Annotated in this window: 39 protein-coding genes and 1 pseudogene; 4 read left to right on the top strand and 36 right to left on the bottom strand. The window is 50.9% G+C overall.

Annotated features, from left to right (window positions below; genetic code table 11):
* Positions 1-334, top strand: a 334-nt coding sequence (locus tag PCH05_RS21860; protein WP_127605878.1) for an amidase domain-containing protein, incomplete at its 5' end; no start/stop codon positions are given.
* A gap of 77 nt (positions 335-411) precedes the next feature.
* On the opposite strand, the gene PCH05_RS21855 is transcribed toward PCH05_RS21860, so the two are convergent.
* From PCH05_RS21855 to PCH05_RS21805, 11 genes are all read right to left on the bottom strand, one after another.
* Positions 412-744 (bottom strand): hypothetical protein, encoded by a 333-nt coding sequence (locus tag PCH05_RS21855; protein WP_127605876.1) that lies wholly within the window; start codon positions 742-744, stop codon positions 412-414.
* Positions 745-934: 190 nt separating this feature from the next.
* Entirely contained in the window at positions 935-2,683 is a 1,749-nt protein-coding gene (locus PCH05_RS21850; RefSeq protein ID WP_127605874.1) for a glycoside hydrolase family 35 protein, read from the bottom strand.
* Positions 2,684-2,700: 17 nt separating this feature from the next.
* Complete coding sequence (locus PCH05_RS21845) at positions 2,701-3,975, bottom strand: Gfo/Idh/MocA family protein (RefSeq protein ID WP_127605872.1); 1,275 nt, start codon at positions 3,973-3,975, stop codon at positions 2,701-2,703.
* Positions 3,976-4,012: 37 nt separating this feature from the next.
* On the bottom strand, positions 4,013-4,900 hold the full coding sequence (locus PCH05_RS21840; protein ID WP_127605870.1) for a carbohydrate ABC transporter permease: 888 nt from the start codon (positions 4,898-4,900) through the stop codon (positions 4,013-4,015).
* 16 nt (positions 4,901-4,916) lie between these two features.
* Entirely contained in the window at positions 4,917-5,807 is an 891-nt protein-coding gene (locus tag PCH05_RS21835; RefSeq protein WP_127605868.1) for an ABC transporter permease, read from the bottom strand.
* A 110-nt stretch (positions 5,808-5,917) separates the two neighbouring features.
* Positions 5,918-7,645 carry an extracellular solute-binding protein gene (locus tag PCH05_RS21830; protein WP_127605866.1) on the bottom strand — a complete coding sequence of 576 codons (1,728 nt, stop codon included), beginning with the start codon at positions 7,643-7,645 and terminating at the stop codon, positions 5,918-5,920.
* A 231-nt stretch (positions 7,646-7,876) separates the two neighbouring features.
* Positions 7,877-9,346: a response regulator transcription factor gene (locus PCH05_RS21825; protein WP_127605864.1), complete on the bottom strand. Its 1,470-nt coding sequence runs from the start codon at positions 9,344-9,346 to the stop codon at positions 7,877-7,879.
* Between the two features lie 2 nt (positions 9,347-9,348).
* Positions 9,349-11,094, bottom strand: coding sequence for a histidine kinase (locus PCH05_RS21820; protein ID WP_127605862.1), 1,746 nt, complete (start codon positions 11,092-11,094; stop codon positions 9,349-9,351).
* 188 nt (positions 11,095-11,282) lie between these two features.
* Entirely contained in the window at positions 11,283-13,373 is a 2,091-nt protein-coding gene (locus PCH05_RS21815; RefSeq protein WP_246049858.1) for a hypothetical protein, read from the bottom strand.
* Positions 13,374-13,496: 123 nt separating this feature from the next.
* Positions 13,497-14,600, bottom strand: coding sequence for a peptidylprolyl isomerase (locus PCH05_RS21810; RefSeq protein WP_127605860.1), 1,104 nt, complete (start codon positions 14,598-14,600; stop codon positions 13,497-13,499).
* A 116-nt stretch (positions 14,601-14,716) separates the two neighbouring features.
* Positions 14,717-15,979 carry a helix-turn-helix domain-containing protein gene (locus PCH05_RS21805; protein ID WP_127605858.1) on the bottom strand — a complete coding sequence of 421 codons (1,263 nt, stop codon included), beginning with the start codon at positions 15,977-15,979 and terminating at the stop codon, positions 14,717-14,719.
* A 162-nt stretch (positions 15,980-16,141) separates the two neighbouring features.
* Here PCH05_RS21805 and PCH05_RS21800 point away from each other — a divergent pair, with 162 nt between their 5' ends.
* A complete protein-coding gene (locus PCH05_RS21800) occupies positions 16,142-18,442 on the top strand; it encodes a glycoside hydrolase family 2 protein (RefSeq protein ID WP_127605856.1) in 2,301 nt (766 codons plus the stop codon).
* A gap of 22 nt (positions 18,443-18,464) precedes the next feature.
* Positions 18,465-19,855, top strand: a pseudogene (locus PCH05_RS21795) (MFS transporter).
* Positions 19,856-20,064: 209 nt separating this feature from the next.
* On the opposite strand, the gene PCH05_RS21790 reads toward PCH05_RS21795, so the two are convergent.
* The 25 genes from PCH05_RS21790 to PCH05_RS21665 all read right to left on the bottom strand — a co-directional run bounded on the left by PCH05_RS21790 (position 20,065) and on the right by PCH05_RS21665 (position 49,883).
* Positions 20,065-21,255, bottom strand: a complete 1,191-nt coding sequence (locus tag PCH05_RS21790; protein WP_127605854.1) for a DUF4317 domain-containing protein — start codon at positions 21,253-21,255, stop codon at positions 20,065-20,067.
* Between the two features lie 310 nt (positions 21,256-21,565).
* Complete coding sequence (locus PCH05_RS21785; RefSeq protein ID WP_127605852.1) at positions 21,566-22,135, bottom strand: SF0329 family protein; 570 nt, start codon at positions 22,133-22,135, stop codon at positions 21,566-21,568.
* A 349-nt stretch (positions 22,136-22,484) separates the two neighbouring features.
* Positions 22,485-24,500 carry a DUF5054 domain-containing protein gene (locus PCH05_RS21780; protein ID WP_164766754.1) on the bottom strand — a complete coding sequence of 672 codons (2,016 nt, stop codon included), beginning with the start codon at positions 24,498-24,500 and terminating at the stop codon, positions 22,485-22,487.
* A 281-nt stretch (positions 24,501-24,781) separates the two neighbouring features.
* Positions 24,782-25,015, bottom strand: a complete 234-nt coding sequence (locus PCH05_RS21775; RefSeq protein WP_127605848.1) for an XRE family transcriptional regulator — start codon at positions 25,013-25,015, stop codon at positions 24,782-24,784.
* Between the two features lie 167 nt (positions 25,016-25,182).
* The gene (locus PCH05_RS21770; protein WP_127605846.1) at positions 25,183-25,758 is read right to left on the bottom strand and encodes a GNAT family N-acetyltransferase; all 576 of its coding nucleotides are present in this window, start codon (positions 25,756-25,758) and stop codon (positions 25,183-25,185) included.
* A gap of 334 nt (positions 25,759-26,092) precedes the next feature.
* Positions 26,093-26,455: a Rieske (2Fe-2S) protein gene (locus PCH05_RS21765; RefSeq protein WP_127605844.1), complete on the bottom strand. Its 363-nt coding sequence runs from the start codon at positions 26,453-26,455 to the stop codon at positions 26,093-26,095.
* A complete protein-coding gene (locus tag PCH05_RS21760) occupies positions 26,452-27,546 on the bottom strand; it encodes an amidohydrolase family protein (protein WP_127605842.1) in 1,095 nt (364 codons plus the stop codon). Before PCH05_RS21760 ends, PCH05_RS21765 begins: the two co-directional genes overlap by 4 nt.
* Positions 27,547-27,578: 32 nt before the next feature.
* Complete coding sequence (locus tag PCH05_RS21755; RefSeq protein WP_174806291.1) at positions 27,579-29,129, bottom strand: extracellular solute-binding protein; 1,551 nt, start codon at positions 29,127-29,129, stop codon at positions 27,579-27,581.
* A gap of 76 nt (positions 29,130-29,205) precedes the next feature.
* Positions 29,206-30,066, bottom strand: coding sequence for a carbohydrate ABC transporter permease (locus tag PCH05_RS21750; RefSeq protein ID WP_127605838.1), 861 nt, complete (start codon positions 30,064-30,066; stop codon positions 29,206-29,208).
* 13 nt (positions 30,067-30,079) lie between these two features.
* Positions 30,080-30,937: an ABC transporter permease gene (locus PCH05_RS21745; protein ID WP_127605882.1), complete on the bottom strand. Its 858-nt coding sequence runs from the start codon at positions 30,935-30,937 to the stop codon at positions 30,080-30,082.
* Positions 30,938-31,232: 295 nt separating this feature from the next.
* Positions 31,233-33,554 (bottom strand): helix-turn-helix domain-containing protein, encoded by a 2,322-nt coding sequence (locus PCH05_RS21740; RefSeq protein ID WP_127605836.1) that lies wholly within the window; start codon positions 33,552-33,554, stop codon positions 31,233-31,235.
* A 480-nt stretch (positions 33,555-34,034) separates the two neighbouring features.
* A complete protein-coding gene (locus PCH05_RS21735) occupies positions 34,035-34,793 on the bottom strand; it encodes an ABC transporter ATP-binding protein (RefSeq protein ID WP_127605834.1) in 759 nt (252 codons plus the stop codon).
* A 4-nt stretch (positions 34,794-34,797) separates the two neighbouring features.
* Entirely contained in the window at positions 34,798-37,116 is a 2,319-nt protein-coding gene (locus PCH05_RS21730; protein WP_127605832.1) for an ABC transporter permease, read from the bottom strand.
* A 116-nt stretch (positions 37,117-37,232) separates the two neighbouring features.
* On the bottom strand, positions 37,233-37,877 hold the full coding sequence (locus PCH05_RS21725; protein WP_127605830.1) for a TetR/AcrR family transcriptional regulator: 645 nt from the start codon (positions 37,875-37,877) through the stop codon (positions 37,233-37,235).
* A 157-nt stretch (positions 37,878-38,034) separates the two neighbouring features.
* A complete protein-coding gene (locus PCH05_RS21720; RefSeq protein ID WP_164766753.1) occupies positions 38,035-38,286 on the bottom strand; it encodes an S-layer homology domain-containing protein in 252 nt (83 codons plus the stop codon).
* Complete coding sequence (locus PCH05_RS21715) at positions 38,240-38,743, bottom strand: S-layer homology domain-containing protein (RefSeq protein ID WP_127605826.1); 504 nt, start codon at positions 38,741-38,743, stop codon at positions 38,240-38,242. The genes PCH05_RS21720 and PCH05_RS21715 overlap by 47 nt, the downstream gene beginning before the upstream one ends.
* Before the next feature lie 127 nt (positions 38,744-38,870).
* The gene (locus PCH05_RS21710; RefSeq protein WP_127605824.1) at positions 38,871-39,821 is read right to left on the bottom strand and encodes a GNAT family N-acetyltransferase; all 951 of its coding nucleotides are present in this window, start codon (positions 39,819-39,821) and stop codon (positions 38,871-38,873) included.
* Positions 39,760-42,366: an S-layer homology domain-containing protein gene (locus PCH05_RS21705; RefSeq protein ID WP_164766752.1), complete on the bottom strand. Its 2,607-nt coding sequence runs from the start codon at positions 42,364-42,366 to the stop codon at positions 39,760-39,762. The genes PCH05_RS21710 and PCH05_RS21705 overlap by 62 nt, the downstream gene beginning before the upstream one ends.
* A 352-nt stretch (positions 42,367-42,718) precedes the next feature.
* On the bottom strand, positions 42,719-43,210 hold the full coding sequence (locus PCH05_RS21700) for a DoxX family protein (RefSeq protein WP_127605820.1): 492 nt from the start codon (positions 43,208-43,210) through the stop codon (positions 42,719-42,721).
* A gap of 61 nt (positions 43,211-43,271) precedes the next feature.
* Positions 43,272-43,724 (bottom strand): MarR family winged helix-turn-helix transcriptional regulator, encoded by a 453-nt coding sequence (locus PCH05_RS21695; RefSeq protein ID WP_164766751.1) that lies wholly within the window; start codon positions 43,722-43,724, stop codon positions 43,272-43,274.
* A gap of 270 nt (positions 43,725-43,994) precedes the next feature.
* Positions 43,995-44,924: a tRNA dihydrouridine synthase gene (locus PCH05_RS21690; protein ID WP_127605816.1), complete on the bottom strand. Its 930-nt coding sequence runs from the start codon at positions 44,922-44,924 to the stop codon at positions 43,995-43,997.
* 626 nt (positions 44,925-45,550) lie between these two features.
* On the bottom strand, positions 45,551-47,071 hold the full coding sequence (rlmD, locus tag PCH05_RS21680) for a 23S rRNA (uracil(1939)-C(5))-methyltransferase RlmD (protein ID WP_127605812.1): 1,521 nt from the start codon (positions 47,069-47,071) through the stop codon (positions 45,551-45,553).
* 593 nt (positions 47,072-47,664) lie between these two features.
* Positions 47,665-48,546 carry a diacylglycerol kinase gene (locus PCH05_RS21675; RefSeq protein ID WP_127605810.1) on the bottom strand — a complete coding sequence of 294 codons (882 nt, stop codon included), beginning with the start codon at positions 48,544-48,546 and terminating at the stop codon, positions 47,665-47,667.
* A 280-nt stretch (positions 48,547-48,826) separates the two neighbouring features.
* Positions 48,827-49,591 carry a sirohydrochlorin chelatase gene (locus tag PCH05_RS21670; protein ID WP_127605880.1) on the bottom strand — a complete coding sequence of 255 codons (765 nt, stop codon included), beginning with the start codon at positions 49,589-49,591 and terminating at the stop codon, positions 48,827-48,829.
* Position 49,592: 1 nt separating this feature from the next.
* A complete protein-coding gene (locus tag PCH05_RS21665; RefSeq protein WP_127605808.1) occupies positions 49,593-49,883 on the bottom strand; it encodes a YerC/YecD family TrpR-related protein in 291 nt (96 codons plus the stop codon).
* A 748-nt stretch (positions 49,884-50,631) separates the two neighbouring features.
* Between PCH05_RS21665 and PCH05_RS21660 the strand changes: the two genes are divergently transcribed.
* Positions 50,632-51,201 carry a hypothetical protein gene (locus PCH05_RS21660; protein ID WP_127605806.1) on the top strand — a complete coding sequence of 190 codons (570 nt, stop codon included), beginning with the start codon at positions 50,632-50,634 and terminating at the stop codon, positions 51,199-51,201.
* The last annotated feature ends 222 nt before the right edge of the window (positions 51,202-51,423 follow it).

Raw genomic sequence — 51,423 nt, 5'->3', positions numbered from 1 at the left:
TGTAAATAATAATAAGAGTACTTCTTGGGGAAGAGTTCAAGATTTTTGGAGACACCATATGGATCGCGGAGTTACTTATTATTATATAGGGGCAAATCAGAGTTGGAATGAGAGTAATTTAAAATTGTTACGTCAATCTGCTGAATTAGGCGATGTCGTACATTTAGATTCGAATCAGGGATCCGGATTTCATCACTCCATGATCGTTACGAAAATACAGAATGGCGAAATTTATTTCACGTATCATAGTGGACCAAATAATAAGGACGTGGTCAATATAGCTTTAAGTAACGTGAATTCCGGTAATGATGATCTATGGCTTGGTAAATTCTAAGAGTTACAAATGGCATGAGTATCTATATTTTATATAAACAAGCCCCTTTAGTTTAACTAGAGGGGCTTTACTTAGCTCTATAGCTGTATTAGTATTTTTTCCGTTAGTACAATTAAATTTATTTTCTTATTCCCGTTCTGAAAGGTATACTTCGAGCCCAATCTATCTATTTCCGCCCATCCGCGTCTCTCTATTTCTTTACGGTAATAGTCTGGTAGTCCGTTTTCTTCTTTAACGTCTTTTAGGGTGTACTCTTCCGAGTTTTCCTTTTTCTCCTGAAGTTCAGCTGTTTTCGGAACTGGAAAGTTTTGATTTAGGCTTGAATTATTAAAATGTTCATCTTTGGTGGAACAACCAATAACACATAAAATAAAAACCAGAAAATATAATAATACTCCTGCTTTTTTCATTTTCCACCCTCCTCACAAATAATTATATCCGATGTCCTCAATGAACAGCAAAAAAGCAGCGATTACCGATTCACTTTAGCATCCAGTTTAGCATGGTCAACGGTTCATACACTCCTTTCAAAAACAACTACTACGCCACACCAAAAAAAGCCCGCCGGGCAAATGCCCGGCAGGCTTAATACAATAATTCCTATCCCAAATCCGCCCGATCCACAAACTCCACCTGCGGCGAATCGCAGCCGTACAGCTCAAAAACAACAATCTCATTGCTGCCTTGACGCAGCAGCGGACCCGGCACGTACAGCGTCTTCTGCGGTCCGATGCTCCAGTACCGCCCAAGATTGAAGCCGTTCACGAAAACGACGCCTTTCGTCCAGCCCTCCAGGCGGATGAAGGTATCCGTCGCCTCTTCAGCATCGAAACTCCCACGGTAAAAGGCCGGTCCATTCGGCTCGCCGCCCGGGGCAAACTTCAGCCCCGACAGGTCGCTCAGCGGCAGCGGATGCGTCGTCCACTCAGACAGGAACTGTCTGCCGAAGCGGACGCCTTCGGTGATGCCTTTGCGGTCTTTCATGTATGGGCCGTAGTTGACGCGGCCCATGTTCTCCACGAGCAGGGTCAGTTCGAGGCCTTCCGGCGGAACCGCGAACTTGATCTGCTGGCCGGGCTCGGCTCGATCCAGCGTTCCCGCAAGCTCCCCGTTCAGGAAGACGAGCGCGCGGTCGCGCACATACTGAATGAACAGCTCATCCTCCGGTCTCGGGCCGGAGATGAAGGTCCGGTACTGGATGAAGCCGTAGTCCTGCCCCAGCTTTTCCATCGGTTCCGGGTACGAGGTATGAATGGCCGTTGATATGTTGTCCAGGTTGGCCGACAAGGCAGCCTGCTCCGTCAAAGCTACGGTACCATAGGCACGCGTCGGAATCGGTGCCGGCAGATCGGCCGGTTCGACCGGAACATATTTGGAGATGACTTTCCGCACGGCATAATACTTGTCCGTCGGCTCGCCGGTTTCGCTCAGCAGCGCGTCGTAATCGTAGCTGGTCACGGTCGGCTCATAGCTGTCCGCGGTATGTCCGTTGGCGCCGTTCCAGAAGCCGAAGTTCGTTCCGCCATGGAACATGTAGAAGTTCACGGAAGCGCCCAGGCGCAGCATGTCGTCCAGCACCGCGGCCGCGTCCTCGGCCGGACGGGTGTGATGCTCCTCGCGCCAGTGGTCGAACCACCCGTTCCAGTATTCCATGCACATAATGGGCGCGTCCGGCTGATACTCGCGCAGCTTGTCGAAGGCTTCCTCTGCGCGTGAACCGAAGTTCACTGTCGCCAGCACGCCGTCGACCATTCCGCCCTGCAGCATGGCGTCTTCCGGACCATCGGAGGTGAACAGCAGCACGTCCATGCCGCGCTTGATCATCGCGTCTTTGAGATAGTTCAGGTAAGCCTTGTCGTTGCCGTAGCTTCCGTACTCATTCTCGATCTGCAGGGCGATGATCGGCCCGCCCTGCGTGCAGAGCAGCGGCTTCAGCTTCGGCAGCAGCACATCATAATAATCGTCCACATGGTCCAGGAACGGCTGATGGAAGCAGCGCAGACGCATATCCGAATCCGCCAGCAGCCATGCCGGCAGGCCGCCGAATTCCCATTCGGCGCAAATATATGGAGATGGCCGTACGATCACGTGCAGACCGAGTTGTCCGGCCAGCGTAACGAAGCGCTCCAGATCGGCGATGCCTTCGAAGTTGAACTGCCCCTTGATGGGCTCATGTATGTTCCAAGGCACATACGTCTCCACGGTATTTAGCCCGAGAGCTTTCAGCTTCCGCAGCCGATCTTCCCAGTACTCCGGCACGACGCGGAAATAATGCAGCGCCCCCGATAAAATTTGGATCGGCTGGTCATCCAGAATGAATGAAGAGCCCGAATAATGAAATGTTGGCATGATGTCCTCCCGCTTGTTTATTTCACTTTCTCATGGCTGTACCGCTGTCCGAACTCTTTCAGGCGGATCACTTCGCCCGAAACGCGGGACTCCTCCGCCGCGAACGCCATCAGATGGCTTTGCACCGAATGCGCCGCCGACGTGAGCCCCTCGGCTTTGCCGTCCGCACGGACGAGTCTCAGGAAATCCTTGACGAGCCCCATGTCGCCGCCGCCGTGTCCGACATGGCCGCCCATATCGGAGAAGCTGATGCGCTCGACCTTGCCGCTGCCGAAGTGGATGATTTCGATTTCGTTCTTTTCCATCGCGCCACGGATCTCGCCCGTCGTTCCCATAAGCTTGATCGTCCGGCTCACGTCCCGTGTGAATGCGCTCATCGTGAACGCGACCGTCACTTCGTTCGCGAATTCCAGATTGACGACCTGATGGTCGACCACGTCGTTGTCGCAATGATACACGCAGCGGCCGTACGGCCCTTCTTGCAGCGCCTTCACGCGGGCATCGTAGCTCATGTCGTCGCTGATCGCCGACGTCGGCCAATTCGTGTCCTCGGTCAAATACACGTCCGGCGCGTAATAGAGGCAGGAATCCGCGACCGGGCAGCCGTCGAGGCAGCGCAGCGGCGCGCCTTCCGGGGCCTCGGACGCTTTGAAATGGGTCAGGTCCCCGAAGGAGGACACCTTGACGCAGTCCGCGCCGGCCAGCCAGGACAGAATGTCCAGGTCATGGCAGGACTTGGCGAGGATCATCGGGCTGGACTCGTCCTTACGGCGCCAGTTGCCGCGCACGAAGCTGTGGGCCTGATGCCAGTACCCGACGTTTTCGTTGTGCTGGATCGAGATAAGCCTGCCGATCTTCCCGTCCTCCAGCAGGCTTTTCAGCGTCTGGAAGAACGGGGTGTACCGCAGCACGTGGCAGATGGAGAACACCAGCCCCGCCTCCGCCGCCAACTCGCCCATTCTGATGCATTCCTCGGGATCTGGGGACATCGGCTTTTCCAGCAGCACGTGGTATCCCGCTTCAAGCGCCTTCATCGTCGGCTCGTAATGCTGCGTGTCCTGCGTGCAGATCAGGACGGCGTCGGCCATTTTCGGAGCCTTAAAAAAGTCGTCCCAATGCTCGAAGCACATCTCATCCGCCAGATGATGTTTTGCCTGAAAGCTCTCCCGCCGCTCCCGCACCGGTTCAGCCACGGCCACCACTTCCAGCTCGTGCGGATGCGAGACCGCATATTCCAAATAGTTGATTCCGCGCAGTCCTGCGCCGATTAAGGCTACCTTTACTTTCTTCATCCGAAATTGCACTCCCTTACGAAGATGTTACAAGCTGCTATTCCTTGACGCTTCCGACCGTCATGCCTTTCACGAAATACTTCTGCAGGAACGGATACACGATCATGATCGGCAGCGCCCCCATGAAGATTTGCGCCGTCTGCAGCGTCTTCTCGCTCAAATTCTCCATCGCCTTGATCTGCTCGAGCGAAAGGGACTGCATCTGGGCATTGATCGACATGATGAGCGTGGACAGATAGGTCTGGAGCGGATATTTATCCGGCGAGTTCAGGTACAGGATACCGTCGAACCACGAGTTCCAGTGGCCTACAATCGTAAACAATCCGATCGTAGCGATGGAAGGCAGCGAAACAGGCAAATAAATCTGCCATAGAACCCGCCACTGTCCGGCACCGTCAATCGTCGCGGCCTCATCCAGCTCCCGCGGAATCGACCGGAAAAAGTTCAGCATCAGCACCATGTTCCACACACTCAGCGCCCCGGGCAGGATGAGCGCCCAAATTGAATCGATCAGCCCTGTATTTTTGACGATGATATACGTCGGAATCAGACCGCCGCCAAAAAACATCGTGACGGCAAAAAACCAGACATACACCGTTCTGAATTTAAATTGATCCACCGATTTCGCTAACGGAAAGGCGGTTATGAAGCATAAAAACATATTCACGGCCGTTCCCAGCACCACCCGCTCAACGGAAACGCCAAGGGACCGGAAGAATTCAACCTTCTCCCCAAGGTAACGGTAAGCATCGAAGTTGAAGCCCACCGGCCACAGCTTGACCTCGCCGGCCATCGCTGCCGTATTCGAGCTGAGGGAAACGGACAGCAAATGAATGAAAGGGATGATTCCGAGCAAGGTAATGGCGGTAAGCACCAGCGTGTTGATTACCACGAAAATCTTTCTGCTAAGCGTTGATCTAATCATGTCTGTTGCCTCCTGCCTAAAAGATCCGGTAATTGTTGAATTTGTAAGCCGCATAATAGGTCACGGACACGAGCACGAGCGAGATCACCGATTTGAACAGTCCCACGGCGGCCGCAGGCCCGAATTGCTGGCTGAACATGCCGAGCCTGTATACGAACGTATCGATGATGTCGGCTCCTTCGTATACGGTCGGGTTATACATGATCAGGATTTGCTCGAATCCGGCATTCAAAATACCGCCAAGGCTCAGCACGCCAAGCACAATGATGATCGGAGCGATCCCCGGGAGCGTGATATGAAGCATTTGCTTCCATCTGCCTGCGCCATCCACTTCAGCCGCTTCATAAAGCGTCGCATTGATGCCCGTAATGGCAGCCAGGATGATGATCATGTTATAGCCCATGCCTTTCCAGATATCGGAGCCGATGATGATACCGCGGAACCACTGATTATCCAGCATGAACATAATCGGTTTCAGTCCCATCGATGCAATTAATCCGTTGACGGGACCGCTCAAGGAGAACAATTCGATAATTACCCCGCCAAGCACCGTCCAGGACAGAAAGAACGGTAGGAAAACGGCGGATTGAATAAAGCGCGAGAACCAGCGTTTGGTCACCTCGTTGAGCAATAAAGCCAGGATCAAAGGCACCAGCAAAGCGAGTACCATTTTAATTACGGCAATCACCACAGTGTTCCATAACACTTGCTTAAAATCAGGCATATTAAACACATACGTGAAATTATCAAACCCGACGAACTTCGAGTGGAAAAAACCGGATAGCGGCTCAAACTGCTGAAAAGCCATAACTAAGCCGGCCATGGGGCCGTACGCATAAATCAGCGTCACAATAACCCCGGGAATCAGCATGAGGTGAAATATATATTCTTTTTTTAGTGTTCTCACAGATGAACCTCCCCGCCTAATCTTAAACGGGAGGAAGCGCCGGCATCTTCAGGCTCCTCCTCCCGTTTCATCACTTCAATCGATTGCTGCAGCAACCCACAAGCCGGATTTTATTTCTCGGCCTGTTTGCTGTACCAGTCGTTCACCTCTTGCGTCACTTGATCGCCGCCAAGGGATTTCCAGCTCTGCACGAACTTGTCGAACTCGTCCAGCGATGCGCCCATAATGATTTTGGTGAAAGATTCCTGCATCAGCTTATCCAGCTGAGCGCCTTTTTCAACTTGCGTTTCGGTCGGAAGTCCGTAGAACTCGTTGTTTACATAAGCTCCAGCTTCCTTGATCTTACGTGTCGTACCCCAACCGCCGTCTTTCGCCGCACGGCTGAAATAGAGTCCCCAGTTGACGCCTTTGCTTCCCGTTTGCGTATTTCCGGAGAAATAATCGTTTCTTGCTTGGAACACTTTTTCGACATCTTTGAAGTTTTCGTCATCCAGCGTAATTTCCGTTTGTTTTGCATCAAGCGCCTTGTTGACTTCGGTATAGATCGTATCGATCGAGGCCGGATTGTAAATCCGCGGATTGAACCAGTTGTATACAAAGCCGTCTTTCGCCTCGGTCTTGCCTTGGTATTTCTTCTTGCCCACTTCGATGTAGTAATTCAGCATCTTAATGGCTGCTTCCGGATGCTTCATGCTCTTGTTCACTGCAAAAGCTTTTCCGCTGCGGATTTTAGGCACAAGCGATTTGCCCGGGCCGTCCAAGCCAGGAATCTGAATGGCGATCCAGTCCGCCTTCGGATCCTTATCGACACTGTTGTTCAGAGGGAAGTTCGGATACCACCATTCGCCATACACAATCCCCACTTTACCTGCCACAATGTCCTCAACCGTCTTGGTGTCATCTTTCAGCGCAAATTCCTTATCGAGGATGCCGTCCTTATACCAGGATTGCAATTTGCCCAGCGCCGTCTTCACTTCCGGCTGAATCAGGCCGGGAATCAGCTTGCCGCCGCTATCTTTAATCCATGCCGTCTGGTTGTTGCCGTCGGATGGATAAGCACCAAAGCCATTAAAGAAGCCTCTAAGATCATAACCCCAGAAGAACAGGTTTTTCTGCAGGGCGACGCCGTAGGTGTCGTTTTTGCCGTTTTGGTTCGGATCGTTTTTGGTGAAGGCTTCTGCGACCTTGTCCAGCTCATCCATCGTTTTTGGCGGCTGCAGCTTCAAGTTATCCAGCCAGTCCTTGCGGAGCCAGAGCAGCTGCGTGGACAGAAACGGGTCCTCGAAGGCCGGCATCGCCAGCTGCTTCCCATCGTCGGAGTAGGTCTTCATCGCGAAGCCGCCGTCGGATTCCATGTACTTTTTCAGCTCAGGCGATGCGTAATCGTTGTATGCCTTCGTCAAATCGGCGAGCATGCCCTGCTTTTTCAGCTTTTCGAAGTTTTTCGGATCGAGCTCCATGATGTCCGGCAGGTCGGCCGAGGCCATCGCTAGCGAGAACTTTTGCTCGAATTGGCTGGACGGCACCGTCCATTTGTATTTGACTTCAATGTTCAGCATGTCTTTCAAATCTTTGAGGTACGCGTTTTGCTCCGGCGTGATGCCCTTCGGCGTCCGCGGGTCCTCCGGCGGATTGTAGCCGAGCACCTCCGTGACGGTCACCGTGTCGGCATATTTGCCGAGCGGCTCCGGCGTCGCGTCGCTGGTTTTGTTCTCTTCCTTGGAAGAGGTCTGGGATGAAGATCCGGCCGAATCCTTCGTTTGGCTCGAGCAGGCGGATAATACGGATAACGTCATCGTGGCAACCAAAATCATTTTCCATGGCTTGATCCATTTCATGATGAATGCTTTCCCCCTTTATGTGCTGGCGCTTGTGTTACCTTGTCTGTGCTCGGCTCAATTGATCCATACAAAGTACAAGGTGACCGCTACGGTTACGGATCATTCTTCCGATCACTGTTGCCTCCAAATTTTTTTGAACTATTTCTAATCGTATAATTTCGGAGACAAAGGCGACCGCTACGCTTCTTCAGAACGATTCCGTCCCCTTCGCTACTTGCGCTTTGCAAATCACTTTTTATAAAGTAGAGCCGTGCCTTCATTATAGGTTTCGAAGGAAAACGCTATCAATTTTGAGTTTTTTACATTGCTATCACTTTGTTTACCATCTGTTACTTTCCCCTTATTCCCTCCCGCCAGGTGGGCGTTGCGGTAATCCTGAGGCGCCATTCCCATTTTTTTCTTGAAAAAGGTCGTGAAATATGAGTGCGAATCAAAGCCCACCCGCGCCGCGATTTCATTCAGCTTCAGGCTCGTATGCCGCATCAGCTGGACCGCGCCTTCAAGCTTTTTATTCTGGATATAGTCCTGCAGGTTCTGTCCGGTCATTTGCTTGTAATAGCGCGACAGGTAGGACGGGTTGAAATGCACTTCCTCCGCAATCGCCGTCAAGGAGACATCCCCGGACAAATGCGTCTCGATATAGCCGTGAATCTGGTCGATCACCAGCTGCTTCAGATCCTCCTGCTTCATGCGCCCTGGCTCGTACAGCGCCTCCTCGTGGATGCTCGCCTTTTCGATGTCTACAATGACCATATCCTGGCCCATGGCGGCCCGGCCCTGCAGCATCCGCTGCAGCGACCCGTACTGGCTTCCCGCGGTTTCCCAGCGGCCGGCAAGATTGCCGGAGATGCCAAAGGAGACGGATGCGCCCAGCAGCTGCTCGCACTCGTTCTGCACCAGCTCCAGAATGCCCTTCATGTACACCGTGATCCCGTGCCAGTGAAGCCGCTGCGTGCCTTCCCCGTCCTGAAAGCGTTCAAGCAGCTCCGCGCCGGGCTGCAGCAGCCAGAGCTGCATGCCGTCCTCCATGACCGCGTGCTCGCTGGCGAAGGTGGGTGGCAGGTCATTATTGAAAATGCGCTGGGTCGCCTCATTCGTTCCTTTGGCTGACGTTTCCTCCATGCGGTCGATTTTGGCCGCCACGAAAAATGCCGGACGCTCCGAGTCGATGCCAAACGACAGCTCCTCATAACGGGCATCGGACAGCACCCCTTGGATCGGCTCGCCACCCAGCACGCGCTGCATCAGCTCGTTTCTCAGGACGGATTCCGCAATCTGAAAATGCAGCTTCGCCTTCTCCTCGCGGATTCTGCGCCGGTTCTCCTCGTCCAGCTTGTCCGCCGCCTTCTTCACCGCTTCGAAAATCGGATCGATGCCCTCCGTTTTCAATATGTAGTTGTCCGCGCTCTTGCGCAGCGCTTCATGCACGTATTCGAATTCACTGTATCCGGTCAGAAAAATGATCCGGCAATGCGGCCAATAGTAGGTAATTTCGTCCACCAGCTGCAGCCCGCTTTTATGCGGCATGCGGATGTCGCTGACCAGAATGTCGAGCTTCATCCTTTTGGCCGTCTCCAGCGCTTCCTTGGCGGAATATGCCTTGCATACGTCAAGCGCAAGCTCCGTATTTTCCTGAAAAAGCTGAACCAGGCCGTTCACGATCACCGGCTCGTCGTCTACGATTAACAGTCGATACATGGTTACGCCTCCTCTTTGTCATCAAGCATAATGATCAGATCCACTCTTAAGCCGCCGTAAGCGCTTTTGGATACGAATAATCCGCTGTCCGGCCCGTATTTCAGCTGCAAACGGTTGTTCACGTTCACGAGACCCGTGTTCTCGATCAGCTTCGAATCCATCGCCAGCTTCTCGCGCAGCCGCTCGATCACGTCATCCTGCGCCAAATTCCCGTTGTCCTCCACGGTCACCCGCAGCCTTCCGCCTTGGTATTCGGTGCCGATATAGATCATGCCTTCCATCATGCCGTCTTCGAACGCATGCTCGAACACGTTCTCGACGATAGGCTGGATGATAAGCCGCGGCACGGTCAGGGAAGGCGGAACGTCGGCCATAGCCTCGTATTCGACCGCGATGCGGTTCGAGAACCGGATGCACTGGATGTCGCAGTAGTCGAGCGCATGGCGGTATTCCTTGTAAAACGGCACCTCGTCCGCCCCGCTCCGCGTAATATACTGGTAATAGCTTCCCAGCTTCTGCGAGAGCTCGGCCGCGCTGTCGGCGTCGCCGACCTTGCACATCATGTAGATGTTGAAAAAGCTGTTATACAAAAAATGCGGGTTGATCTGCGACTGCAGCTGCTTGAGCTGGGAATGCTGCAGGGCTATTTTTTGTTCGTAATTTTCCTCGATCGAATTTTTGAGCTTATAAGCCATATTGTTGAAGCTGTTAAACACGTAATGGAATTCATCCTTCGTCTTGGAATCGATGACAATGTTCAAATTATCGGTTTCAATCATGTGGAACGCCTTGACCAGCTTCGACAGCGGCCGGTGGATCATCAGGTTGACCGAAAAAGAATACAGCACCATCACGATGACCGCTATAATAAACAGCGTATAGAACCAGGTAATAAAATGGCTCAGGGGACGCGTGATTTCATTCTGGTTTACGTACATCAGCAGGGACAGATGCAGCGAGCTGACCTGGTTCGGGATGATAAAATAGCTCACGCCGTTCAGCTTGCGGATTTCGGACGCGCCCGCGTCCTGCACGGCGGGCTCCGACGTCAGGCCGAGCATCCGGTTCGACTCCTTCATGTCCTTCGCCGTCGTCAATACCGTGCCGAGCTCCTTGCTGCCGAGCAGCACCTCGGACTGCGGGTAGAGTGCGGCGATTTCCTGCAACGCCTCAAGCAGCTTGGGCCTGGAAATTTCGATAAAGGACCAGATGCCGCCGTTATTTTCCGTTTCGATCAGGAAGATTCGGCTGCCGCTCCGGTAGAACGAGGGCTTCGGCTTCTCCGCCATCAGGGACGAGATCAGCTGCATCTCCGCGTTGGGCGTATTCGTGACGCCGGTATCGGTGGACAGGGTCTTGCCGACCGCCTCGACGTACACGCCGGCGCTCACCACGTAATCGCTGGATACAGTAAGGGTCGACAGCCTGTCCCGGACTTGGTCGATCAGCTGGACCTCCTCATAGTTCTCAAGCATGCCTCCACGGAAACCGAGCTTCTGAAGGTCTTTGTCGTTCAGCAGCTGGAGCTGCAAATTGCGGATGAAATACATTTCCTTGTCGAGCTGTTTGGAATAAAAAGATGCGCCTGCCAATGAGGAATTCAGGATGGCATGCTTGGTGATGGACATTCCCTTGTAATTCAGCCAGATGTTCATCGATAGGAGAGGAAGCATAAACAAGATGAACACGATCACGATTTTTTGGTATACGTACCATTTGGATGACTTGCCTACCGCCTGCAGCTTCATGTCTTACCCCCGTTAGTCGTTCATGTCCGCTACTCTAGTTGAATTGAAAATGTTTCTTTTATTTAAGTATAGTAATTAACAAAAAAAGAACCATCCCTATGGAAGATTCCTTTTTGCATATTTCATGAAACAGGGAAGGAACGCCACTAGCATGTCCCTCCCGTGCTCCATGTCTGTCCTTGGCCGTGCTAATGCTTGTCGTACATTTCAAGCTCGTTGATCGCGAAATTGCCCCACTTCAGATTGGCTGCCTGGATTTTGAGACGGAATTTCGTCGCGGTCGTCCGGTTGAAATCCACGGTCTGCGCTTCGTTCGTCTGATCCCCGTACTTCCAGGTCCACTGAATGCCCTGCTTAAGCGGTACCCAGGCCGTGCCGTTATAGTATTCCAGGTCCAGCTTGGTGACGCCCTGGCCCGTTCCGAATCTCGTCACGACCTTGATCTGGCTGGCCGTCACCGGTTTCGTCCCGAAGTCGAGCGTAATGTCGTTGGGGAACGTCACGCCTTGGGCCACGCTGGACCACGCTTTATCGTAGGAACCGTCGGTCAGGCCCTTAATGGAGCTGCCGGACAGGGTTGCCACGGAAGCCGTAGCGGTCGCGAGCGGCGCCAGGTTCCCCGGGTCCGGGCCGGGCGGCTTCGGCATTGGCGTGATCGGAGCCGGCGTATAGGTGATCGGCGTTTTGCCGGTGGCCGGCGGCACCGTTCCCTGGTACTCGAACGCGCCAATATCCGGATCCCCGTTGTACAGCGGGTTGCCGAAGTAGTCGCGGCCGCCGTTGTCCGCAATCGGAACGCCCGCGCCGATGAGCGGAGAGTCGCTCTGCAGCTGGTAGCCGTTCACCGTGTTCATGCCGGTGCCGCCGCTGCCGGGGCTAACCAGCTTCGGACTCGCGGTCACCTTGTGTGCGTCCGAGCTGACAAGCGTTTTGCCGCCGTAATAGGCGTTATAGTCGAAGGTCTGCCCCGTCAGGGTCCAGCCCTTATCTCCCACGCTGTAGTAGACGTTGTTGTAGTTTTTGATGTTTTTCGGGCTGCCCGACGATTTCGTGAAGTAATCGCTCATGACCGGGTTGCCGGAGGCTGCGCCGACGTAGACCGTATTGTTGTAATTGAGCACCGTGTCGATCGATCCGCTGTAGCGGAAGATGCGGGCTTTGTCGTTCTGGCTAATGTTATAGCGCACGATCGTGTTGATCGTGTTGTAGGTATCGTTGACGTACAGCATAAACCCGCCGGCGTTGTCGTGGCTGTAGTTGTACTGCACGAGCGAACCGAGGTTGCCTGCATCGACGTCGAAGCCGGTGCCATCCTCGGAGCCGTTCTTGGCCGCGAACGATTCGTTGTACTGCACTACGTTGTTGTCGGCGTATGCCCACCAGATCGACGCGTTGGTCGCCAGGTATGTCGCCTCCTGCACCGTGTTATGCTCGACGACCGCGCCGTCCGTGACGTTCCAGGCGATGCCGCCGGTCGCAGCGCGGACGACGGTGTTGTTCGAAATTTTCACTTGGGTAGAAGGCGTCCATGGCCCGTAAGGCTTCGGTACCCATTCCCATAGATCGCCCATGCCGTAGCGCACGATACAGTTCGAGCTGATATAGATGCCATACGCGTCCACGTCGGTCAGCGTATTGCCGTCAATTAGCACGTCGTGAAAAGCGCTCGGCACCCAGGAGCCCACGGAATCGAAAATAATTCCGCCCGAGCGCGTCGTATACACGCCGTCCACGTCATGGATGTTCAGATTTTTGATGTAAATATGATTCAGAATGCCGCTTTCCTCGTTCAGGATGTAGACCCCGCGGCGTTCCCCGCGCGCACCCTTCCAATCCCGGGAGAACGGCTCCGGAGACGGGTTCGTTACTTCCAGATTGTTGATCTCCCAATACTGCTGGTTTTTCAAAAAGACCGTCTGCAGCTCGCTCGTCACGCCGGCGATCAGCGGCTTGCCGCCGGAGCCGTACTTGTCGATGACGATCGGACTGCCGTCCGCGCCCGAGCCCTTCGGCCACAGCTGTCCCTGCCAGGAGCCCCCGGCCTTGAACAAAATATGGTCGCCCGGCGCGAACGTCGTCGCGTTGATCTTGTCCAGGCTTTTCCACGCCTTATCCGGATTCGTGCCCGCGTTGCTGTCATTGCCCGCGGCGTTGTCGACGTAGTAGGTCGTCCCCGGCGCCCCGTCCGCCTTGACCGCAGAATCGGCGCCGATCCATCCCGTGACGAGCAGCATGGCCGTCAGCACGCTGAATGCTTTTCTGGCTGTCCTTTTTAACATGAGCTTGTATCCTCCCTCAATTCATGTTTGGCAAATGCGGAAAATTAGCTCCCGCTTCGCCTTATGTAATGCCTCACAGACTGGAAGTGAAGCGTTTACAAAATTGTCGGGTAACGCTTAAGTCTAATTCTGGACGTTCCATGCTTCATACAGAGATTCGTCTACCTTGATCTCGGCTGCGGCCAGCTTCTGACGAATCCGCTCCTCGTACTGCCAGTCGATGGTATCCTGCTCCACCTGATCCTTCATATCCTCGTACTTGCTGAATGCCGATCCCGGTTCGACTTTCTCCGTACACTTCAGCAGATACAGGCTCCCGTTCTCCTCGACGATGCCGCTCGTCTCCCCGGCTTTCATCCGGGCAGCCGTCTGTGCCACCGGGCTCCGCGCGTTTTGCCGGTCGTTCGCGAGGTTAAAGCTCAGCTCCTGCGCGGCACCCCTGTCCGCATATATGCGGGCGATCTCCTCAAACGTCGCGCCCTGCTTCAGCTTCGCTTCCGCTTCCCGCAGCCGGGCTGCAGCCTTCTTCTTCTGCGCAGGGTCTACCTCTTGATCCGCATTCAAAAAAGATGCCGACAAGCTGAGCACCCGGGCCGAGCCCGGCGTCTGGTACAGCTCCCGCTTATGCTGCTCATAAAAAGCCTTCAGCGTCTGCTCCTCCGCATGGCTGCGCAGATCCGCGAGCATCCCCCGCTTCACCGCCGTGGTCGCGTTCGTCATCACATATTCGAAATAGGTATCCTCGTTATACTGGATAGGCCCGTAAATGACCTCATGATTGGCGGCGGCCTTCGCGCGCCGGGCATTTTCCTGCTCCAGCCCGCGCAAAAAGCCCGAATAGCTGATATCCCCAAGCACGCCCTCGTCCGCCGCAATCCGCTGCCGGATTTTCGTGCGGACGGCATCGTCCAGCGCTTTCTGCTTCAGGACCGCGAGCGGCACTTCGCCCCCGAAGGAGCTCTTCCAGAAGCCGGACGTCTGCGCCGCGCCGTATTTTTCGTGAAAATAGCTCAGTACGCCGGACATATTCCGCCGCGCTGCCTTTTCGAACTCCGGCATAGCGATCGGCATGCCGTCCACCGTGGCGATGGCTTCGCTGCTGCCAGTGACCGTATCCTCCGGCATCCGCTTCTCTTTGGCCAGCACCGCCGAAGCGCATACGGACAGCACTAAACAGCCGGCGACGGCCCATACATACTTCATCCGTGAACGTCCCGACTTTGTCATACCAGCGCATCGCCTCCTGAAGGGGGAACTTGAACGTACCCGGTTTGTTGTTCAAATTGTAGTTCCATGCCGGAGGCGGCGCAATTTTAAATTGTTGACATGTGGTTTAGATTTTTTTACTTGTTGGGGGCTGAAGAGCGATGCAAAGAGCGTTTTTCGCAGCTTTTCACATATTGGGACGGCGTGAGGGAAGTGATTTTTTTAAATATTCTTGCGAAATAATTGGCATCATTAAACCCCAGCATAAAGGCAATTTCCGTAACGCTGTGCTTCCCCCGGATTAAATAGGATTTGGCGTTTTCGACCCTCATCCTATGGATATACTCAATCACGTTCATGCCGGTCTCCTCCTTAAACTTTCTGGAAAGATGGGTGGAATTCACATGGATGGCATCGGCAGTTTCCTGCAAGGTCAAGGGATGATCCAGATAGAACTGGATGTAATTCACCGCCTTTTTCACGATGGAGCTGTAATTCCGGGTCGAATAGGTATGCGTCAATTCGCAATACTCATTCACGATCTGGATCATCATCGTGTTGCTTTGCTGAAGGGAGGACACCCTTTCGATCAACACCGAGAATTTTCCCGATATATGATGAATGAACACGGGATGAACGCCTCCTTTTTCGGCAGCGATTCTGCACAACGTATTCAAAACCAGCAAGCTGTTCTTGACGGCACGAATCGGCTGGCCCGGAAATCGGTTCAAAAATAACTGAAGGGGGTTCTGTTCCCTATGGATCATCCGGATCGCTTTCTTGTCCCCCTTCGCGATGAGATCGATCATCATCTTCTCGCCTTCGTATCTCTCTTCGATGATCTGGTTGCTTTCAGCCAGAATTTCGGTTGTATCCTCCAAGGGAAGAGGCTTGGGCTGCAGCGCGATCTCATGTGCCTGGATCGGTTCTACGCGAGACAGGCGAATGAGCAAATCGCCAAGGGCATCCTTTTCCACGCCGGAAATCACGGGAAGCGATTCGTAAAATGTCCATAAAGGCGTCCGTTGACCGAGCGGAAGCTGCTGAAGAGCCATGCTCGAGCTCAGGACATCCATGGACGGAATGCCCGACAATAGAGGTCCTACGACCACCGATCCGCAAAATTCCTCCCTATCCCAGATGCCTGCCGCCACGTACCCGAGATCATACGCATTCACATAATGTATGAACCGATTCGGCGGATGATTTTCAAGACTGCTGTTGATGACGGAGAAATCCTCATGGAGATGCTGCAGCACGGCCGGAATTTCATGATGGACCTGCTGAACGAGCATCGCCCCGTTTGGATCGGTGATCCGCACATCCATCTTCGTAAGCGTATGGATCATGAAGCCGATTTTTTGGAAGTGGTCATGAAAAGCCTCAAGCATCCGATTCATAGCGGTCTCCCCCTTCTCGATTCAAAATGAATCAAAAATGTGCTATTAAAGCAAAAATCGTGCGATATCCAAGACCTTAGAACTACTATAATTCAATAAAAGCGCTTTCACAAATGCTTTTTCGAGCATTGCAAGCGCGATATCAACCAAGGGGGTCTTGCTGTGCGAAAAATATCGAATCTGAACCAAGGCTGGAAATTTATAAAGGATGATGACGAAGCGGCCATTCAAGCCGCCTTTGAGAACGGGAACGGTGAATCCGTCGATCTTCCCCATACTTGGAATGCGATCGACGGAGCGAACGGCTTCGAATATTTCAAAGGGGCCTGCTGGTACCGCAAAGAGTTCACCATTTCGTCCCGCGAGCAAGGCAATGCCATTTTCATCGAGTTTCACGGGTCGAACAGCATTACGGATGTGTACGTGAACACCGTCCATGTCGGGCAGCATAAAGGCGGGTACTCCATCTTCCGCTTTGATATTACGGACGCGGTCGAATTCGGCAAAACCAATCTATTGGCAGTGAAGGTCGATAACGCGCTCTATGACGATGTGTATCCCCAAATGGCCGACTTTACGTTCTATGGCGGGATCTATCGGGATGTCAATCTGGTAATCGCGAATCCGGTCCATTTCGATTTACTCGATTACGGCTCCCAAGGCGTGTATGTCGTCCAGGACGACGTCACGAATGAACGTGCCAGCTTGAGCGTCAAAACCAAAATTACGAATGATCGGGACGAAGAAAAGAAAGTCAGACTTTGGGTGGATCTGCTCGATCCACGCGGAGAATCCGTTGCTTATGCGGCGCAGGAAGTCTTCCTCGCAGCCGGAGAAACGAAGGAAGTGGTTGTCCCTGCCGTCATCGAGCATCCGGTACTATGGAACGGCCGCAAACATGCCTATCTTTATCAAGCCAAGGTGTCCATCACCAGCTTTAACGATACGATCGACGAGGTTTCGATTCCGTTCGGCGTACGATATTTCAAGGTCGATCCCGAGCAAGGCTTCTTCTTGAACGGCGAGCATCTTCCCTTGCACGGGGTTTCCCGGCACCAGGACCGCAAAGACATGGGCTGGGCCATTACGAAACGGGAGCATCAAGAAGATATGGAGCTGATCAAAGAAGTCGGCGCCACTTCGATTCGCCTGGCCCACTATCAGCATGATCAATATTTCTACGATCTGTGCGACCAGGAAGGCATGGTGATCTGGGCGGAGATTCCGTTCATTTCGGTTATGTCGAAGACCGAGCTCGAAGGCGTCAACGCCAAGCAGCAGATGATCGAGCTCATCCGTCAGAACTTCAATCATCCGTCGATCATGTTCTGGGGCGTACAGAACGAAATCCAAATCGGCGGCGACCGGCCGGAAGTCCGGCGATTGGTCCAACAATTGCATGAGCTGACGAAAAAGGAAGATCCGACCCGTCTCACGACGATGGCGAATGTCAGCTTCGTCGAAATGGACGATGCGTACAACTACATCACCGATGTGGTCGGTTATAACCATTACTTCGGCTGGTACGGCGGGAAACCGGAGGATTTCGAAAGCTGGCTGGACCGTTATCACGAGCTGAATCCGAACGCGAAGCTTGGCATCTCGGAATACGGCGTCGAGGGAATCCTGCAATATCACAGCAGCGATCCGAAGGTGAAGGATTATACGGAAGAATACCATGCGCTCTTGCATGAAAAGGTTTGGAATATTTTCGCGAAACGCCCGTACCTCTGGGGCACTTATGTGTGGAACATGTTCGACTTCGGCGCCAACATCCGTGATGAAGGCGGCGTGAAGGGGAGAAACAACAAGGGCTTGGTCACGTATGACCGCAAAATCAAAAAAGACGCCTTCTATCTGTACAAAGCCCATTGGTCTGACCGCAAATTCGTCCATATTGCCGGCAAACGGTTCATTGACCGGCCGGATGCCGACATGAACGTCAAAATTTACTCGAACTGCGACGAAGTGACCCTGTATGTGAACGGCAAGGAAGTGGCCGCGAAAACGGGCGATCATCATATCTTCATGTTCGAGAATGTCCGCTTGCAGGACGGCTGGAACGAGATTAAGGCGGTTTCGCAGCAGGACGGGGAAATCCATGTGGATGTCGCCAGATGGAGTAAAAGCGATGAGCCCAACCTCAGCTATACGGCTCCGGAAAGTAAAGGCGGCGTCGTATCCAACTGGTTTAAAGTGCCGGAGGATGCCCATGACGACATTCAAATGGAGGAGCTCGAGATCACGCCGGACGTCTATTCGACCCGCGATACGATCGGCGCGCTGATGGATAACGAGCAAGCGAATGCGGTTCTGAAGAGGTTCATGGGCGACTTAAGCGAGAATCCGATGTTCGACATGTTGAAATCGCTCAAGATCGATATGCTCGCTTCCCTGTCGGATGATCTCTCAGACCAATTCCTATACCGGCTAAATAAAGAATTAACCCAAATTAAGAAGTGAAATAAAGAAGGAGAGTGCAAGTATGCCCAATACGGCTCTAAGAAGCGATGCGCCCCCCTCGGTCGGCCAAGACCGTCCGTTCGGGTGGCGAGATAAATTCGGTTATTTGTTCGGCGATTTGGGAAACGACTTCTTCTTTATTCTCACCAGCTCTTTCTTAATGGTATTCTACACAGACGTGTTCCATATCAGCGCGGCGACGGTCGGCATCTTGTTCCTGATCGCCCGTTTGTGGGATGCATTCGCCGATATGGCCTGGGGGCGGTTCATCGATACGCGAAAGGCGGCCATCCATGGGAAGTTCAGGCCGTGGATTCTAAGAATGTCCCTGCCGCTTGTCGTATCGGGCGTGCTCATGTTTATATCCATTCCGGGCATGTCTAACGGGTTCTATCTCGCATGGGCATTCGTGACGTATATCGCTTGGGGAACCTTATACAGCACGGTGAATATCCCTTACGGTTCCATGGCATCGGTCATTACCAATGACCCGGTCGAGCGTACGACGTTATCCACCTGGAGAACGATGGGCGCCATGTTAGCGGGCTTGGTCATCGGCGTGATTGGACCGATAATCGTATTCGTGGATAATAAAATTTCCGCCGATCGCATGTTCATGGCCGCGATGGTCTTCGGCGTGCTGGCATTATGCTGCTATCTGGCATGCTATAAGCTGTCACAGGAACGGGTCGTCGCACCCGAAATCACGAAGGAAAAAGTGAATTTGGGCAGCACGGTAAGAGGCTTGGTCAAAAATAAACCTTTGATTTCCATTCTGGCTGCCTCGCTCATCATGCTCGTTTGTACGATGCTCTCCAGTACGGTAAACACCTATTTGTTCAAAGATTATTTTGGAAATACATGGTCGGTTTAGTCCAGATCGCGGCTACGTTCCTGGCCATTCCGTTCGCGAAGCCGCTGGTTGCCCGGTTCGGGAAGAAGGAAATTGCGTCGATGGGCATGCTGATCGCATCCCTCTCGTATTTCATCATCTTTCTCCTCCCCGAGCCTACGGTGACGCAGTACATCATGATGTCCGGCATCGGGATGTTCGGAATGGGCTTCATGAGCATCGTTTCGTGGGCGTTCGTGACCGATGTAATCGATTATCATGAATTCTTGACCGAATTGCGCGAAGACGCGACCGTGTACGCGCTTTATTCCATGGCAAGGAAAGTCGGCCAGGCCATTGCAGGAGGCATCGGCGGGTTCGCCATCGCAGCCGTCGGGTATAACGCAGCTATCGAGAAACAGACACAGGAGACGCTGCACGGAATCTTCTCTCTGGGGACTTTAGTACCTGCGATGATCTATTTGGTGGTATTCCTCATTCTTGTGTTCTTGTATCCGCTGAACAAGCGGCGCACGAATCAGTTGGCTTCCGACTTGTCGGCTAGGAGAAACAGGCAATAGAGCCATTTTACATCCTGTCATCCCGAATCCCGAATTTCCCTGCCCGAACCAAGGAGCATGGAACATTGCGTGGCGGCCTCTGTGCTCTACTTAAGTTAAAGGCGTTTCGTCGTAAAAAAAGAGAATGTCCCCTGCGGGACATTCTCTTGTGTATCTATGATTTCGATGATGCTGTTATCTCTGCTCGAGTAACCCGCTGCATGATCGCTTCAATCCGCTTTTTCCAACAATGTCTCCGTTGTGAGCGTAAAGCCCTCGATGACGGCATCCTCGTCAACCTCGATCATAATGCAGCGTTTGCCTTGAAAGCTCACCTGTTTAATATACCTTAAGTCTTGCGGGCTGATCGTAATCGTGGCCACCTTGGTATCGATCTTGATCGATTTGGACGTGAATTTCGGGATCACGCTGCTTGCCTTCAGTTCATAGTTCTTATCGTCTACGACGGTCTCGAACGCCCGTTCCACGGCTTCCTTGGTGACATGATCTACGCCGCTTGCGGTCAGCACGCGCTCCACATCGGTATAATCCAGCTTCGCGGGTTCTTCCTCATCCTGATGCGATTCAATCACGTGATGAATCTCCTCGTACACGTGCGCGATCGTGGCGGAATCCAGCTGTTCACCTGCCACTTCCTTCACGATGTCTTCAAAGATCCCCCGCTCTTCCATGGCCGTCACGGACCGCTCTGCATTCAACACCTCGGAGATGAACCGCTCATTCGGATCATTCGATTTCCCCGTACAATAGAGAACCCGGTTCACGTCTGAATAATTGTCCGTCACGCTGGGATAGAAGAACCCTTGCTCCGGTGTGCTGAGCTTGATGATCGGATCCACGATGAGATTGTACTTGAACTCTTTCTCCACATAGTCGAACAAGAGCGCCTTCCGCTGCTTCTCCGTAGAATTCACGCTGCACAGAACGAACGGATGCCCGAATACTTCATCGTTCCCGGTCTCCTCGGCTTCATCGTTTCTCGCCTTGGTCGGCCGGTAGTATTGCCCGCGTACGAACGTAATGACCGTATCCCGTTCATACATCGTGTCCGCCATCATTTTGTCCACGAGCAGCAGCATCAAATCCTGCCACTCCTCCGCATCCCCCGTCTGCATCGCTTGGTGAAGCAGCACCTTCGAAGGGTCTTTCTGATCCTCCGCTTCCTCCTGGAACTTAAGCTCGAACAGCTTATGATCCAATTCGCCGGTCAGCAGCTTTTTGAAATTGCCCATGTACAGCTCTTGCTTCTCCCGGTCTACGAGCTCAAACGGGCTCCGCTCCCAGTGATAGATTTCGTTCGTTTCCTTCATAATGTACACGTTCAGAATATCGTAAATATGCATCAAATGATTATCCAGCTTAAACTGCTTACGGATGTGCGCGACTTCTTTCTTGTTCATGGTTCGTCAGACAACTCCTAGAAAGTAAATTGGCTTTATAAGTATAAACGATATAAAAAACCATCGCTAGATAAATTGAACTTAACAAAGTTACGTTTTACAGGCGCTACGATGACGAGTGTCCTTACGACCGCTGTTGTCACCAAAACGCTTGAAACTGGTGTCCAATGAGGCATAAGGCTAGGCTTCCGATGCAGCTTTCCTTTGGAAAGCTTTCAGGCGGACGCTCCGCTTCTTCAGAATCACTCGTCCTCTCGGCTGAGTAACGGTAAATTCTTAAGTTCATCTTATATAGAAGGGTTTCATATTCTCAACATGTACTGCGCCGCAGTTCATAAAAAAACTGCACAACCGGATGCTTTAACTGCATCTTCGCGGACATGTTTAAAATTCGTTTTTTTCCGGTTCGTCTGTCCACCAAAGCCAGGATGTTCAATAAAATATCATCGCTCTCGATGCTTTCTTCTATAGAAGTAGACAAAAACTTAGTGGCTGTCGCGACAAAATTGGATTTGCTTAATGAAGCTTGTGCCGTCAAAAGCTCCTTGGCATATTCCGATATTTTTCTGTTTCTTGCAATAACCTTAAGACGATCCTCCGGAACAGTCCCCTTGGTATTCTTTCTGACCTCTTCCATTTCCTCATCGCTGACCGGAATTTGAATATCCGGATCATTCTTAATTTCCAGCTCCGCCCCATACCACCGAATCGGACTCGTTCGATCATTCATCCGGAGTACGTCCTTTTTATCTACCGAAATATAACAAAGCCCTGCTTTATCCGGTAAATAGCGATAACCCGTTGCACGGTATTCAACCCTTCCAATGAGCGCAGGACAAAGAAAGCTCTCCAGCTGCTGCTTCAATTTACTCCAGGACATGGTTCCTCCTATATTCTCAAACCCAGCTTATCCGTATGTACGGTGTCAGGCTATCTTTTATTAAAAAATAATATCGCGGTGAATTGCGCCTCTGTTCAGTATGAATAACCTCCCGCTAAAAAACAACCCGTAACGCCTGTACGTTCATTCTCCTTCGTTTCGACGTCACACTTCTTTCCGTACGAACCGGAATGAATCATTCATTGAGGTCCCTCGTTCCTGAAAAAATGAAACAACCTTAGCCCGGTTGAGTACCGGACTAAGGTTGCCTAGGTCCTTTTATAATGACGCATCAACAGAATAATCAAGAGGCATGGGCATATGCACATGCCCAGTTCGCAGGAAATTTTTATCCCAGCACTAACTCAAAACGAGCGAAAATATCCTCTTCATACCACATGGTGAAATTCGTTCCCCATGTGGTGTTCAATAGGGTAAACGTAAATTTATGGTTGTCTGGGTGGTATTTATTGTTATAGCTTAGATTGTTATGGGTTCCGATTCCCAACAGAGGGGTATCCATAGGTTTAATATTGATTTTTTTATCGCTGCCATCGTAAATTAACTCTTCAATCATGTGCTGCAGCTTATTTCCATGGCCCACCACTTCAAAAGGTGAAATCACGGTATCGATTTTACGAATCTTCGTTAAGTACGGCGAATTCAGACGTGGCGTCATGTCAAAAGAATACATTTCAGGATAACGAATGGCATCTTTATCCTGTAATAAAAGTGCAATTTCTACTTTATCTCCAAATAGATATTTAACCTTTACAACTCTTGGAGCACCATACTCCTCCACCGCTCTTTGGCTATATTTTAACGTTGCAATCATCGAATCATTCGCCTTAACTAATTTCACAACATGTGGTGTGAAATGTTCATTCAATTGAATGCGTTTTTGAATTTCCATTCCTGGCTTTAAGAAGTCAATGGCCCACCAATTATGCTGTAAATCACGCAAATAGTTGTAACGCAGGTTATCATAGTCATCTTGTCCGGCAATGGTATAGCTCAGAACCCCGAGTTTGTTGTCCTGATCAAAGTATAGGATTCCATCCTTTTCCAAGTGGTTGATGGAACCATCGCTAGCAAACATCACTAGATACCCGTTTATCGAAATCAATTCTTCCAAACCACATTCAATCCCTTGGTTTTCAAAGATATGATAGGGAACTTCGATCCGTTCTTTAATGTGATGCTGATCTTCAGGCTCCAAACAGGCGATTGCACGATCAACGTTCTTGCGTTGTTCCTTCCATGAAGACTCATAAAATCTGTACGAACGATCCGTCCACTCATTATACGTGAATTGCATTTCGCCAACCGTTGCATCTTTAACAATGCCATAAGCGTAGGTTAAATCCGCATCGGTAATTTGGTCTAAACTGCGCGCTCGCTGGAAGTCTTTCTTTTCATAGTTCATATAGTCGCTGAAATAGCGTTTGATATCCATTCCCCAAGTATGCTCTGGAACTAACATCGCATAAAAATTAGCATCCTCATTTTCTATTTTGTTATCAGTCATGTACTTCGTTAAAATCCGGTAATCACGAATGATTTTCGGATCAGACATCATACCGTGAATCCATGTGTCCCCAATCTCCTCTGTAATAACAGGCAACTGGTCACGAACTTCCCAAATTTCATTTGCAAAGTTATCCATTGAAGTCATTTCAAGCTCATAGTCCGGATACTCTTTCGCCATTTTTGACAAATACGCGTTAATTTTCTCTCTTGTTCCTGGACCGCTATTATCATGCGTATGCATAAACGCCAGCATGTTATCCATGCAATCCACTCCGATGACGCCGCCATAGTCGTTTGAATAAGAGACAACGATCTCACTTTCGCCATGCTTCCATAGAAATGTATCTGGGACTTCCGGAACGGGGCTCGAGCCATTTACGCCAATGTGCAGGAATTTAATTCCTTGACGATATAACTCATCAACAATCCCAATCGTATGTCCTGGAACGTCCGTCATCTTTGCGCTTGTTGTTTGGCATCCATAACGAGCATCTAGCTTTTTGGAGATGGAAATGATGTAATGTAAAGTTTGAGGTGTCATCGTTTCCGATTCAAACGTACACGGGATGGCATGCCAGCGAATGTAACCTTTTTTGATGGCGTCGTCCAGCTTTTTACAAGCTTCTTCATCCATCGTTTTGAAATAATATTCGATAAGAAAGCTGCCTGTTGTCCAAACAAAGTCTTTGCCCTCTTTTCGTAAGTCTTCAGCTAAAGTGATTGCGTTATGAATGTACTCATGGCAATACTTGTGCAATACATTTTCCGCCAAATCGGTAAAACCAATATCAAGATGCGTTTTGTTTACCACATAGATTTTTTTCATTTCTATCATCACGCCTTCCTTAGTCATCATACGTCGTGAAAATCTACTAACGAGAAAATGAATTTTAATCGTGTTATCTGATATGATAAACGCCCAAACGATATCATTCTTTGAACGAAAGGGACAACATTTTGTATGGTGTGGACATGCTTGCAATATCAGGAAGCCATGGCTCTAAAAAAGGAACAGCTGCCGGCCCACGGCATTCTGCTCCCTTATTTTGAATGATCGTGTCCCATTCGCTTAATGGATCTCATTTATAGCCTCCATGCCACCTGCAACTTATTCCATTAATTTCCCCTGACTTCATATTTGTTCGGAATTAATTCATACAAGGCATGAACATCACAACCGATGGAATCGGCGATCGATATGGCAATTTTGAGCGGCATCACTCTTTTGTTTTCCATAAAGTCGTAAACTCGTTCCGGTTTAAAAAGCAAGTCTTCTGCCAGCCATTCCGCTGACTTTCCGGATTCCATCAATCGTTCATTCAGCAAGCAACGTCCAAGTTCAAATTTCAAGAAGCGCTGACCTCCCGCATAAGAAAATGTTTATTTAACCTTAAGCGTTGTCCATTGCCAGCATGAGTATACTTTATAAGGGAGGCCTTGACGATAAAGTTCCACATGCTTCTGCCCAGCCCAATTTATCGGGGGTTTCCATGGCGCGCTATCGTTCCTCGTCAGCTTCACGGCTCATATAATAAACGGAACTCATCTTCGAGAATAGCCATCGTGACCATATCATGAAACTTTCCATCTACATATAATGCGTCCCGCTGTAACCCTTCTCGTTTAAAACCAATTTTCTCGTATACATGGATCGCTCGCGGGTTAAATGTATATACGCCCAAATGAATTCGATGCAGCTTTAATGTGTTAAATCCATAACGAAGCATTTGAATCATAGCTTCCGTACCATAGCCTTTACCGCGATGCTGTGTTCCTTGAATGCCGATACGGATATTTGCACTCCGGTTCATTGAATCGATTTCATTTAGCACTACCTCGCCAAGCAGCTCGTTTGTTCTTTTCAATACAATCATAAAATCAACACGATCATTATTTATGACACTGATTTTTCTAATCCAATCGGCAATTACATCACGGGTGAATTCAATTTGTGACCCCGTTAACCGCTTCATCTCAGGATCATGTAAGAAAGAAAAGTAATCATTCAGGTCGGATTCCTGAGCAAATCTCAAGAGAATATCGCGACTCTCGATTTGAATCTCATTCAATTGACCCTTCCTGTCGATTGTCATAAGGGAATCCCTCCAAGAAATGAATATAATCCGCATCCAGAAAATAACAGATGGCGACGGATCGTATGAGTAACGACGGTGGTATTGCCTAAACCAAGGGGCTGCACTTGAAGTTCCGTTCATCAACACAACGAGCCCTTGCTTCTAACGAATCATTCTCACCTATAAGATTTGTGCATCTTCCAACTCAGATAATATTCGAGAAACGATCGAATGATCCTGCCCGTTAGTCGAGTAAAGGCAGCCGACCAAAAAGCCGTTTCCCTGCCCCTTGGCAATGTCAAAAAAAAAAAAAAACGGCTAAGGAATCCTTTCCTTAGCCGTAAACCAAGCTTCAACTCCGCTCCCGCAGCACAACATATACCCCGGTATCATCGGTTTCCACCGGATAACCACGCAGCTTCGCGTCGCTGCCTGGAGCCAGGTGATGACCGCTCTTCAGGTCGAATTCCCAGCCGTGCCAAGGGCAGCGCAGCACTTGATCCTCCAATCCATACTCATAATCGTAAACTCCGGAAGGGAGCCGCGTCCCTCGAATCGCACCCGCGCATACCGGCGCCGCCGCATGCGGACAAACGTTACGCCACGCGTAGTATTTCCCTTCGATTCGAAACAGGCCGATTTCCATCTCTTTCACTTTTACAATAAGTTTGCCTCCGTCGCTGATCGCATCTGGCTCCGCCACTTTCACTCTCATGCGGGACCCGCCTCCTTAGGCCCCTCCGGGATCGGGAAGCCGTACAGCTCTGCAGCGGTATATCCTAGAATACGTTCCTTCAGCTTCTGAGGAAGGCCTCTCAGCACCACTTTCGGGTTGTCGAAATCCCAATGCGGGTAGTCGGACGAGAACATAGCAAGCTGTTCCGCTTGCATCATCTCAAAAATTTGCAGCAAATGTTCCGGCTTCTTCGGTTCTTCGATCGGCTGTGTTGTTACCCGCACATGCTCCACAATATACTCCGATGGCAGACGCTTGAGCCACGGCGTGGTATCGCGCAGCGCTTTATAGTTTTTGTCCATGCGCCACATCAAATGGGGCAGCCAGGCTATACCGCCTTCGATCGCTACAAATTTAAGCTTCGGATATTTTTCGAACACCCCTTCGCATACCAGGCTATTGATATGAGTCATAAAATTCGCAGGCAGAATATTGTGCCATTCCATATACCGGGTCGGGTACCCGGCAGGTGTCGGGGCGCCGGATATCCCCTTCCCTTCCGTGCCCGGATGAATGGCGACCGGCAGTCCATTCCGTTCCGCCGCTTCGTAGATCGGATGGTAGAAGCGGTTGCCATACGGCATACGCGCTCCACTTCCCATCACGACCTGCACCATGCCCGGATGCGATCCCATCCTGTCGATTTCCTTGACGGCTTCGGCCGGGTCGGAATGGTTAATCTGAATGGAGCCTTTGAATTTCGGGCTGACGCTCAGCCAATGATCCGCCAGCCAATCGTTGAAGGCGGCAGCGACGGCATTCGCATAGTCCGGATCGGCATGAAGAGAAAGGCCCTGCTCTCCTCCGCCCGTTAGGATGCCATAATCGATACCGAACGGTTCCATATAATGCTGAAGGACAAACTGTGGATCGCTTCCGGCCGAGCCTCCATTGTCGGGCTTTGCGTCCTGACGCAGTACACCTACGGGCGAATAATACTGCCCGTGCACACCGATCCCGCTTTCGAGCCATTGTTGATGCCATACTTTCGGCAGATAAGGCAGCAGGTCCTGCGGTTTGTCGATTGCATTGTGGATGTCAGCATCTACGATAAACGATGCGGATCGCATTCTATGCCCTCCTTTGATTTGTATCTGACCGCTTACTTAGAGCCATATGTGCGCGTATATGCCGTATTGTACATATCCAACAGTTCATCGGCGCCGAGCTTCTTCAATTGATCCAGGAACTGCTGGTAGTTTGCATCGGTAATCGGCGTCTTGCCTGTGACGAATTCCGTAATTTTCTGCTCCAAAAACTTGGTGAGCGGGGTCAGCTTCGATTTTTCCAGATCGAGCTCTTCCGTCGTCTTCACGAGCGCCTTAGGAGCTGGAATGATGAATTTTTCATAGCTGCTGTTGATCGCTTTGCTTTTGTCGTCGAGGCCTCTCTCCCACGTTTGACGTGCGAGTGCGTTGTTCAGCGAAATGTTGTCGTACCATACGCCGAAATCGCGCCGCAGCGGCACATACGGGCTAGCGCCGAATTCTTTCATATAGACAGGCTCCCCGTTCTCCAGGGTATACGACTTGCCTTCAATGCCGAGCGACAAATATTTGGTGCCTTCTTCACTTACGAGATAGTCGAGGAATTTGACGGCTCTTTCCTTATCCTTGACTTTAGCCGAAATGGCCCGCCCCACCGATCCTACGACCGGACGGGAAAACTGGTACGTCTTTACGCCGTCAGCAGCAAACTCAGGAAGCGCTTCCAGGTCGTAATTCGGCGTGCCCGCTTGCTTCGCTTTATCGATCGTCGGGTTCACTTCCGCCTTCCAGTAGTAGGTTACAGACGACTTTCCTTTTAAGAACCGTTCTTCCCACTGATCCGGCGTCAACAAATAAAATTCGGGATCAAGCAGCTTTTCCGTATACAGCTTATTCATAAATGCGAGTGCATCCTTATATCCGCTGTTGTAAGGCGCGAACTCGTATTTGTTTTCCGTCGGACTTTGATTGAAAAAGCCTGAAATACCCGTGAATATCTTTCCGAATACGGTATACATTCCGGTATCCGCCGTGACCGGGGTATTGAAGCTGAGCGGGTAGCTGTCCGGCTCTTTAGCTTTCATGTCTTTCAGGAATTGATAAAATTCATTGAGATTGGTGGGGGCCTTCAAGTTGTATTTATCCATCAAATCCTTGCGCGCCATCCAAATATAATTGAAGCCTTTACCGGCGGGATCACCTTCGAGCACAGGCACGTCGTAAATGCCGCCGTCCGCGCCCGTGGCCACGGCTTTCGCTTCCGGGTACGTATCATAAAACTTTTTGAGATTGGGCGCGATATCCAAATAATCCTTCAAATTCAGGAATACCTTCTCCGGCCCATTCTCCCTGGCCTCTTGATTAGACGGTTGGCTGATATCCGTGATTGTGTTGGTAGCGATCATAATCTGCCGCTTCTCCGTCAAGCCCTCTTGGCTGACGACCTGCCAATCCACTTTGACGCCCGTTTTCGCTTCAATTTCCTTGAAGATTTCCCAATCATTCTTTACCTTTCCTTCCGGGCGGTCGTAAACCAGCCAAGAGAACGTAATGGGCTTGGTCGAGTCTGCCCCCCCTCCGTTTGCCCCTTCTTGCTTTCCGCCTTTTCCACTGCAGCCGGCGGTCAGAGCGCTCAGCATTACCGCAGAAAGGATGATGGCCATCATTCTTTTACTCACTTGTTTGAACCCTCCTTTTATTTTGCATTGGATATATAGGAATAGATTCCGGTGGAATCTATATCTATCCCTTGATTCCACCGATCATGGTGCCCTGTACAAAATACTTTTGAATAAACGGATACACGCATAAGATCGGCACCGTTGCGATCGTAATCATGGCGTATTTCAGCGTCTCTATATAGTCGGTGTTGCCTTCGCCCTGGACATTCGAGCCGGCGATAATAATGTTGCGCAGCATGATCTGCAAAGGATACATGCTCCGATCGTTCAAATAGATCAGCGCATCGAAGAACGAATTCCATTGATTGACGGCAGTAAACAAACCGATGGAGACGAGTACGGGGAGTGAAAGCGGAAGTACAATCCGCAGGAACACCTGCATCGTGCCGCAGCCGTCCATGGTAGCGGCATCTTCCAGCTCTTCCGGCAATCCCTCGAAAAAGGTTCGCATGATGAACAGATACCAAGTGCTTACCAGCGACGGCAGCACGATCGCCCACATCGTATCAAGCAGGCCCAGATTTTGCACCACAAGGAAGGTCGGGATCATCCCCCCTCCGAACATCAGCGTGAAGGCTGCCAGAAACAATATCAGCGGACGGCCGGGGAGCCCCTTTTTGGCAAGCGGATAAGCCATGGCAGATGTAACGGCAAGTGATAAGAAGGTTTGAACGGCGGTATAACGAATCGTATTCCAATAGCTGATCCATAGATCCGGATTGCCGAGGAGCCTTTCATAAGCAACGAAGTTAATCGATTTGGGCCAGAGAACGACCCGCCCGCTCATGACCATCGCGTTATCACTGATAGAAGCGGAAAACACATATATGAGTGGATATACCATGACAATAATAAGAATGATCATGAGGAAGATGTTAACCGCGTCAAATAACCTCGAGCCGAAGCTTTCCTTGATTTTCATGACTAGCCCCCCTTCACCATAGACTTGTATCCGAGAACTTCTTGACGACACGATTCGCTGACACGACCAGCACGAATCCGATCACCGACTGGAACAAACCGACAGCCGTAGCGAAGCTGAAGTCGGCGGATAGGATGCCGCGCCGGTAAATGTAAGTATTGAGGACGTCCGCGGTTTCATAGGTCATCGGATTGTACAGTAAAATAATTTTTTGAAAGCCGGTTTCCATGAAATGGCTAAGCGTCAGAACAAACAGGACGATCATCACGGGAATCATGCCGATGAAGGTCACATGTCGCATTTGTTGAAACCGATTGGCGCCATCAATTTTAGCAGCCTCATACAAGGTCGGATCAACGCCGGCAATCGCCGCCAAGTACAAGATGGTACCCCAGCCGATCGTTTGCCAAATTTCCGAGCCTACGTAGATCGTTCGGAACCATCCCGGCTCGCCGAGAAACATCATTCGCCCGACGCCGAGCCAGTCGAGTATATGATTGATAATTCCGGTCTGCTGCGACAAAAAGGTAACCATAATACCGGCAATCACGACGGTAGATAGAAAGTGAGGCATATAACTCACACTTTGCACGAACCATTTGAACTTCCGGCTTCTGATTTCATGGAACAGCAAGGCAAGGATGATCGGCGCCGGAAAACGAAATAGCAGGTCGTACACATTGAGCATGACCGTATTCCGGACCAGCTTCCAGGCATCCGGCGTATTGAGGAAAAAATCAATAAAATGCTGCAGCCCAACAAACTTGCTGCCCATGATCCCCCGGCCGATCGAGAAATTCTGAAACGCGATGATCACCCCGTACATCGGTGCATACTTGAAGAGGATGTAATACAGAATGCCGGGCAGCATTAACAAATATAACGTTCTGTACTTCTTCAGCTTGAATCGGAGAGAAGCAATCTTTCCACTTTGGACTCGGGCTGGTATTTGTGCGTTCGCGGCATCACTTCGATTCAATGACAACGGTTTCACCTCCTTTGGCAGGCGTTTGAACGCGAGCCGAATGTTGGCTCTGACTATAGGTTGTGACACGCCGCCGGTAAAGCACCAAGTTTTCGGAATGTCTCCATTTTTACAAGCCGTATGACACCGCAATCCGCATGATCAGCAGGAGAAAAAAATGAGACTTCGAAAAAAAGAAGACTCATGATTGATGGATCGTGCGATATTTGGCCGGAGTAATTCCTTCGTAACGGCGGAAATTACGGATGAACGAGTTCCTTCCCCAATAGCCAATTTGTTCGGCTATATCATCAATTTTCAGATCCGTCTCGAGCAAAAATTGCTTCGCTTTCGAAATCCTGTACTTGGCGATGTACTCCACATACTTCTCACCCACCTCTTCCTTGAACATGCGGCTGAAATGACCGGCGGACATGTTCGTTTGCTCCGCGAAATATTCAATGGAGAGCTCTTCGTTATAATGGGTCTGAATATAGTCCAAAATTTCTTCAAACTGTTGTTTCCGGTCCGGTGCTTCCGTGGTCCGGAACAATACGCCATGTATTTCCCGGAATGTTTGTCTCAATTCTTCCCAGGTTACACAGCGGTTGATGGCAGCAAACAACTCGGAATGGACCGAGATATCAAAATCATTCCGCTCGCTTTCGATGGCGCGAGCCCAGGTATTCAGCACATCTGTGGCCAGGTTCTTCATCTGATGTGCGTTCGCATTGCTCCGCATTCCGGCATCCAGCAAGTCGAACACGGACTGAAGCAGGTTTTTGCAATCGCCAGCTTTATATCTATTGAAGATCCGGTTCACTTCTTGTGAAGACAAGAAACTGTCACCTGCCGATCGCTCCTTCCACACTCTTTGTTCGCTGCAAATTTCGGCACCCGCGTGCAAGCTCTTATAATGGAGCATCGAGAGCGCATCGTTGTAAGACTGATGGAGGGCGGCGACAGAATGAACCGTTTTCCCGATTCCAATGGACGCTTTGTAGTAAGGATGCTCCAGGAGCATCTTTATAACATCCGCTGTCTCAGCGGGGTCGCAGAGCCGGTTATCTTCGTGATGCAATACGCAGGACAATTGTTCGGAACGGGTTTGACATACCCAAATGAGTGCCGGGGACAGCTTGCGAATGTTCTCCTTCAACTCGGCCAGCATAAATGATTTGGACGTCTCAGACAGCTGCTGCGCGAATGGCGAATAGTATTGGATATCGATGCAGAAGACCGTTGCGGCTGATACCGGCTTGTAAGGGAAGGCAATTTCTTTCGCGTAATATTCGATCGATAGGCTGTCGCGGTATTCACCAAACAACACTCTAGCAATAAATTGCTCCTGGACGATCGGGAACATGCCGCTTACCGTCTGTATCAGCTCTTTGTTTTTAGAGATGAGCACATGCGAACACCGTTTTATCGTATCGAACTCATTGCCGCTGTGGGAGCCCGGTGCGTCTTCCAGATGCTGATGCTGTGATTCCAGTCCCGTTTTAATTTCGTGGATCGGGTTGTACAGCCTCCGGCTCAAATAAAAAGAAACCAAACCGCCTACGACGATAAACATGCCAAGCAGTACGAACGTCATCGTGCGGATCGTGCTTGCCGGCTTCATTAGAGTGGGCAGATCGATCATGCTTACATAATACCAAGTATCATTGAACCGGGATTTGGTGAATGATAGCGCTTTCTTGTTCTGGTTTAAAAATAAGGCTTGTTCCGGATTCATACGGATCAGCGCTGCGAATGAATCAGGCTGTAGCTCGGACGATCCGTTTGAGATCAGGACGGAGCCGGAGGAGTTGACCAGCATCGTATCCGTTACCCATTTCTCCTGAATGCCCAATCGCTCGCGAAGCTTATTCAGATCAAGATTCACGACCAAATAGACTTCGGGATTGCTATTGTTGAATGGATAGCTCATCAGCATGGCGGTGTTCAGGTGGGTTGAGACGATGTCCCGAGTGAATGGCGGCCTTTCAAATACGGTATGCGGTTTTGTAAAAACCATCGATTTCTTGCCGGTAAAATTCGCAAAGTAGGAGGGTATATCCGTATCTTTGATCAGATACTGTTCCTGGAAATACTCGTCTTTGCTGTTGTATGTATTGCCGTCGATGACCAGATCTTCGCTCGCAAAGTACAGGAACGATTTGTACACCAGATTTTCCGAATCCAGTTTATTCAGTTGTTGCATGAGCGAGTGGATCCGTTCATAGTGCTGTGTGAGTTCAGCGAGATTGCCGGACGTTCTGGGAAAGCTCTTGATGCTTGCCGTTGACAGCATGTTCACCATATCACGTTCGAGAGAGGCGAAGGTGTCATCGGTTTGCTCCGAGAAATGCTGCATGATGGTATTGTTCAATCTCTCTGCATCGTGCTCAATCAACCGGACGACAAAAAAATTGGTCAGTACGGCGGATACGATGACTGGGATCAGAATCAGCGCGAAGTAGTTAGCGAATAAACGACAAAACAGCACCGTGCGATACGTTTGCCAGAAACGGTTCACCATGACAACCCTCCTAATAAAATTTCATAAATCAAACTCGATTATAAAATATTATTTCATTCCAATCTTAAACTATTTTCACTACATTTGTAATTATTTACTTTACAAAATGCCACAGATTATCAGAACCTTTTATCTGGAATATTAGGGTTATCTTTGACGGTGGGCGCCTGACGCATGTATTCCAGAAATCCTCATCGGTTTGTTCTAGGGGATTCGAATGGTCCGGATAAGACAGAAAAAGCCAACGTTTATAAACGTTGACTTACACGCCAATACTTTTTCAACTCATGTTACCCGTTACTTCAATAAGGAATTAAGCTATATTGTGAAATGACCCTGATTTTTGATTTATTCGGCAAAATATGCCAAGACATAAGCTCTTTTTTAAAATCAGAATAAACTAACAAAACTGGACGATAAGGGTGAGTTAAACCATGCGTTCTGGTCTCAAATCTTCTTGTATTTATTAATTCTATTCGATCAAATTCCGATCTCTCGCATCTTCTCCGTTACTTCCTCGATCCTTTGATCCATGTCCATTCCTTCGAGCTTGGGAAGCTTCAGCTCGCTTACGATGGTTCCATCCCGCATAAACATAATACGCTCTGTCCGAGCCGCGACCTTCGCGTCATGCGTTACGAGCATCACGGCCGTACCGTCAGCGTTGATTTCAGATAAGATGTCCATCATCTCTTGGGCGGATTGTGAGTTGAGCGCACCCGTAGGCTCGTCTCCGAAAATCATTTTGGGGCTGTTTATAAGCGCCCGGCATATTCCCGCACGTTGAAGCTGACCTCCCGAAACCTGTGTAATATCCCGCTTCTCGAGATCCGCTATGCCTACCCTCTGCATAAGCAATCTGGCCTTCTCCGAAATTTTCGTTACATTGTTTCTGTTATCCCGCATGGCCGGAAGAATGATGTTGTCAAGGATATTCAGATTACTCAGCATCGTTGGCTGCTGAAATACAAACCCCATTGTCGTCCGGCGGAGATCTGAGAGCTCATTCTCCCCCATGGTCGATAAATCCTTCCCGTCAACAACGACCTTTCCGCTATCCACGCTGTCCGTCCCGCTGAGCGCGAACATCAGCGTCGATTTTCCCGAACCCGAGGGACCCATAACCGCGACGAATTCTCCCTCATTGATTTCCATGGATACGCCATCTAGAACATGACGCCTTTCACGGCCCTCACCGAATGATTTTACGATCCGGTCACCGATCATCATCTTCTTCATATGCCTACCCCTTCATACTCTCGGAAATTTTTATTTGGCCTGCACCCGTTAAACCGATGATGGTTGCGATCAGTACAGAACCGATCATCATGAGTGGTATGAGCAGGTACGCGGATAGCGGATGGATCGCAAACGTAAATGTCGATGCTCCAAAGGAGGAGATCACCGTACGCGCCAGCAGCTCTCCGAGCGTGTTCGCCAGCAGCGTGCCCAGAATCAGGCCGGCGATTAGAACGACGACGGAACGGGAAATATACTGCGCCCTGATATCCGAATTCGTAAAACCGAGTGCTTTCAGCACGGCAATGGAATATTTGTCTTTCGCGATGAGGAGCTTCATAAACAGCAGTGTAATGAGAAGCGTTATGACTAACGCAACCAAGGCGGAGGCGACGGATGCCTTTTTAACGGAGCTTATCGTTGATCCGAACGTCTGTGCAACAAACTCCTCAATGTCGGAAACTTTTGCAAAAGCAAACCTGTTCTTATACTCCGACACTTTTTGATCGATAAGAGATGGATCCGAAAGCTCCGCGCAGATCACAGCCCACATCGTATCTGCCGTATGATCAGTGAACACGGCCTTTGCGGTTTTGCCGCCGTTTGTAATGTCGGAATAAATGCCGCTTACCGTTAATGCTTTTTCCGCTCCCTCAGCCGTTAGTGTCATACGTTCACCGACCTGTTTGCCGAGCTCCTCGGCGTTCAATGCGGAAAGGGCAATTTCGTTTTCGGCAGCGGGCGCTCGACCCTTGGAATAATAGATAGGGAATGCCGAATGATCCCCGAGTTCAATTTTTATATTTTCCTCCGATCCGTTTTCCTTCTTTACTTTGAATGCTTTGGTGGTCAAGACGGCGTAACGGGAAATATCGCTGTCGCTTCTCATACGGTTTTCGATTTCAGATGTGTTCGTGGGAATAGGACCGGTCTGCTGAACGTCCATCCGCATATCGTAAGTTCCAATCCCCATATATTGAACGAAGCTTTTGGAAGAAATCGTGCTGTACAGGTTCTGCGGAACAATCATGATAAAGGACGAAATCACGAGAACGACAAGCATTGTAGCGTAAAGTTTTTTCCGTGCAAGAACATCCTGTACCCCCAGAAAAACATTGGTGCTGAACCATCTGTTTCCGCTCAAGCGAAACTGCTTTGCACCCGCGCCTTGTTCATGTGAAGTGCCGCTGCGTATGGCTTCTGCAGCAGACAGGCTCCGAAAGCGTCTCAGCACGCCGTTTACGTAGGCCATAATCGCAAGGAATATCAGCAGTATACCGGCGAGTCCGAACAGCGAAGCGAGGGATGTACGTCCGCTATCCCCCATATACAGGCGGATATTCTCAAGGAGCATCCCTTTACTAACAAGCGAGAGCGCATAACCCACAGCACTGCCTGCAGCAGCTATTGCTGCGTACTTCGCAAGATAAATTCTCTTCATGTCGGAAACCCTGAGCCCTATGGCCTTCATGACACCAATTTCCCTGTAATCTCCTTCAATTCTCGCAAGGAGCGTAAAGCGTATGCACAGCAATGCGATGATAACGATCAGAACACTTACCAGAAGGATGACGGCAATCATGATGCCGTCCGAAAGTGCGTTGAGCATTGTTAACAGCGGATATGTAATGGTCGGCCCGTTCGCTTCAAGTCCTGCGGAAGCATAAGCGGATTCGAATGCGCCGAGTGCCGACATGTCCTTTAATCTGAACTCTATAAGATACTCCGTGCTGCCAAGGTTTTTGATCTCTGCGTAATCATGCGCGCTCAGGAGAAACCTCTTGGATGAAGCAAGCGCAGAATTCATCTGCGAATCGCGAAGGAATCCCGCCACAGTAAATTCCCTGCCGCTTACGAATGCCTTGTCGCCAACCTTTGCCGTGTGATCCCTCATATAGCTGACTGGAACATAAAGCTCCCCGTCGGAGGCATGAATGATGTTGCCGTCCAGATCAAGTAAGTAATCGAATTTTTCACTCTGTATACTGAAGCCGTTATCTTGAACGCTATTCGCAAGCGAACGATCACCAAGAATGATTTTAGAGCCATCGATGTTCACAAATTCGGCGACTTGGAAATCATCGACATGATGATTCTGCTCAGCAAATGACGTAAGACGGGCCATGTTCACTTCACCCGAATGCATCTGCATAAAATGCGGGGTTTTAGCTTGCGTCATGAGCATGTCCAGCGCACCTGAAAGATGGACGACGAGGATCGCGGCGAGCGACACGAGCATTGCTGCGGCTGAGACAAATATCATCGTTGCCAGCGTAATTACCTTACTCTTTAACATGTCATTGCGTATGATCCGATAATACATGGGCCACCTCTGTTTTCATGCTTAGGAACTGTCTTTAAGTTATACATAAAGTTGCTGAAGCAAGACCACTGTGCACAATAAGTGTGGATGCAGCAGCTGCAAACAATGTGCATATATCAACTGTTATCAGTAGTCTTGTTGTCGAATATCTTCATAATGTGCATGAGTCCCCCTGACTTGACACCAAGCATTCTTTCCACATTGAAAACCAGTGCATGCATGCGTGCAGCGAGCTCTTCGCTCGTCATTCCCACGTAATCATCATCAAAAACCGTATTGGCATAGATCATAATCATCTCCATACACTCATACGGAAACGGGGTGTCAAACACCCCCTGCTGAACTCCCTCCCGGATCATTTCTGCTAGAATAGGCGTAATTCCGCTGACAATGACTCTTTGAATTTTCTGATGCATAAGCGCATTCTGCGGTTTATGAATATGCTCCATCATTTCTGCGCTGCTTCCGCCGCTTATTTTCAATGACATCATGACATGGATCATGCGCTCGACGACAGGTATGCTCTTGTTCTCGGCCACTTCCTGCGCTGCATCTAATAGACGAACCTTATATCGTTCAATCAGCGCATCCATAATATCTTCCTTCGATTTGAAGTGATGGTATAAGGTTCCCCGAGCAATCCCAACCTTGTCCAGAATATCGTTGGTACTCGTCCCGTCAAAGCCCTTCTGAAAAAATAGCTCATCAGCCGCATCCAGTATTTCGTTTATACGTTCCTCGGCCTCTTTTACAACCCTCATTTTTCATTCATCTCCTCACCACACCGACCGACTGCCTGTCTATTTGCCTCTAAGTTAGATGATAACATGCGATTTCGCCTTGTCAAGAACGTTATATTGTTGTTAGGTGCTGTATTCTCCATCTGTTTAAAGCGAATCATGCTTCTTCCTGCCTGTTTTACCCACAAAAAATCCCCTCCAGCATCCGGTACAACAGCACGCTCATCTCAGCTCGCGTCAGCAATTTCTGTGGACGCAGCTCGCTGCCGTATCCCTTCACGAGGCCTTGCCGGATCGCCGTAGCGATCGCGGACTTGGCCCACTCGCCGACCTCGCCGCCGTCGGAGTAAGCGGATAGATCCACGCCCTCCCCGGCGCTGTTATCAGACAGAGCGGCTCCGGCCAGTTGAAGCGCCCGAATGACCGTCACGATCACCTCCTGCCGCGATACCTTCTGGTGCCGGAGCAAAGCTCCCGTTATCGAGCCCGTCCATCATATGGTATGCGTGTACTGCTTCAACGGCTCCGCTATACCAGCATGATGAGCTTACATCCAGGAACTGCGACGGCTCTCCGCCACCTTCCGGCAAGCCTAGCGCTCTGGATAACAGAGCGGCAAGCTCCGCGCGGGTCACCGCGGCTTCCGGCGCGAACCGCGTTTCGTCGATCCCTTGAATGATCAGCCGGCTATTCAGATCGCGAATTTCGGCCGCTGCCCAATGTCCTTGCAGGTCTGTTAGCCCGGATGGCTTGGATACCAGAACAAGCGGGTTATTCGCGAGCGTAAGAACAACGGCAGCCGGCTTCCCGTCAATTGTGGTGAACTTCGTCGGGACGGGGCGTATGCCGGCGATCCGTTTGATCCAATTAAAAACGGACTGGTCCAACGCCAGTCCGTTTCTTTGGGTTCATTGGTCGCCATGTTGAGCCAGCGGTTCTGGTCAATGAAGCTGCACATCCATAGGACTAAAAGAAAGAACAACCCAAGTGCCGCGGTTGTTCTTTCTTTTCAGATCAATATTTCTTGGCCGTTCGCCACAACACTTCGCATACCACATCCGGATGATAGAGATGCCTGTTCATGAAACGCACCATGTCCTGATTGTCCGCTTCGACGAAGAAATACCCGTGCGTATACCTCTTCTCGTTCAACACGCGCCTGCATGCCTGCGCGATTAACGCGATGCCGCGCCCCGTGCGTTGGAAGCTGCGATGAACGAACATCGTCTTGAACAACACGGTCTGTTCATCGAATGACTCGACCAGCATCCAACCGACCACCTCGCCCAGGTAACGTAAAACCAAACTTCGTTCCGGGTCGATCGAGTCTTCATCTTCGAAGGGGGAGAAGTTGGGCGGCACCCAGTCGCCTTCCCCTTGCTGGACATACATCCGCTCCGCTTGAGTGAGCGTCGTCCACGCAGCCATCTCAAACGAGTCCGGCAACGGAACTCGATCGATAAACGAATAGCTCCGCATGATCTCGACCGGCCCGCTCCAAACCAAGATGCCCGGCTTCGGCGCCTCATAACCGCAATCGACCAGATACGCGTCCGCGCCTGAGCTTGGCTCCGCCTGTTCGAGGTACTCGACCAGTACGGCCCGTATCCCTTTCCCTCTCAGGGAGCTTTCCAATGTGCCGAGCAGGCGACGGCCGATGCCCTGACGGCGTTCGGATTCCTTCACGAAGACCGTCAGCAGATGCGCAACGGACGAACCTTCCTCCTGTCGCGCCACGGCCAGGCCTACAGGTTCTCCAACCGATCCCTCCACCCTAAACGCCCCCGCCGCAACGAAGGACGACGGATGCTGCTGTAGAAGAAGGCGAGTCTCCGGATTGGCAAACCGCAAGAACGCAATGGGCACGGCCCCGTGAAACGCTTGAACGACGACCGGCTGCGAATTAGAAACTTGAGACATCGATAAGGACAACCCGATTCGCGGCTTCGTTGTTCGCGTAATCATAGATGCCGTTCATGGTGATCCGGAACTTGCTTACAGCTGTCGGCGGTTTGGTTTGATTCATCATGTCGATCCAAGCCTGCGTTATGTAAATAAACAGATCGTTTCCGACCGCTTCGAATTTGGCATACCCGTTCGTTGGATTAAGGGGTACCTGAACCGTGTCCGTAAAATCACCTGATTGCGAGTAATCGACTTGAACGGAAGCTATTGAGCCAATCACACCAGTAATAAAGATCGGCTCATTACTGTTTACCGTGATCTTCGCTAAGTCGGAACCGCTTGCAGACGTCCAGGATCCTCCCGTCCAAGCAGGCGAGGTGCGGTCCAGCAAAATCGGCAAGCTGACTTTCCCTTTCGAATTGCTGCCCTCGAACAATTCGAAGTCAATCGCGGCCGACGTGGCGGTGTAGGCTGAGTCGCTAGCCTTGACGTAGACGCCATACGTAACATTTCCGGAAAGGTTAATATCGGTTGTGGTTGCCGTCAATTTAACCTCCCCCCTCTGATTGCTGAGGTCAAGTGTGCCATTATCTGCGAGATCATAAACGTAGAAGGATTGGGTAACGGAGTCGTATTTGAACCCTTCTTCCTTGGTGCCTCTTTTGACCTTGATCAAGTCTTTGATGTTGCGCTTGGAGTATTGGTAATGCGTCCCTGGTGCCGACACCCAATCCGTATCGGAGATCGTGACGTTGTTGCTTGTGGCGTTATTGAAAGGGAATTGAGCACCTGGCGCCAACGAGATGGACAGATCTTGCGAGTATTCCGCTTGAAAATCGGCGATCGCTTGCGTTAATGCATTCAGTGCGCTGTTCACCTGCTGCTGGGTCGCTTGCACGCTCGAGCTTACGCTTGACGCGGCTTGAATCGCCGCAGCAAAAGCATCCCATACCGCTTGCGTCACTTGGCCCGCGTTATTGCCGACGGTGTGTTGCGCTTTGAGCGCATCGGCTTCGGCAATCTTTAAATCCAATGCTGTTTTATCCACAATCGGTTGAGGGTGATAGGCCGCTTGAAAATCGGCGATCGCTTGCGTGAGTACGGTCAGCGCGCTGTTCACCTGCTGCTGGGTCGCTTGTCCGCTGGAGCTTACATTCGTCGCGGCTTGAATGGCCGCAACGAACGCATCCCATGCCGCTTGCGTCACTTGGCCTGCGTTATTGCCGACGGTGTGCTGGACTTTGAGCGCGTCGGCTTCGGCAATCTTCGAAATTAGTGCTGTTTTGTCCACGCCAGGCTGAGGGTTAGTGCTAGATTGGGGGCTGCTGCTATAAGACTGAGCCGGCGCGTTCAAATCGGGATTGGGACCGTTGTTCACGACGGGGAGACTGGATTTGATTTTATCGTAATCGACGAAGAAGTTTTTCAGCTTCGCGGTATTCGACACCAAGACGTTGTCCACCTTCGCCCCTTGGGCAAGAATAATCTTGACCTGTGTCGGCTCGTTGATTTCGAGCTGTTGAACATGACCTTTTATCTCTAGATAGGCTGTGCTTCCTCCTACTTGCAGTCTCTTCACGATCGCGTCGGCATCGGTTCCGATCGAGGCTTTTGCGCCCGTAACCAAAACAACGGTGCTAGATTTACCTTTCGCCTTGAACGTCACATCTGAACCTGCCAGTTCCACCAACGTAAACGTTACGTTATCCATATCGAGAGCTGACCCATTAACCGTCAGTTTACCCGTGACTTTCATGTTCTTCAGCGCAACCTTGGCATTGGCGACTACATCTGCGGTCAGTTCCGTATGGTTCGCGTCGAGCACGCTGTCCGCAGCATTTAGTTCCAAGCGCTTCAATCCGGTAATTGTGAAGCCGTTGCGGGCAAACTCCAGTTTGGAGTCTTTCAATGCTCCGGCGTTATCTGCGTTCAGCACTCCTTGCAGTCCATCAGGAACTTCATAAGCAATTCCGCCAATTGTAATGGTTCTGCTTCCAACCTGGACTTCCCCTGCCGGATGATCGACCACGTTGATGATGACGGCGGCGATTTCTTGGCGTTTCAGCTCTTGTTGCAGGCTGCCGTTCAGTTCCATGTACCCCAGTTCGCGGATCGTTTGGACGGCATTCTGCGCCCATGAGCTGGTCAATGCTTTGAGATCGGAAGGCAAGTTCTCCCCTTTGCCCTGAGCGTCAATGCCAAGCGCGCGCACCAGCACGACCGCCAGTTGCTCACGGGTAATTTGATCGTTGGGACCGAATTTCTGACCGTATCCGTTCATGATTCCAGCTTGAATAACCCCATGAATAGCACCCGCGCTCCAGCCGGACGGAGATACATCCAAGAAGCCGGAAGATTGCACCGGAGTCATGTCTAGATGGAATAAATTGCAAAGAATGACGGCGAGCTGCGCGCGCGTCAAAGCATCGTTAGGACGCATCCCCCCATTCGGGTCACCTTGCATCAGTCCCAAGAGTCGAGCCTGCTGCAACGCATCCGTAGGCGCCTCGGCGACCATCAGTACATTATTGGTATCCGCGAAGGCCGATACCGGGCTCAACATCGTAGAAAGAGCAATGGTGCTGGCAATAATCTTTCTTTTCAAAAATACTGACCTTCTTTCATTATGATGAGATATTATTTGGAGCTTAGTCAGGGAACGACCCATTTTCGACACTACAATCCCTTATCGCATTACCTTATTCTACAGATTACCAGACCCATTGCTTTACTGAATAGTGACCGTTGTCATCGATTTGTCATATGACAAATTGTAATGATTTTCCTCGTCTTGGATACCACACGCCTGAAGGACTTTGGCTTCTCTCTATTCTCTCGTTATGCTCACACCATAAAGATCATTTGGATCTCATTCCTCACCGCCTACCTTAAGCATTCACTCCCACTCCAGAATAAATTTAAAAAATACCCTATCATTAAGAGAGGGTATTTCAACATTAACTTCTCAGCTGCCCAAAATCCTTACCGTATCTCCGCACAGATCGATGCCGCAGGTAATAGATCCAGATGGCTGAGCTCACCGACAAAAACAGGATTTGCATGAGCGTGCGGGGGATCAATTCATCTTCCGGGCTTGTGGCGAGGCCATTCAACGCGATGTACAGATTGGCAGGAAACATGGCGATTAACAGCAGCGTCAATCCGCCGGCTGCCCATAAGACAGTCGGACGCCATAATAACCCTATTGCACCTGCCAATTCCAATACCCCTGTGATCGTCACGATCAAACCGGGATACGGTAAGATCGGCGGCACCATGCCGACAAGATCCGAGCGAAGATACACGAAGTGAACCGTCCCTGTCAGCATAAACATCGCCGCGAGTCCGCCCCGAAGCGGGATTGGCCATGGACGTAAGCGTCTGACTCCCGCAGCTCCTGCAATAAAAAGAACGAGCGAAACGACAACAAGCACGATCAGCGGCTCCATGAAATAACCTCCATTCATTTTAAGTGTATAGATACTAAACACATTGAACAAAAAAATTATGTTATTTGTCTAGTTGCTTTTCCAGCGTCATTAAGAAATCCTTCATAAACTTCACCTGATCGTCGGGGGCATTCCCCAAGACCTGCACCACCATTGCTTTGAATTGGTTTTGGTAATCCAGATGACGAGCGTACGCCACTTCTCCTTTTGGCGTGACCTTCAGCATTAATCTCGACTGGTTGCGTGCATCCTTTTCTTTCGTGACAAGCCCTTTCTGTTCAAGCTTTTTCAGAACCTGGGATATCGCCCCTTTCGTCACGCCGCAGCGTTCCGCCAGTGCCGTAATGTGGATGCCTTCATGCTCCCGGATCTCATTCAGCGTGTAGACCTCCGAATGAAATAAGGGCTCATCCACGCCATAGTCCCGGTTCTTGCGATCCTGTTTGTTAAATGCTTTGAACACATCCAGCAAATGGTTGCTGATTTCTTCTTTTAAAAGTTCATCGTTATTCATCATGGATAAAAGTGTATAGCAGCTAAACAATATTGTCAAATATTTCTTGCCATTGTTTTTTGTCCGCAATGCGAGAGAGCTTAAACCATTCATTCTGGGAGGTTCTACCCGGTTAAAGCAAACGCCTCTTCTTTGCCGTTGCACCAGTCGCTCAAGTAACTTAAGATTCGCGACCCTTCACGCTAACGAAAAGAGCAGCCCTTGGCTACTCTCTTTGTCATAGCCGAATACCAAACCTCTTGCCGTGTAACTACTAAAAAGCAGCACCATTTAAAGGTCTGGCGTTTCTTCCATCTGTCTCGTAAATTCGTCCAAAAGCGTACGTACTTCATCGGTAGACGCCGTGCTCATCAATTGATTTCTGAGCTCGCTTGCCCCTCGAAAGCCTTTGACATAAATCTTGAAAAAGCGATGCAGAGCTTTAAATGGACGGGTCTCTAATTCTCGCGAATACTGATCATACAGATCCAGCTGCAATCTTAGAAGATCAAGGTGTTCGGCACTGCTATGCTCCCTCGGCTCTTTTTCAAAGGCAAACGGATTTTTAAAAATACCGCGCCCGATCATGATCCCATCCACACCATATTGTTCAGCCAGCTTGAGGCCCGTTTGACGGTCGGGAATATCTCCATTAATCGTCAGCAGCGTATGCGGAGCCACACGATCCCGAAGCTTCTTAATTTCAGGAATCAGCTCCCAATGCGCATCGACTTGGCTCATTTCCTCTCTGGTGCGCAGATGGATCGAAAGATTAGCGATATCCTGCTTCAAAATATGTGTCAGCCAGTCCTGCCATTCATCCACTTGTGTGAAACCTAGTCTCGTCTTCACGCTGACAGGCAATCCTCCCGCCTTGGCGGCTTGGATGATTTCAGCGGCAACCTCTGGACGAAGAATCAAGCCGCTTCCCTTCCCATTGGATGCCACATTATGAACAGGACAACCCATATTAATGTCGATCCCTTTAAATCCTGACTTCGCCATATCGATACTCATTTGTCGAAAATACTCAGGCTTATCGCCCCATATATGCGCAACCATGGGTTGTTCATCCTCGGTAAATAGCAAACGGCCACGGACACTATGATTTCCTTCCGGGTGACAATAGCTCTCCGTATTCGCAAACTCTGTAAAAAACACATCCGGTCTTCCCGCCTTGCTCACGACATGACGAAAAATAACATGCGTCACTTCCTCCATGGGTGCGAGTATAAAAAAAGGCCGGGGTAAATCAAGCCAAAAATTAGGGTTCACTTCAGACTCAAATCCTCTCGTTAATATGCAGCATCAAACTTTGACCCAAATAAATAACTGAAAAAATTTGATGAAAACCGGAAATTATTTTAACAAAAAACGCGCCTGAATGGAAATGGATTAAAATGACTTTCTTCAACCGGGTAACGACTATAAGAAAAAGAACGAAATCCTCAATCAGAAGTTCGCTCTTTCTAACTTCATTCAACGTATCAATCTTTTCGGATTCACCGTTATCCGGCGACATCACCTGGTATACCACCCGTCATACGAGCCCATCCCTTTTCAAGTTAGCGAAGCTGCTGGATGGAGCAAGACATATGGGCGTAGTGGCGTTGCCCTATTTTGCTGTCTTCGGAGCTTCATTTCAAGCTAGCGATGAGGAGATCAATCAAAGTGCAGTAGAATATATCAACTATATTATCAAGCATAACAGTGACCCCTGCTCTTCAAGTTAACTGTCCCATCCTAACTTACATTTTGTGAAAGAACACAACAACAATAAGAGCTATCAAAAATCTTATCAAAGACTTTGGACAGCTCCATATTAATTCCATCAATGCAGCTAGGAATTAGTTTTTCTTCACCAACAGCGCCACCGACTCCACATGCACTGTATGCGGAAACATATCCACCGGCGTCACTTCCACCGTCCGGTACCCTCCATCCTCTAGCACGCGCAAATCTCGCGCCAGCGTGGATGGATTACAGCTTACATACACAACCCGCTCCGGCTTCATTTCCAAAATCGTCTCCAGCAGCTTCGGATCGCAGCCCTTGCGCGGCGGGTCGACGACGATCACGTCGGCTAGGGTGCCCTGCTCTTTCCAGGCAGGGATGACATCCTCGGACGCTCCCACCTCGAACGTAACGTTATGCATTCCGTTCAGCTCCGCGTTACGTCGGGCATCCTCGATCGCCTCCGGCACGATTTCGACGCCGTACACCTTGCCGGCATGCTGCGCCAGGAACAGGGATATCGTTCCGATGCCACAGTACGCATCGATCACGTTCTTTTTGCCTGTCAACTGCGCGTACTCTACCGTCTTCCCGTACAGTACCTCGGTCTGAGCCGGGTTCACTTGATAGAACGACCGCGCGGAAATCGCGAATTTCACGTCCCCGATATAATCGTAAATCACTTCGCGTCCCCACAGGACGCGCGTCGTATCGCCGAAGATGACGTTCGTCTGCTTCGTGTTCACGTTCTGGCAGATGCTGACGACAGACGGCAGTTGCGCCTCGATCTCTTGAACCCATTCATCCGCATGCGGAATCTTATCCCCGTTGGTCACCAGGACGATCATCATCTCGCCGGTGCGGAAGGCGACCTTCACGACAACGTGGCGCAGCAGCCCTTGGCCGCTCTCCTCGTCGTAGGCGGAGATGCCGAGCCTGCGGCCGATCGCCTTCACGCGGGCAACGACCTCGTCGTTGCTCTCGTGCTGGATGAGGCAGGCTTCCATGTCAATGATGCGGTGACTGCCGCGGGCGTAGAAGCCGCCGACCAGGCCGCCTTCGGTGACGCCCATCGGCACCTGCGCCTTGTTGCGGTAGCGCCATGGCTCGTTCATGCCCGCTGTGGCATGAACGAGAATGCCCTGCTCAGCGCTGCCCGCCGCAATCGCGGGCGCCTGCGAAGCTGCGTCCGCGCCTTCCACTGGCTGCGGCGCGCGCAGCTCGGGCTCGCCCGCCACCTGCAGCTTGCCGATCCGCATCAGGTTGTCCACGACAAGCTGACGCTTCCAGGCTAGCTGCGCGGCATAGTCCATATGCTGCAGCTGGCAGCCGCCGCATTGGTCGTAGATCGGGCAGGGCGCCGCGATGCGGTCGGGGCTGGCTTCAACCAGCTCCAGCAGCTTGGCGTAGCCATACTGCTTTTTGGTCTTGAGCACCTTCACGCGGACCTTCTCGCCGGGAAGAGCTCCGGCTACGAACAGGGTATAACCCTCGGCCCGTCCGACACCCTCTCCATCGTGATTCATCCCGATAATATCGATCACGGCCACGTCGTTCTTCTCCACCGGCAGTCCGGTGATCGGCGCAGGCGTGCTGCGGCGGCCGGTGCTCCGGCGGCTTTGTCGCTTGTTCATGCTGCTGATGTCACTTCTTTCTTCAATATATTTCTGATCGATTCTATATCACTGCATCTCGCACAAACGAGATTCAAGCTTTATTCATTCCTCATGAAAAAACATAATTACGGAATCGTCCTTCTATAAATACATACAAGCGCTGATCCCGTGTTCGATTTCTTCCGATCCACGATTGCTTCGTCTCTATATTCACATTCCGTCGTCTTCCAGCGAAACCCGTCACATCTTGCAAAATAACGTAGTTTCATAACGGAACACGCCTCATAACGGAACACGCCTCATAACGTAACTCATACGCATCCCATACATCACTCAAAAAACACGCGAAATGCGCCTTCCAGCCTCTTTTCACGCTCGAGCCATCTCTGCATCCATCCTATTATACCAGACATCGCCCCAACGCAAAAAAAGATCAAGATGTCCTGCTTCCACCCTTGATTCCGATGAACAGCGCCTGGACATCTTAACCTGCCGTGAACTGCTGGTATGTACCGGTGAACGGCCGCTTGGGCCGGATTCAACCGCAACTGCTGTCTTGCTCATAATCTAATGCTTACTTTTCAATGGACTTCCTATCCCATTCACTTACCCTACGCAAAAATTCTTAAATGCTGATGCAGCACCGAGAACTTGCCCGGAAGCGTTCCGCCCAGCTCGCCGTCGAGGTTGAGCAGCACCTTGCCCGGGGAAGTGACCTCCATCGAAGGCGTACGGAAATAGATGACTTTCTTGTCGTTCAAATGCTCGCCGCGCAGCGCAAGGGTGACGACCCGCACGAACTCTGCCAGGTTGCATTTCTTCAGGGCAATCACGTCGAGCATGCCGTCGTCGATGCGCGCGCCCGGCGCGAGCTTCTCGAAGCCGCCGACCGAGTTCGTGTTCGTGATCAGGAAAAGCATGAACTCGTCATGAATCGTCTCCTGTCCCTCGGCATGGATGATCAGCTCCTGCGGAGACAGGCTGACCATTTTCTCGACTCCTTTGATGTAATAAGCCAATTGGCCGATCATCGTCTTCAAGCGGCTTGGCACATCATACGTTAGCTCCGTTAACGTTCCTCCGCCCGCAATGTTGATGAAATACCGGTCATTCGCCTTGCCCACATCGATTGGACGGGTCTGCTGCCGGATCACCAGGTCGCAGTAGTCCTCCCAATTGCGCGGAATGCCAAGTCCGCGTGCAAAATCATTCGTGGTTCCCAGCGGAAACACGCCGAGCGGAGGCAGGTTCTCCTTACCCGCCATCCCGTTCACGACCTCATACAGCGTACCGTCGCCACCGGCGGCGATGATCATATCGTATCCGCGCTCCACCGCATCCACGGCGGCCGCGGTTGCGTCGCCTTCGCCTGTTGTCGCATGACAGGAGGCTTCAATGCCGCCTTGATCGAGACGCTGGAGAATATCTGCCAGGCGCCGTCTCATTTCCTCCCGGCCCGAGCTGGGATTATAGATTAATCGTGCTCTTTTCATGTACCAAACGCCACCTATTTATAGGAATATGCATTGTGGGCATGAAGGAAGCAGCCAAGCTTCACCCCATGCCTGATGATGACCTTCCGTGGGCATAAGCCCAGGTTAGCCTATTTTACAGCTAAATATCCCATTCGAAAATGAAAAAAATCAGCCCATGCAGGTTTGTTCATTCAAGTTCCCCTGAAAGCAAGCTAGCCAGCAGGAGCCATCAAATGAATTTACACTGTTTCGGACTCTGATGAATCAAGAAAACACCCGTACAGAAAAATATAACGTATTATTCCACTTTTAACCAGTCTTGAATTTGCTCTTGGATCCACACGGTCAAGAGCGGATGCGGCAGCAGCGACCTGCCGGAATAGCTGTAGCTCAGGCCTGCAAGACGCTTCGGGATCACTTCCCGGATAAAATAGCCCTCACTCAAAAAGAGCGGAGCTGCAATCACCTGCATCCCGCGCTCCTTCTGCCAGTATTCCACTTTGGCCCGCACGCTGTCCGGCCGCAGCAGCGCGAAATCCGCAGCAGCCAGCCCGCTGATGGTGCGCACCTGCTCCGCAAGGCCGGCCAATCCCTGCTCCCAGCGCTGGCGGAAGCCGTCATGGCTGCTGCCATGCCCGATCAGGACAAGGGCCTCCGCCGCCGGATTGCGGGATACCGCCTTCGCTTTGTCCCAGACCATCTGCGCCACATAAGGCCCTTGCTCGATCGGAGAACCGTACGTCACATTCGCATGGACGCGAAATGGCGCCAAATCGCTCTCGAAGGAAGGAGCATCAATGACGCCTAGCGCATATGCGATTTCATTCACATGTGTACTCCCCGTGGATACGAACAGCGGGATTGCCAGGATGTCCGTGACACCTTGGCTTTCAAGCAGATCGATGCCATTTTGAATCAGCCGTCCTTCCACAATTTCCAAGAACGAAGCCGCCACAGGGAGGTCTCCCCGCAGCGGCAGCTGATGAATGGCGTGATCGACCAGCTCGACCCAAGCTTGTTCTCTTGAGCCATGACTGATCACGAGTACGCCCCGTTTGCGCATCTTAACGTCCAAGACGATCTAAAGTCATTTTATACCCTTCGTTGCCATAATTCAAACACCGCTTCACACGGGAAATAGTCGCCGTGCTCGCGCCCGTCTCCGCCTCGATCTGGTTGTACGTATTGCCTTTGCCAAGCATCCGTGCAACCTCCAGACGCTGTGACAGGGACTGGATTTCGTTGACGGTACACAGGTCATCGAAGAACACGTAGCATTCTTCAATGCTTTTGAGCGTTAAAATCGCTTCGAATAATTGGTCAATACTTTTATCATTAAGTTTCTTCAGTTGCACTGAATCATCATCCCCTACTATTACTATGTACTTTCATTGTACCCGAGCGAGTATGGACTTTTCAAGCATTAACGAATTCACGCACTACAGAGTTACAAGAATAGATGGCCGAAGGGCCCCTGTCGTCGCCCTTTTTCCAGCATCCTTATTCTCGCAGATCAGCTAATATTAGGCATAGAAAAGCTCACGAACCGGCAGCTCCCTGCGGTTACGGGCGAAGCCGATGCGGTGAACCTCCGATTGTCCTCTGTCGGTAAACGGTCCTGGTAAATGCTGAAAAATCGCGGCGATTCCGCCGCTTGATCTTGAAAACGCTTCAATTATACCTCAGCGCAGCACTAATGTATAGATTGAGTACAGAATTTTATGTTTTTCATCCCGTTCCACTGTCCTCCACTCACGCACATCTGTATTTTCCTGATCTCATTTTCCCTGCTGGGACTACCCTACTCGGTGCTTTCGCAGTTCCCTGCACATCCCCCATCCGGAGCCATCATCCCATCCATTCCATACCTTATTGGCAATAACCCGCAGCGCCTTTGCAGTTGAACCTTTCTGATCGTATCCAAAGAACCTCTCCGTCGCCGGGCCCATATCCTGTATGGAATGCTTCCTCAATTCCGCTTCTCCTCTTCTGGGTATCCGCCCGATTCCGCTCCTATCCCTGTCCTCCGGGCATTCGTCTATACCTTATGTTCGCCTAGCACATACAGTATAATAAAACATTCCAAAAAGGAAAGTGATATCCATGCCTGAGCATTACTATCACCGCAAGCCACACAATGATCAGCGCTCACTCAATGGCGGCGGCCCTTTCTCCCCATATCCATCCTACTCACCCTATCCGGGTATCCCTTATAATGACTTCGCCGGCCCCGGCACGGGTCTTGCTCCGTTCCAGGGCGCAGGGGGCCTCGGAGGCGCGGAAGCTTTGGTAGGGGCAGAGACGGCGGCAGGAGCCGCCGAGCTTGTGACCGCAGCCGCCGCCGCACCGGCAGCCGCAGCAGCCAAAACCGGCTTCTCGCTTGCCAACCTCGGCGAGTTGAAGGGCATTATCGACCGTTTGGGAGGTATTGATGGCCTCGTCAACAATATCGGCAAGGTCCAGAAGGTCATGACCGGCGTGCAGCAGGTCGCGCCAATGTTCAAGCTTTTTTTCGGCAAAGGCAAAACCAACAGCGCAGACGATGATGAAGGGTACCGTAGACGCCGCCGGAGAAGAAAGTCCGGCAGCAAGAGATCCTCCTCCAGCAAACGCAAAAACACCTCGTCCCGTTCCGGCAAATCCAGAAAGTCCTCCGGCAAAAAACGGCGTTAGCGCACGGAAACCGGGACCGAAATAAGGGAACAACATCCGGTGCTGCCTTCCATTGTAACCGGCTTGACGCGCCCGGTAAGAGATACGTATCCGTTTGGTATGCGGGGGGCGAATGGCCCCCTTTTCCTATTGTCCTGCGCTTTCGGATCGTTCTGCGGTCTGGATACCGTCCCCTAAGCTTTTTCGTTTCTGCGGCATGAAAGCAGATATCCATAAGAAAAA

Origin of the sequence: Paenibacillus chibensis, from assembly GCF_004001045.1 — a bacterium.
GTDB classification, from domain to species: Bacteria; Bacillota; Bacilli; order Paenibacillales; family Paenibacillaceae; genus Paenibacillus_AQ; species Paenibacillus_AQ chibensis.
This window is presented reverse-complemented; position numbering and strand designations above follow the sequence as displayed.

Coding starts and splice junctions, on each gene's coding strand:
- PCH05_RS21770 (WP_127605846.1), bottom strand. CDS start 25,758: ATGACAATCGACAGGAAGGGTCAATTGAATGAGATTCAAATCGAGAGT.
- PCH05_RS21695 (WP_164766751.1), bottom strand. CDS start 43,724: ATGAATAACGATGAACTTTTAAAAGAAGAAATCAGCAACCATTTGCTG.
- rlmD (WP_127605812.1), bottom strand. CDS start 47,071: ATGAACAAGCGACAAAGCCGCCGGAGCACCGGCCGCCGCAGCACGCCT.
- PCH05_RS21745 (WP_127605882.1), bottom strand. CDS start 30,937: ATGCTGCCCGGCATTCTGTATTACATCCTCTTCAAGTATGCACCGATG.
- PCH05_RS21785 (WP_127605852.1), bottom strand. CDS start 22,135: ATGTCCTGGAGTAAATTGAAGCAGCAGCTGGAGAGCTTTCTTTGTCCT.
- PCH05_RS21690 (WP_127605816.1), bottom strand. CDS start 44,924: ATGGAGGAAGTGACGCATGTTATTTTTCGTCATGTCGTGAGCAAGGCG.
- PCH05_RS21750 (WP_127605838.1), bottom strand. CDS start 30,066: ATGAAAATCAAGGAAAGCTTCGGCTCGAGGTTATTTGACGCGGTTAAC.
- PCH05_RS21660 (WP_127605806.1), top strand. CDS start 50,632: ATGCCTGAGCATTACTATCACCGCAAGCCACACAATGATCAGCGCTCA.
- PCH05_RS21825 (WP_127605864.1), bottom strand. CDS start 9,346: ATGTATCGACTGTTAATCGTAGACGACGAGCCGGTGATCGTGAACGGC.
- PCH05_RS21780 (WP_164766754.1), bottom strand. CDS start 24,500: ATGATAGAAATGAAAAAAATCTATGTGGTAAACAAAACGCATCTTGAT.
- PCH05_RS21740 (WP_127605836.1), bottom strand. CDS start 33,554: ATGGTGAACCGTTTCTGGCAAACGTATCGCACGGTGCTGTTTTGTCGT.
- PCH05_RS21725 (WP_127605830.1), bottom strand. CDS start 37,877: ATGAGGGTTGTAAAAGAGGCCGAGGAACGTATAAACGAAATACTGGAT.
- PCH05_RS21765 (WP_127605844.1), bottom strand. CDS start 26,455: ATGAGAGTGAAAGTGGCGGAGCCAGATGCGATCAGCGACGGAGGCAAA.
- PCH05_RS21830 (WP_127605866.1), bottom strand. CDS start 7,645: ATGAAATGGATCAAGCCATGGAAAATGATTTTGGTTGCCACGATGACG.
- PCH05_RS21735 (WP_127605834.1), bottom strand. CDS start 34,793: ATGAAGAAGATGATGATCGGTGACCGGATCGTAAAATCATTCGGTGAG.
- PCH05_RS21850 (WP_127605874.1), bottom strand. CDS start 2,683: ATGCCAACATTTCATTATTCGGGCTCTTCATTCATTCTGGATGACCAG.
- PCH05_RS21820 (WP_127605862.1), bottom strand. CDS start 11,094: ATGAAGCTGCAGGCGGTAGGCAAGTCATCCAAATGGTACGTATACCAA.
- PCH05_RS21815 (WP_246049858.1), bottom strand. CDS start 13,373: ATGTTAAAAAGGACAGCCAGAAAAGCATTCAGCGTGCTGACGGCCATG.
- PCH05_RS21760 (WP_127605842.1), bottom strand. CDS start 27,546: ATGCGATCCGCATCGTTTATCGTAGATGCTGACATCCACAATGCAATC.
- PCH05_RS21700 (WP_127605820.1), bottom strand. CDS start 43,210: ATGGAGCCGCTGATCGTGCTTGTTGTCGTTTCGCTCGTTCTTTTTATT.
- PCH05_RS21710 (WP_127605824.1), bottom strand. CDS start 39,821: ATGATTACGCGAACAACGAAGCCGCGAATCGGGTTGTCCTTATCGATG.
- PCH05_RS21840 (WP_127605870.1), bottom strand. CDS start 4,900: ATGATTAGATCAACGCTTAGCAGAAAGATTTTCGTGGTAATCAACACG.
- PCH05_RS21845 (WP_127605872.1), bottom strand. CDS start 3,975: ATGAAGAAAGTAAAGGTAGCCTTAATCGGCGCAGGACTGCGCGGAATC.
- PCH05_RS21730 (WP_127605832.1), bottom strand. CDS start 37,116: ATGTATTATCGGATCATACGCAATGACATGTTAAAGAGTAAGGTAATT.
- PCH05_RS21810 (WP_127605860.1), bottom strand. CDS start 14,600: ATGACAAAGTCGGGACGTTCACGGATGAAGTATGTATGGGCCGTCGCC.
- PCH05_RS21855 (WP_127605876.1), bottom strand. CDS start 744: ATGAAAAAAGCAGGAGTATTATTATATTTTCTGGTTTTTATTTTATGT.
- PCH05_RS21805 (WP_127605858.1), bottom strand. CDS start 15,979: ATGAATCGGATGCTTGAGGCTTTTCATGACCACTTCCAAAAAATCGGC.
- PCH05_RS21670 (WP_127605880.1), bottom strand. CDS start 49,591: ATGCGCAAACGGGGCGTACTCGTGATCAGTCATGGCTCAAGAGAACAA.
- PCH05_RS21790 (WP_127605854.1), bottom strand. CDS start 21,255: ATGAACAAGAAAGAAGTCGCGCACATCCGTAAGCAGTTTAAGCTGGAT.
- PCH05_RS21675 (WP_127605810.1), bottom strand. CDS start 48,546: ATGAAAAGAGCACGATTAATCTATAATCCCAGCTCGGGCCGGGAGGAA.
- PCH05_RS21755 (WP_174806291.1), bottom strand. CDS start 29,129: ATGATGGCCATCATCCTTTCTGCGGTAATGCTGAGCGCTCTGACCGCC.